General features: G+C 46.3%; 52 protein-coding genes. 19 read left to right on the top strand and 33 right to left on the bottom strand.

Annotation, left to right across the window (positions count from 1 at the left end):
* Window positions 1-213: 213 nt before the first annotated feature.
* The 3 genes from NG833_RS17160 (at window position 214) to NG833_RS17150 (ending at window position 3,492) form a co-directional block, all read left to right on the top strand.
* On the top strand, window positions 214-462 hold the full coding sequence (locus NG833_RS17160) for a hypothetical protein (protein WP_254566503.1): 249 nt from the start codon (window positions 214-216) through the stop codon (window positions 460-462).
* A gap of 6 nt (window positions 463-468) precedes the next feature.
* On the top strand, window positions 469-2,652 hold the full coding sequence (locus NG833_RS17155) for a pentapeptide repeat-containing protein (RefSeq protein ID WP_254566502.1): 2,184 nt from the start codon (window positions 469-471) through the stop codon (window positions 2,650-2,652).
* Window positions 2,653-2,973: 321 nt separating this feature from the next.
* Window positions 2,974-3,492 carry a porin family protein gene (locus NG833_RS17150; protein ID WP_254566501.1) on the top strand — a complete coding sequence of 173 codons (519 nt, stop codon included), beginning with the start codon at window positions 2,974-2,976 and terminating at the stop codon, window positions 3,490-3,492.
* Between the two features lie 69 nt (window positions 3,493-3,561).
* Here the strand turns inward: NG833_RS17150 and lepB are convergent, their stop codons facing one another.
* From lepB to NG833_RS17130, 4 genes are read right to left on the bottom strand one after another with little or no spacing between them, the layout of a single operon-like run.
* The gene (gene lepB / locus NG833_RS17145) at window positions 3,562-5,037 is read right to left on the bottom strand and encodes a signal peptidase I (protein WP_254566500.1); all 1,476 of its coding nucleotides are present in this window, start codon (window positions 5,035-5,037) and stop codon (window positions 3,562-3,564) included.
* Window positions 5,038-5,041: 4 nt separating this feature from the next.
* Window positions 5,042-5,197, bottom strand: a complete 156-nt coding sequence (locus NG833_RS17140; RefSeq protein ID WP_254566499.1) for a hypothetical protein — start codon at window positions 5,195-5,197, stop codon at window positions 5,042-5,044.
* Between the two features lie 10 nt (window positions 5,198-5,207).
* Entirely contained in the window at window positions 5,208-5,981 is a 774-nt protein-coding gene (locus NG833_RS17135; RefSeq protein ID WP_254566498.1) for an SDR family oxidoreductase, read from the bottom strand.
* A gap of 11 nt (window positions 5,982-5,992) precedes the next feature.
* A complete protein-coding gene (locus NG833_RS17130) occupies window positions 5,993-6,592 on the bottom strand; it encodes a 4Fe-4S single cluster domain-containing protein (protein WP_254566497.1) in 600 nt (199 codons plus the stop codon).
* An 82-nt stretch (window positions 6,593-6,674) separates the two neighbouring features.
* Here NG833_RS17130 and NG833_RS17125 point away from each other — a divergent pair, with 82 nt between their 5' ends.
* The 4 genes from NG833_RS17125 (at window position 6,675) to NG833_RS17110 (ending at window position 9,007) form a co-directional block, all read left to right on the top strand.
* Window positions 6,675-7,316, top strand: coding sequence for a transaldolase family protein (locus tag NG833_RS17125; protein WP_254566496.1), 642 nt, complete (start codon window positions 6,675-6,677; stop codon window positions 7,314-7,316).
* A gap of 85 nt (window positions 7,317-7,401) precedes the next feature.
* Entirely contained in the window at window positions 7,402-8,319 is a 918-nt protein-coding gene (locus NG833_RS17120; protein ID WP_254566495.1) for a hypothetical protein, read from the top strand.
* 88 nt (window positions 8,320-8,407) lie between these two features.
* A complete protein-coding gene (locus NG833_RS17115; RefSeq protein WP_254566494.1) occupies window positions 8,408-8,647 on the top strand; it encodes a hypothetical protein in 240 nt (79 codons plus the stop codon).
* A 51-nt stretch (window positions 8,648-8,698) separates the two neighbouring features.
* Window positions 8,699-9,007 (top strand): hypothetical protein, encoded by a 309-nt coding sequence (locus tag NG833_RS17110; RefSeq protein ID WP_254566493.1) that lies wholly within the window; start codon window positions 8,699-8,701, stop codon window positions 9,005-9,007.
* A gap of 184 nt (window positions 9,008-9,191) precedes the next feature.
* Here NG833_RS17110 and arfB read toward each other — a convergent pair whose 3' ends face one another.
* Complete coding sequence (arfB, locus tag NG833_RS17105; protein WP_254566492.1) at window positions 9,192-9,605, bottom strand: alternative ribosome rescue aminoacyl-tRNA hydrolase ArfB; 414 nt, start codon at window positions 9,603-9,605, stop codon at window positions 9,192-9,194.
* Window positions 9,606-9,808: 203 nt separating this feature from the next.
* Here arfB and NG833_RS17100 point away from each other — a divergent pair, with 203 nt between their 5' ends.
* Complete coding sequence (locus tag NG833_RS17100; protein WP_256556035.1) at window positions 9,809-10,792, top strand: SDR family NAD(P)-dependent oxidoreductase; 984 nt, start codon at window positions 9,809-9,811, stop codon at window positions 10,790-10,792.
* A 299-nt stretch (window positions 10,793-11,091) separates the two neighbouring features.
* Here NG833_RS17100 and NG833_RS17095 read toward each other — a convergent pair whose 3' ends face one another.
* Both NG833_RS17095 and NG833_RS17090 read right to left on the bottom strand, forming a co-directional pair.
* Entirely contained in the window at window positions 11,092-12,168 is a 1,077-nt protein-coding gene (locus NG833_RS17095) for a hypothetical protein (protein WP_254566491.1), read from the bottom strand.
* An 80-nt stretch (window positions 12,169-12,248) separates the two neighbouring features.
* Window positions 12,249-12,512, bottom strand: coding sequence for a hypothetical protein (locus NG833_RS17090; protein ID WP_254566490.1), 264 nt, complete (start codon window positions 12,510-12,512; stop codon window positions 12,249-12,251).
* Window positions 12,513-12,901: 389 nt separating this feature from the next.
* On the opposite strand from NG833_RS17090, the gene NG833_RS17085 reads away from it, so the two are divergent.
* Together NG833_RS17085 and NG833_RS17080 are read left to right on the top strand one after the other, a co-directional pair.
* Entirely contained in the window at window positions 12,902-16,054 is a 3,153-nt protein-coding gene (locus NG833_RS17085; protein ID WP_254566489.1) for a DEAD/DEAH box helicase, read from the top strand.
* 5 nt (window positions 16,055-16,059) lie between these two features.
* Window positions 16,060-16,899 (top strand): SWIM zinc finger family protein, encoded by an 840-nt coding sequence (locus NG833_RS17080; protein WP_254566488.1) that lies wholly within the window; start codon window positions 16,060-16,062, stop codon window positions 16,897-16,899.
* A gap of 108 nt (window positions 16,900-17,007) precedes the next feature.
* On the opposite strand, the gene NG833_RS17075 is transcribed toward NG833_RS17080, so the two are convergent.
* Genes NG833_RS17075 through NG833_RS17045 form a run of 7 tightly spaced genes read right to left on the bottom strand, consistent with a single transcriptional unit; the run spans window position 17,008 to window position 20,969 of the window.
* Window positions 17,008-17,673 (bottom strand): Na(+)/H(+) antiporter subunit B, encoded by a 666-nt coding sequence (locus NG833_RS17075; RefSeq protein ID WP_254566487.1) that lies wholly within the window; start codon window positions 17,671-17,673, stop codon window positions 17,008-17,010.
* Window positions 17,673-18,269 carry a DUF4040 domain-containing protein gene (locus NG833_RS17070; protein ID WP_254566486.1) on the bottom strand — a complete coding sequence of 199 codons (597 nt, stop codon included), beginning with the start codon at window positions 18,267-18,269 and terminating at the stop codon, window positions 17,673-17,675. The genes NG833_RS17075 and NG833_RS17070 overlap by 1 nt, the downstream gene beginning before the upstream one ends.
* On the bottom strand, window positions 18,262-18,540 hold the full coding sequence (locus NG833_RS17065; protein ID WP_254566485.1) for a monovalent cation/H(+) antiporter subunit G: 279 nt from the start codon (window positions 18,538-18,540) through the stop codon (window positions 18,262-18,264). Before NG833_RS17065 ends, NG833_RS17070 begins: the two co-directional genes overlap by 8 nt.
* Window positions 18,537-18,788: a hypothetical protein gene (locus NG833_RS17060; RefSeq protein ID WP_044197725.1), complete on the bottom strand. Its 252-nt coding sequence runs from the start codon at window positions 18,786-18,788 to the stop codon at window positions 18,537-18,539. Before NG833_RS17060 ends, NG833_RS17065 begins: the two co-directional genes overlap by 4 nt.
* A gap of 8 nt (window positions 18,789-18,796) precedes the next feature.
* Window positions 18,797-19,186 (bottom strand): cation:proton antiporter, encoded by a 390-nt coding sequence (locus tag NG833_RS17055; RefSeq protein ID WP_254566484.1) that lies wholly within the window; start codon window positions 19,184-19,186, stop codon window positions 18,797-18,799.
* Between the two features lie 2 nt (window positions 19,187-19,188).
* On the bottom strand, window positions 19,189-20,631 hold the full coding sequence (locus tag NG833_RS17050) for a cation:proton antiporter (RefSeq protein WP_254566483.1): 1,443 nt from the start codon (window positions 20,629-20,631) through the stop codon (window positions 19,189-19,191).
* Entirely contained in the window at window positions 20,628-20,969 is a 342-nt protein-coding gene (locus NG833_RS17045) for an NADH-quinone oxidoreductase subunit K (RefSeq protein WP_254566482.1), read from the bottom strand. Before NG833_RS17045 ends, NG833_RS17050 begins: the two co-directional genes overlap by 4 nt.
* 121 nt (window positions 20,970-21,090) lie before the next feature.
* Between NG833_RS17045 and NG833_RS17040 the strand changes: the two genes are divergently transcribed.
* Window positions 21,091-21,279 carry a hypothetical protein gene (locus tag NG833_RS17040; protein ID WP_254566481.1) on the top strand — a complete coding sequence of 63 codons (189 nt, stop codon included), beginning with the start codon at window positions 21,091-21,093 and terminating at the stop codon, window positions 21,277-21,279.
* A 220-nt stretch (window positions 21,280-21,499) separates the two neighbouring features.
* Here the strand turns inward: NG833_RS17040 and metH are convergent, their stop codons facing one another.
* The 3 genes from metH to NG833_RS17025 all read right to left on the bottom strand — a co-directional run bounded on the left by metH (window position 21,500) and on the right by NG833_RS17025 (window position 26,115).
* Window positions 21,500-25,096 (bottom strand): methionine synthase, encoded by a 3,597-nt coding sequence (gene metH / locus NG833_RS17035; protein ID WP_254566480.1) that lies wholly within the window; start codon window positions 25,094-25,096, stop codon window positions 21,500-21,502.
* A 228-nt stretch (window positions 25,097-25,324) separates the two neighbouring features.
* Entirely contained in the window at window positions 25,325-25,828 is a 504-nt protein-coding gene (locus NG833_RS17030) for a GNAT family N-acetyltransferase (RefSeq protein ID WP_254566479.1), read from the bottom strand.
* Complete coding sequence (locus NG833_RS17025; protein WP_254566478.1) at window positions 25,828-26,115, bottom strand: DUF1778 domain-containing protein; 288 nt, start codon at window positions 26,113-26,115, stop codon at window positions 25,828-25,830. Before NG833_RS17025 ends, NG833_RS17030 begins: the two co-directional genes overlap by 1 nt.
* A 63-nt stretch (window positions 26,116-26,178) precedes the next feature.
* Here NG833_RS17025 and NG833_RS30480 point away from each other — a divergent pair, with 63 nt between their 5' ends.
* Window positions 26,179-26,313, top strand: coding sequence for a hypothetical protein (locus NG833_RS30480; protein ID WP_256556033.1), 135 nt, complete (start codon window positions 26,179-26,181; stop codon window positions 26,311-26,313).
* Window positions 26,314-26,396: 83 nt separating this feature from the next.
* On the opposite strand, the gene NG833_RS17020 is transcribed toward NG833_RS30480, so the two are convergent.
* The 3 genes from NG833_RS17020 to NG833_RS17010 form a co-directional block, all read right to left on the bottom strand.
* Window positions 26,397-26,606 (bottom strand): UPF0175 family protein, encoded by a 210-nt coding sequence (locus NG833_RS17020; protein WP_254566477.1) that lies wholly within the window; start codon window positions 26,604-26,606, stop codon window positions 26,397-26,399.
* Window positions 26,599-26,988: a 6-carboxytetrahydropterin synthase gene (locus NG833_RS17015; RefSeq protein ID WP_254566476.1), complete on the bottom strand. Its 390-nt coding sequence runs from the start codon at window positions 26,986-26,988 to the stop codon at window positions 26,599-26,601. The genes NG833_RS17020 and NG833_RS17015 overlap by 8 nt, the downstream gene beginning before the upstream one ends.
* A gap of 206 nt (window positions 26,989-27,194) precedes the next feature.
* Window positions 27,195-28,691: a reverse transcriptase domain-containing protein gene (locus tag NG833_RS17010; RefSeq protein ID WP_254566475.1), complete on the bottom strand. Its 1,497-nt coding sequence runs from the start codon at window positions 28,689-28,691 to the stop codon at window positions 27,195-27,197.
* 989 nt (window positions 28,692-29,680) lie between these two features.
* Between NG833_RS17010 and NG833_RS17005 the strand changes: the two genes are divergently transcribed.
* The 6 genes from NG833_RS17005 to NG833_RS16980 all read left to right on the top strand — a co-directional run bounded on the left by NG833_RS17005 (window position 29,681) and on the right by NG833_RS16980 (window position 39,418).
* Window positions 29,681-30,985, top strand: a complete 1,305-nt coding sequence (locus tag NG833_RS17005) for a GNAT family N-acetyltransferase (RefSeq protein ID WP_254566474.1) — start codon at window positions 29,681-29,683, stop codon at window positions 30,983-30,985.
* 1 nt (window position 30,986) lies between these two features.
* Window positions 30,987-31,826, top strand: coding sequence for a hypothetical protein (locus NG833_RS17000; protein WP_254566473.1), 840 nt, complete (start codon window positions 30,987-30,989; stop codon window positions 31,824-31,826).
* 31 nt (window positions 31,827-31,857) lie between these two features.
* Window positions 31,858-35,847, top strand: a complete 3,990-nt coding sequence (locus tag NG833_RS16995) for a hypothetical protein (RefSeq protein ID WP_254566472.1) — start codon at window positions 31,858-31,860, stop codon at window positions 35,845-35,847.
* 134 nt (window positions 35,848-35,981) lie between these two features.
* Entirely contained in the window at window positions 35,982-36,899 is a 918-nt protein-coding gene (locus NG833_RS16990) for a hypothetical protein (protein WP_254566471.1), read from the top strand.
* A gap of 2 nt (window positions 36,900-36,901) precedes the next feature.
* Window positions 36,902-38,296, top strand: coding sequence for an ATP-binding protein (locus tag NG833_RS16985; RefSeq protein WP_254566470.1), 1,395 nt, complete (start codon window positions 36,902-36,904; stop codon window positions 38,294-38,296).
* Window positions 38,297-38,305: 9 nt separating this feature from the next.
* Window positions 38,306-39,418, top strand: a complete 1,113-nt coding sequence (locus NG833_RS16980) for a hypothetical protein (RefSeq protein ID WP_254566469.1) — start codon at window positions 38,306-38,308, stop codon at window positions 39,416-39,418.
* Between the two features lie 45 nt (window positions 39,419-39,463).
* On the opposite strand, the gene NG833_RS16975 is transcribed toward NG833_RS16980, so the two are convergent.
* The 5 genes from NG833_RS16975 to NG833_RS16955 form a co-directional block, all read right to left on the bottom strand.
* The gene (locus tag NG833_RS16975) at window positions 39,464-39,871 is read right to left on the bottom strand and encodes a type II toxin-antitoxin system VapC family toxin (RefSeq protein ID WP_254566468.1); all 408 of its coding nucleotides are present in this window, start codon (window positions 39,869-39,871) and stop codon (window positions 39,464-39,466) included.
* Complete coding sequence (locus NG833_RS16970; protein WP_254566467.1) at window positions 39,868-40,089, bottom strand: hypothetical protein; 222 nt, start codon at window positions 40,087-40,089, stop codon at window positions 39,868-39,870. The genes NG833_RS16975 and NG833_RS16970 overlap by 4 nt, the downstream gene beginning before the upstream one ends.
* A gap of 163 nt (window positions 40,090-40,252) precedes the next feature.
* Window positions 40,253-46,015, bottom strand: a complete 5,763-nt coding sequence (locus tag NG833_RS16965) for a DEAD/DEAH box helicase (protein ID WP_254566466.1) — start codon at window positions 46,013-46,015, stop codon at window positions 40,253-40,255.
* A 4-nt stretch (window positions 46,016-46,019) separates the two neighbouring features.
* Window positions 46,020-47,351, bottom strand: coding sequence for a hypothetical protein (locus tag NG833_RS16960; protein WP_254566465.1), 1,332 nt, complete (start codon window positions 47,349-47,351; stop codon window positions 46,020-46,022).
* A 19-nt stretch (window positions 47,352-47,370) separates the two neighbouring features.
* The gene (locus tag NG833_RS16955; protein ID WP_254566464.1) at window positions 47,371-49,065 is read right to left on the bottom strand and encodes a hypothetical protein; all 1,695 of its coding nucleotides are present in this window, start codon (window positions 49,063-49,065) and stop codon (window positions 47,371-47,373) included.
* A gap of 32 nt (window positions 49,066-49,097) precedes the next feature.
* Here NG833_RS16955 and NG833_RS16950 point away from each other — a divergent pair, with 32 nt between their 5' ends.
* Window positions 49,098-49,286, top strand: a complete 189-nt coding sequence (locus tag NG833_RS16950; RefSeq protein WP_254566463.1) for a hypothetical protein — start codon at window positions 49,098-49,100, stop codon at window positions 49,284-49,286.
* Window positions 49,287-49,795: 509 nt separating this feature from the next.
* Here NG833_RS16950 and NG833_RS16945 read toward each other — a convergent pair.
* The 8 genes from NG833_RS16945 to coaD form a co-directional block, all read right to left on the bottom strand.
* Window positions 49,796-50,050: a hypothetical protein gene (locus NG833_RS16945; protein ID WP_015150593.1), complete on the bottom strand. Its 255-nt coding sequence runs from the start codon at window positions 50,048-50,050 to the stop codon at window positions 49,796-49,798.
* A gap of 12 nt (window positions 50,051-50,062) precedes the next feature.
* Window positions 50,063-50,410, bottom strand: coding sequence for a DUF5615 family PIN-like protein (locus NG833_RS16940; RefSeq protein ID WP_254566462.1), 348 nt, complete (start codon window positions 50,408-50,410; stop codon window positions 50,063-50,065).
* A complete protein-coding gene (locus NG833_RS16935) occupies window positions 50,407-50,688 on the bottom strand; it encodes a DUF433 domain-containing protein (RefSeq protein ID WP_015150591.1) in 282 nt (93 codons plus the stop codon). The genes NG833_RS16940 and NG833_RS16935 overlap by 4 nt, the downstream gene beginning before the upstream one ends.
* A 194-nt stretch (window positions 50,689-50,882) precedes the next feature.
* Window positions 50,883-51,410, bottom strand: coding sequence for a DUF192 domain-containing protein (locus NG833_RS16930; protein WP_254566461.1), 528 nt, complete (start codon window positions 51,408-51,410; stop codon window positions 50,883-50,885).
* Window positions 51,411-51,441: 31 nt separating this feature from the next.
* A complete protein-coding gene (locus tag NG833_RS16925; RefSeq protein WP_254566460.1) occupies window positions 51,442-52,137 on the bottom strand; it encodes a GDYXXLXY domain-containing protein in 696 nt (231 codons plus the stop codon).
* Between the two features lie 267 nt (window positions 52,138-52,404).
* Window positions 52,405-53,859, bottom strand: coding sequence for a DUF2157 domain-containing protein (locus NG833_RS16920; protein ID WP_254566459.1), 1,455 nt, complete (start codon window positions 53,857-53,859; stop codon window positions 52,405-52,407).
* A gap of 160 nt (window positions 53,860-54,019) precedes the next feature.
* The gene (locus NG833_RS16915; protein ID WP_375293922.1) at window positions 54,020-54,532 is read right to left on the bottom strand and encodes a hypothetical protein; all 513 of its coding nucleotides are present in this window, start codon (window positions 54,530-54,532) and stop codon (window positions 54,020-54,022) included.
* Between the two features lie 32 nt (window positions 54,533-54,564).
* Window positions 54,565-55,113, bottom strand: a complete 549-nt coding sequence (gene coaD, locus NG833_RS16910; protein WP_254566457.1) for a pantetheine-phosphate adenylyltransferase — start codon at window positions 55,111-55,113, stop codon at window positions 54,565-54,567.
* Window positions 55,114-55,437 lie beyond the last annotated feature (324 nt).

Here is a 55,437-nt window from a genome sequence, read left to right as displayed (position 1 = left end):
TAGGCTCAATGCCTTCGGGCAGAGAGAATAGCGGCAATTGGCACCGCCTTGATTGCCGAAAGGCTACGGCTGAGTAGGGTTTAGCAGTCTTACGACTGCCTTCTAAAGAATCCCCGTGTCTTTAGACCGGGGAGTGTCAAGAATCCTCAAGAACGCCAAAAATTAGAGCGCCAACTGCAAGAGTTAGAGGCGCAAATCCACCAACCGCAACCCTTGCCGAGTTCTACGCCTTCCGCCCCCTCCTTAAAATCGGTCTACCAACAGTTAACCCTGTGGTATCAAGGACTGCCTGATGGAGGGAAAGTGGTGGCGATCGCCGTGGGGGGAATTTTGGCCTTATCTGCGGTGAGTACCGTCTTAAACTTGATTCGGTTAGCCTTTACCTTGGCCGCCGTTGGGGTGTTAGGATTTGTCGGATATAAATTATTTTTAGCGTCCAAATCCTCCAACCCAAATCAATAAATCAGAGTGACTGGGAAATCTAAAGACCCGAAGCGAACTGCACCCAAGGTCCAATCGACTAAAAAAACCAAACCCCCAACCCCGGGGAAAGTCAACCCCGTGACCCTATTTCCACGGCGGTTGGCCGCGAGTACCGTAGAACTGGCGCTGATTGCCGTTAGCGCCCTCGTTCCCCTGTCTTTGGGATGGCACGCCACGCGGTATCTGAATGTGCAACCTGTCCCCCTGAATCCGGTTTTGGTGACCCTAGAACGGGCGATCGCCCGGACCCTGGGGCTGCCTCCGACTTGTCCCAATCCCCGAGGACGTCGCTGCACCCGTCTGGTCCCCCCTCTCGTCAATTTCCTCTGGACAATTGGCCCGATCGCCGCCTTAAGCGTCAGTATTTGGCAATTATATCTACTCGGACTCACGGGTCAGACTTTACCGAAGCGCTGGTTGCGCCTCCAGGTGGTGACGGATTCGGGAAAAGCGCCCGGTTTTGGGCGTGCACTGTTGCGAGAGGCCGTAGGCCGTTGGGGAGTCACCCTCACCAGCGCCTATCTAATCTGGCTGATCGCAGGCGCAGTACCGGACTTAGTAATTTTAGGAGTAACAACGGCCTTGATGGTGGCCTTTGATGGACTCTGGAGTTACTTTGATCCCAAGTGCCGCACCCTGCACGATCGCCTCGCCGGAACGTGGGTCCGCAGTAGCCGACACAGCGTTTCGGGACCTAGTAAAAAAATGAACAGCAGCAACTCAAAACAGGTGGGTATTCCATTAGAGGCAGGCGGACCCCTTGAACGGATGCCGGAATCCAAACCCGTGTTCGATCAGTGGTGGAATAGGATTCGCCTTCAGAGTAGCGCCAAAAAGGCCCTGGCATTGGCCGTGGGTCTGGCGGCAATTTTGGGAACCTTCGTCACGACTCAACTTTATATCCAATCCCAAGAAAATACCCGGACTCAGGCGGCGCTGGATCAGGAAAAGTTTCTCACTTGGGTCCGACAATTTGCACCGGATGAGCGTCAAGGTGCGATTCTCGGATTAGCCAGTTTAGATAATCCCGAGGCCCAGTACCAAATTTTAGCGGATCTGCTGGCCCTGGAAACGGACCCCGCTCAACTGGATGTCCTCCAGCAAGCCTTAGTCAGCAGTGGCGAGCGATCGCTCCCCTATTTGCAAAAATTAAATCAATCCACTCGCACAGACCTGGATTCCCTGCGCTACAGCACCAATGAGGAGCAGTTGGAAGTGGTGCAACTGCGACTCCAAGCCACCCAACGGGCGATCGCCAAACTCCTGCAACTTTATAGCACCGAGTTCGACCCCCTGGATCTCAGCCGCACTCATTTGGGCCAAATCACCACAGAAGCGGCCCCCTTCACCTTGGTGTTAGAAAAAACGGACTTATCTGGAATTCGATTTCGGGGCGCTATTTTAAGCCATGCTCGTTTTAAAAGCAGTCAATTTTCCAGTCCCGGACCCGATCGCCGTTTCGGAACCGTGGATGACCTTCAAGCCGACTTGACCGCCAGCATCCTCACCGATGCCGACTTTACCGGGGCCTTTCTGAGTCATGTGATTCTCGCCTATAGCAATCTCAGTCGCGCTAAACTGGACCGGGCGAACCTCTCCAAGGCGCAAATGACTGGGGCCAACCTCAGCAGTACCCAGGCGATCGGGGCAAATTTGCAATTCGCGGACCTCACCAATGCTACCCTGGTGGGTGCTCAGTTAGCAGAAGCGAACTTAACCGGCATTCTCGCCATCGGTACTCGGTTCCCCCGGGTGGTGGCAACTGGCGCAACCCTGGCAAAGGCGAACCTCACGCGATCGGACTGGCAGGGTGCGGATTTGAGTCGGGCGAATTTCACCCAGTCTAATCTCCAAAATGCCAACTTGAGCGAGACGAAACTAGCCGGTGCGAATTTGAGTTTGGCTCAATTACAAAATGTCAACTTTCAGCAAACCGATCTCACCTCGGTCAATTTTCAAGGGGCGAATGTAGAAGGGGCGGATTTCCAAGGGGCCGTGTTTTTCAAACCCCAAACCCAAAGAGGCGATCGCCTCTTGCAATCCCCCAACCCCTCCACATCCGGATTTTTGCGGGGGGTGGATTTTACCAACGCTCGCAATTTAGATGATAAACAAATTGTTTATATCTGCGCCCAAGGGGGGATTTATCCCCTCTGTTCCCAACCGTAAGGGGTTGGTTCCCAGGGCCACGGTTGCGGATGCCAGCTACCCAAAACCGGGTTTGGGGTGGAAACCCCCCAACGCTGTAAAAACCCGCAGGCTCAAGCCTGGAGCTACACGGACGAAGCGGTGCCTGCGCGGGCTAAAGCGTAAAAACGTTGAACGGAGGATTTGGTATTAATCCTGGATTCAGACCCTTGACTCCTCTGGGTTTTGCCATTCCCGAAGGGATAGGGAAGCAGACTCGGTGATGGTCCGGCGATTCAACTTAAGCTAGAATCGACGGAACATCGGAAGTATTTATTTTTAGTGGGATAGAGGAGTAGGGAAATGGAACATCTGAAAAAAATTGGATCGACTTTGGGTGCGCTGATGTTAGGGACCGTGGCAGTCGCCAGCAGTCTAGCCTTGTCGAGTCAACCGGCATCGGCGCAAGCGGCTTATGGGAGTTATATTGGGGTTGGTGGATCCGCTGGACTCACGGAACTAGAGGGCGATCGGGAAAACGCTTTTTTACTAGCAGCCCGCTATAAACTACTCGCCCTGCCCATTTCATTACGCGCTCAGGGATTTTTTAGCGGCGAGGGTACGGCAGTGGTTCCCACCATTTCCTATGACTATCCCCTCACCTGGCAAACGGATATTTACTTGGGTGCAGGGGCGGCCCTCACTACTGGAGATACCCCCGTGGGCCAAAAAGTTAGCTTTGCGATTCAACCCGGGGTAGATTTCGCCGTTCCCAATACCCGATTCATTGTCTTTGGGAATGCGGTGATTGCCATAGATGCTTATGACGATGAAAGCAAACCGGCTGTCTCTTTGCAAGGCGGCGTCGGTTTACGATTTTAAGACCGGGAGATCCGATACAGTGTTTAGAGATGTGCTGGGTACATCTCTAAACACTCCCCATCCCAGGATTTACCGCAAAGGTCCGATCCGGTCTGGGGGCCAGTAGATTTTATACGCCTTGCCAATAATGTGATTTCTCGGGACATATCCCCAAACGTGAGAATCAAAGCTATTGTTGCGATTATCACCTAGCACAAAATAACTATCTGCCGGGACGATCTGGGGGTCGAAATTGTACTGGGCAGGGCCAGCAACATAGTCCTCGGAAAGCGGCTCATTATTGATATAAATAATCCCATCCTTGAGCCGGAGGACATCTAAAGGCATCCCGATGGTGCGTTTGATAAATAAATCCCCCGCATTCGGGTCAAGGGTTCTGGCAAATTCCGGCGCACGAAAGACCACCAAATCCCCCTTTTGCGGAGGACGCCCCCGAGCTTTTAGAGCGAGGATTTGGTCCCCAGCACGCAGAGTCGGGATCATCGAATCACTGGGAATTGTAAACCGTTGCACAAAATCATGTTCCACCCAAGCGGGAATCAAAATCCCCGTGAGCTTGAAGGCTACAATCAAAATCACAATCATCACAATCGGGTCCTGGGAATGGAGGGCCGATCGCGGACAGGAAAAATAAGCATGGTAACAGGCGATCGCATACAGTAACGGCGGAACTAGCAACCATCCCGGATGTAATCGAGCAATATTAGAGGCCAAAATTAGGCTAATCATCAAGACTGCGCCTAGGCCGAAATTTTTTAAATAAAGATGGCCGAGTCCGGGTAACAATTGAGATAAAAATACCGCAACCCAGGGATTATTTTTATTTCTTTTATTTTTAAGAACCCGTTCCAATCTTAGAAACGATAAGGTTTTAAAACATCGATGAGCATCAATAATATTAACCAAGTAAATGCCAAAAATTGGAAAAATTAATCCCAAACTGGTCAGGGTATTTCCTTCGGGACTAAAGAACGAAGCGACTGCCACAGCAATTAAGACCGCTTCAATCAAAATAATTCCCAACCCTCGGAAAATTTTGCTGGCATAAATCTGTCCGAGCCCCGGAAACAGGGCGGATAAATTAACCGCTAACCACGGGTCTTTTTGTAACTTGGAATTGCGCGATCGCCTCTTTTGCGATCCCGTTGAGGCCGAACGACGATTGACGGTCGTCCTCGGTGCGGATAATGTACCGTTGGGGTGAGAAGTGCGCCTTCTGCGCCCCCTGGTGGCCCCGTTTCGCATATAAGTTCCCTTAGAGAGGGCAAATTCTTCACTCCAAATCACCGAGCGATCGCGATTTTTGCCCAAAATCCGCACCCGGGCGACTGTCGGAATTCTCAGCTTGCTCAATAGTTCCCGAATCGCAGAAACGCACCGTTGCCGATGTCTGGGAGTCGGCGCGTGAACGCTCACGGACAATAAACCCTGATGCAAGCGCACCTGAGCTCTCATGCCGTGGGGGGTTAAACAGTCATCAATCAAGGAGGCGATCGCCCGCAGATCGCCTTGTTTCGCTTGGGCTTGTAGCTTTGCCAGTGTCATGATACTATTCCCCAATATCCGGTACACCACCAATCACCGCAACGCTCAACCCTCGCCCCGTTGAGAGTTTGTTTGCCTGGAATATCGCCCGTAGTTGGGCGAGGGTTAACCCGTTACCATGAGTCGTAGATTGCATCCGTCGTCCGTCCTTCACGCGCATCTTTTTCAGTTTAGCGTCGCCGATGAACGAGGGTCGCATTGGCCTGATCCACCGGGACGACTAACATTTCGCTAATATTCACATGGGGGGGTCGAGTGACAGAAAAAAGCACTAAATCCGCAATATCTTCCCCGGTGAGGGGCGTTAAATCCTGATACACCTTTTCGGCGCGATCGCAGTCGCCATGAAAACGCACCAAACTAAATTCCGTTTCCACTAAACCCGGTTCGATTTCCGTTACCCGCACCGGAGTCCCGATTAAATCTTGCTTCAAACCGTCGGAAATTGCCCTCACTGCCGCTTTTGAGGCACAGTACACATTGCCCCCCGGATAGGCCACTCGACCGGCGATCGAGCCAATATTCACCACATGACCGGATTGCCGTTCCACCATCCCAGGTACCACCGCCCGAGTCACATATAGCAATCCCTTGACATTGGTATCCAGCATTTCCTCCCAGTCGTCGATACTCCCTTCATGGAGTTTGGATAATCCCCGACTCAGACCCGCATTATTGACTAAAATATCAATCTGATTCCAAGGGTCCGGAAGATGATTCAAGGTGGCGTCAACCGCTTGGCGATCGCAAACATCCAACCCCAAAACATGAGTCTGAATCTGATACTGTTGCTCCAGTTGAGTCCCTAACTCCTGCACCCGTTCCAAACGCCGCGCCGCCAAAATCAAATTCGCACCCGCCTGGGCGAACAGTTGGGCGCAAGCGGCCCCAATCCCACTACTCGCACCCGTAATCAAGACAATTTTACCCTTGAGAGACACCATAATCCTTGCTATTAACTGTTATCAATCACCTGTTTAAAGGTATCAGAGAAATGGCGAGGCGGAACACCCACCATCAACGCCGAATCATTTCGCAAGTGAATTTCCACATCCCGCCGACGAGAGGAAAAGGCACTCGCTTCAGCTAACAACCGAGGGGTGAGAAAATGCACCCGTTGATTGGCAGAACCGCGCCACCCTTGGTTATCATTGAGTTCCGGCAGATAAAGTCCATCAATTAACACATCAATTTGCGACAAGACTCGGGCGATCGCCGGGTCGGACTTCGCCTGTAACTGTTCTAAGGTAAACCCGGTATAGCAGATAATCGAACAATCCACCTCTGCCAAAAGTTCAAATAATTCACTCAGTGCCTGCGCCTGTAACATCGGTTCTCCCCCGGACACCGTTAACCCTTCCGTCCCAGGAACCGATAAAATCGTTTCCGCCAACCGTCGCGGTTCCACCCCAGTCGCCGCCACCTGGGGAATCCAATCCGGAGAGATACAACCGGAACAGTTAAAACAACAGCCTTGCACCCAAATCGCAAACCGTTGACCTGGACCCAACGTGCGGGTGATGGGACAAAGTTCTGCCAAGTTCAGTAAGGTCATGGGGTTAGGGGTGGGGTATGGTCCATTGTCAAGGGTAGCCAATTTCCCGTATTTTTGGAATGGAACTGAACGGGAAAAAATCATGGCAATTTATTTAGATTCAGCGATCGCCTCCGAAGCAGAACTGGCCCAAAAAATGGGCTGGGTGAAAGGCATCACCACCAATCCGACCTTATTGGCAACCAGTGAGTTATCTCCAGAAGATACCTTAAAAAAATTGGTTACCCTCACATCGGGGCCATTATTTTACCAGCTTACGGCGTCGGATTTTGATGGCATGGTCAAAGAAGGCCAAACAGCGCGGGATTTGATAGGCGATCGCACCATTTTAAAAGTTCCAGCCACCCCCATTGGGTTTGAAGTCGTCGCGCATCTATCTCCAGACATACCTTGTTCCGTGACGGCGATTTATAGTGCGGCTCAAGCTGCTGTAGCTAGGGAAGCAGGAGCAAAAATGGCGATCGCCTACGTCAACCGCGCCACCCGACTATTAGGAGATGGCATTGCCTTAGTGCGATCGATGGCAGATGTTCTAAAAGGCAGCGATGTCGAAATTCTCGCCGCCAGCATTAAATCCCCCGAAGAAGCCGCTGCCTCCTTACAAGCCGGTGCCCATCATTTAACCTTACCCCTCGCTATGTTAAGAGCGATTTCCTCCCATGAACTCTCGCAACAAACCGTAGAAGAATTCAATCACAAAGGGATAGGATTAACTTTGTCTTAACAGGCGACAAAATTGGTTTATAATAATAGGAGTGCCAATGCACTCCTGTTATCAATATCAGGGATATCCGCAATCAAACCGAATCATGACCCGAACTGCTCATGACCAATTTGCGAAACAATATTTAGAGGAATTATTAGCCTATCTGGGACAAGTCCAAACCAGTCGGGACGTTCCCAGCGAAGTGCGACAAATCGATGTCTATTTCGTCCCTGCCGCCACCCCCACCACTGCGCCAGAAACCCTGGGAGTTTTAGGACAAATGGCAAGCACAACCGGCTTGTTTGAAGTGTTTAGAAACCCTCCCACCCCCGTCGAGATTAGGACCTGTAAACTGAAACTCTACTCCCTACAAGGGGACCTGTTGCGACAAGCGAGACGGGAAAAGAACTCCCTCAGTGAATCCGACTTACCCCGACTCTGGGTGTTGTCCCCCTCCTGTTCCGAAAGACTGGTGAACGGATTTGGCGCACAACTGGATCAGTCCGGGAACTGGATACCGGGGATTTATTTTATGCCAGAATTTGAGAAGACAGCATTAGTGGCGATCGACCAACTCCCCGCCAACCTCAATACCCTATGGTTGCGAGTCTTAGGAAGAGGGGCCACCCAACAACAAGCCGTGAATGAATTACTCTCTCTACCCCAGGGACATCCATTCCGGCGCAACCTGTTAGAAATTCTGTCCAACTGGCGCGTCAACGTCCAACTCAGGCAAAATCCAAATCAAGAAAATCAGGAGTTAATTATGAACTTATCACCAGCTTATCTAGAGTTGCAAGAAGCCACCTTACAGGAAGGTATCCAACGAGGAGTCCAACAGGGTGTCCAACAAGAACGGCAGGAAATGCTTGAATATCTTCTCAACTTCCAATTTGGTTCGATTGATGAGGAACTAGCTTCCATTATCGACGCATTATTGCAGTTACCCAGGGAAGAGTTCACTCCCTTGGTATTTAACCTTTCTCGGGAAGAGTTACTGCAACGCTTTGGCCGGTCATAGTAACCTAATATTGAGGGGCTAAACTAATGCCCCTCAATATTAAATTGTAAAAATTATTTCCAAAATCAATCTTGCACGGGAGTTAATTATGAAATTCTCACCAGCTTATTTACAGCAGAGAGAAGAAGCCATCCAAGAAGGTATCCAGCAAGGACGGAAACAATGGGTTAAAGAAATCTTCAAATTTCGATTCAGTACGATTGATGAGGAACTTGCTTCAATTATCGAGGCATTAGTGCAGGTATCCGATGAAGAATTCATTCCGTTGTTATTAAACCTTTCTCGGGAAGAGTTGCTACAACGCTTTGGCCGTTCCGAGAAACCTTGATTGGCGTGACATACATTAAATCTATCAAATGGAGATAATCAGGAGGAAGTTATGGGATTTTCAATGGAATATATGCGTGAGAAGGAAGAATTATTCAAACAAGGTTTTATCGAAGGCTTTACGAAAAGTTTTTACGAAAATTTTGAACAGAATAGTCAACTCATTATCCAATTAGAACGGGCGAAAATGATTAAAAGTATTTTAGGATTTCGATTTGGAACCATGATTGATGCAGAATTTAGCTCAATTATCGTAGCCTTATTGCAGTTACCCCATGAAGAGTTAACCCGGGTATTATTAACCCTTTCGCGGGAAGAGTTGCTACAACGCTTTGGCCGTTCCGAGAAACCTCTATCTTAATCAAGCATAACTTACGGTTTCTTTGAAGAGAAAACCCTGTAGGGGCGATTCGAGAATCGCCCGAAATCCCCGTCCTTTCAAGACAAAAACCCTGTAGGGGCGATTCGAGAATCGCCCGAAATCCCCGTCCTTTCAAGACAAAAACCCTGTAGGGGCGATTCGAGAATCGCCCGAAAAAAGATAATTAATCCATAACCTTCCGCCTCATCGCTTTAATCTGTCCCCGCTTCGTTTTGCTGTCGAGACGTTTGCGCTGAGAACTGCGCGTGGGTTTGCTTTTAAAGCGCTTTTTTGGAACAGCAACCGCACTTTTAATCAACTCTTGCAACCGCATCAAAGCTTCCTGGCGGTTTTCTAACTGACTGCGAGATTCTTGAGCCTTGATAATAATTACCCCTTCTTGGGTAATCCGATGATCGCTGAGACTCAATAGGCGATTTTTGTAGCGTTCCGGCAGAGAGGATGCTTTAATATCAAAACGCAAATGAATCGCGGTTGCCACCTTATTTACATTTTGCCCTCCCGCCCCTTGAGAACGAACTGCACTAATTTGAATTTCGTTTTCTAGGATACTGACGGTGTTGGAAATTTGTAGCATAATTTAGGAATAAAATGAGAATTTCACCGGGTTGGTTCAGCAACTTGTTAGAAAATTGGCAGCCGCGAACGATTCTATTATAAACCATCGGGGAATCGGCGCGTTGCCGAAGATGCCGGATAAAAATCGCTCCCTGCCCAATCCTTGTAGTAAAATGATTCATTAATTCAGAAATTCATAAGCCAAATCATCATCAATTCATCATGATTAAACCACTTGAAGGCAAAGTTACAGTTGTCACCGGGGCGACAAGGGGCCTGGGGAAAGGCATCGCCATTGGACTGGGGGAAGCGGGGGCGACGGTGTATATCACCGGGCGGAGTCTGGACCCGGCGACTGGAGAGGGGGAACTTTCCGGGAGTCTGAGGGAGACGGAAGCGGCAGTGGAAGCGGCTGGCGGGCTCTGTATTCCGGTGCAGGTGGACCATAGTGATGATGACCAAGTGCGATCGCTGTTTGACCAGATTCAATCGGATTTCGGACACCTTGACCTATTGGTAAATAATGTATATGCCGGGGTGCAAGCCTTAATGAATGCCCAGGGCCGGCCCTTCTGGGAGAGTGAACCGAGTTTTTGGGATGCTTGTAACAATGTGGGTCTACGGAGTCACTATGTGACCAGTGTTTTGGCGGCGCGGATGATGACGCCGCGTCAGCAGGGGCTGATTTGTACGATTTCCTCTTGGGGAGGGCTATCTTATATTTTCGGAGTGCCTTATGGGGTGGGGAAATCCGGTTGCGATCGCCTCGCGGCAGAGATGGCGGTGGAACTCAAACCCTATAATGTCGCCTCCCTCTCGATTTGGCCGGGGATTGTGGGAACAGAACAAATGTCCAGTATGGCGGATCAAATGGCGGCAAGTGAGACGGACGATCGCCAATTTTCTGGGTTCCGAGAACGGTACAACTGGGAAACGCCCCTCCTCACCGGACGGGCGATCGCCGCCTTAGCTGCGGACCCCACCGTGATGCAGCATACCGGACGGGTGCAGATTGTGGCAGAAGTGGCGCAACGGTATGGACTGGTAGATGAAGATGGCACCTCCCCAGCCTCCTTGAGGTCCCTGCGCTTCCTCCTCCCGTTTGCGGTCCCCCAATTGAGACCCTATGCCAACCTGGTTCCCAATCTTAACCTGCCTTGGTCCCTGATGCTGCTGAGTCGGTTGGGTGCACCCCGTCTGGGTTGAAACCGAATTTTCACTCAGGGTATTCCAACAAATAAATTGCTATTGCATCATCAGGTTAAGCACCTAGGGATTTCCAAACAATAAATTCTTCAAAATCTTTGAGAAGAGATCCCCCCAACCCCCCTTAAGAAGGGGGGCTTTTCCAATTCTCCTAAAGTTTTCATGCCCCACTTTATTTATTGAAATCCCCTAGCAAGACTCTTGCAGCCTGCGTAGGCAGGCTTCGTCCGTATAGCCCCACCCTTTCCTTACGGAACGCTACGCGAACAGGGTGCGGGTTTGGTATTTTTGCAGTTCCCTCAAAAGGTGACAATGGTTTTTTCCTGCGATCGCTCATGTTGCTGTTGAGCAATTGCGAGTTCCTGGTCCAATTCGGCTAAATTGTCCTGAATCCTCTGAATGATGGTCTCAATTTTAGAGTGATTCACGGGCAATTTTTGGCCTAATTCCACGTCAGTTTGATAATGACTGTTTAAATGCATAATTACTTCATGAGTTTGTTGTTGATAGCAATTAAAATCAGCAATGGCTTGAGATAATTCCCCTTGAGCATTCTGATAGGCTGACTGTTGTTCAACTAATTCCTCTAATAAAGGCGGTAAAGCGGTTCCTAGGCGTTCTCGTTCTGTCTCGGTTAAGGTAATCAGTTGGGCCGTTTGTTGTTGCGTCCGGGTTTCTAAGCGAGAACGACGCAGTTGCAGTCCTTCTAATTCTCGGGAAATTTGGTGATTGAGTCCTTGGATTGCAGCAATTTCCGCCTCAAGTTCTGCTTGTTGCCGTTTGAGGGTTTCTAGCTGATTGCGGTCCTGTTCTAGGGCAGTTTGTCGGGTAGAAATCTCCCGGCGTAAGTCTTCTAAATCCGTAGTTGCTAATTCCTGTTCAATCGCCTGAAGTTCGGCAAGGGTTTGTTGAAAATCCTGCAACGTTTCCCCCGCTTGACGGAGTTCTAATTCCCGATGGAACAGGGTCTCCGATGCTGCTAAAAGTTCGGCTTTTTCCGTAGTAATTTGCTGAAGTTGGGTGGTGCGATCGCGGATTTTATCGGCTAATGCCGGAGGGGTGGTGAGTAGAGGCAACCACGGGTTTAAAATCGCCAGTTGAGTTTGCAGGGTTTGACTGAGGGCGATCGCCAAGGATTCTAAGGTATCCGGATCCTTCGTCCCCAGGGATTCCAGCAACTCTGGGGGAAAAATCACCTCCCAGAGTCCCATTCCCTGTTGCACGAATTCAAACGGAAGGGTGACGGTTTCAAATTGATGGAGAGACGATAAAAAATTCGTCTCTCCATCTTCAGAATCTAAACCTAAATTCTGAATTTGCTCTAATAAATTGGCGATTTTATTGAACTGCTGTTCTAAGTTTTGCGGGGTGGTCATGTCCTGGATCGGGTAAATTCCTTTTCCAGAATACAGAACAACCGAAACAATGGATTGAACGGAGGGTTTAAAAGACGGTCCTAGCGACGATTCACAACAGCTTTGGAATCGTCTAGGGTGGGAAGACTGGCTGCTGTTGTGCGATCGAGGTTTTCCTGTTCCCACTGGAGCAGATCTTCCAGGGCTTTCCAAGAGGGCGTAAATGCTGGACTAGCGAGAGAACAGGATTCCCAGGCTGCTTGAACCGGAACATTGAGTTGCTGGCAAGTCCCACCCCGTCTTCCTTCCGGCTCATAGTACCGACAATTTCGACAGCAAGAAGTTAGAGAATTTAAGGGGTTCATAGCAATGTTTTGTTTAAAGGTCTGTTAAGGATTTAACTCGACTTTCTATTCAGTTACTGCGTGAATTTATACCGTTTTGACCCAATTTTTATTAAAAAATGTAACAAATTTATTTGAGTACCTACTATCATTACAATTCTTAACTCCAACTAAACTGTAATCTAAGATACGAATCCAGAAATCCTATCCGGGTGAAATCTCCCCAAGGGTTTTCCGTGATTTCCATTTTGGGACCGGCAATCGAGGGTTGCTGAACCCGGATGAGCAACCTTGGGCGATCGCCCCCTGCGCGAAAGTGATTATGGTACTCTATAGGGGCATCTGTTGCCTCTCCCCTCGGTGGCATCGCCGGAGGACATCCCTCAACCCCTTAACCTTGCGATTTGCGTATGAAAATCCTTCATGGCACCTGGATCCCGGACAACACCAGCGACTTCATTCGTCAGGGTCAATTTTACCTCTGGGTCGAAACCATTCCCAAACCCAGCCGGAAAAAGCCCAGTTTACGCCATCCCGCCCATTTAGAAAAAGCGGAATTGGCGGAATTTTTGCGGGCCAATTTGGGAATTCCTGAACTGCGCGAAAATGGGATTAAAAATCGCATTTCCTCTCAGTATTTTATTCTCCCTACCACAGGCGATAAACCCTTACCTTCTGTCGAACTATTTCGCTACCTAGAAGATGAACCCCCGGAAACCTGCGAATTTCATCCCTGGGAAATTGATTGCTATCACGTCGAAGATATCGTCAAATCTGACACCGTAAAATCGGTAACTAAAACCTTAAATGAGTTACACTTTATCGCCATCAATAATCTAGCAGAGGTTCAGCTTGGCGCGGATTTAATGTTTTGGTATCAATACAGCCAAGTTTTTAAACAAATCATCCTCAAAGACCAATACATTCCGGCCTTAAAATATGCTACCCTGACCTCCACCACCGGAAAAGGGAAAAAAGAAAAAACCGTTCAAACCGACGAGTATTATTCCTGTTGGGAAATTTTATCGGATCAATATGAAACCGATATTCAGCAGTATAGCGCGGCGATGCCCTTAGCCTGTGTGGCAGGGTTTTCTGCCATCCCAAACCCCTTAGAATTTCACGAAAAGTCTAGTTTACTGCGCCATTTTTCTGAATGTTTATTAAATAATTTGGTGGGGGAGACTCCCATTCCCCAAACCGTCTCCAAACAGTTTAGTGACTCTTTTATCTACACCAGTCACAGTAACCCAAAAAGGCCCGATGTTTCCCGAGAGACTTACCAGCAGTGGTCCAGTTGGAAAGAACGATTATCCGGCGCACAATTAACGGCCCCATTTTACCTCTGTTTTCAACTCCAAGAAGGAACTGCTGACCAACCCGACTGGTGGCGGATTGACTTTGTAGCCGCTTCTAAAAAAGACCCTTCTTTAAAACTTCCGTTAGAGGAGTATTGGACTCTCAGCAAAACCGAGAAAAAAACCTTTTACAAAAACTTTCGGGCAGATTTTGAAAAGAATTTACTGCTAAATTTGGGCTATGCCGCCCGGATGTATCCGTTACTCTCAAAAGGGTTAGAAACGGACCGTCCCACGGGGTTAGATTTAACCTTGTCGGAAGCGTTTGATTTTCTCAAAGAAAGTGCCTGGATTTTGGAAGATTCCGGCTATAAAGTCATCGTTCCTGCTTGGTGGACACCGGAAGGACGCAGACGGGCAACCCTGCGCCTGAAAGCTTCCTCTAAAAAGAAATCAGCGGGACAAGGCAACAAAGGGCTGTTTAGTTTACAGCAGATTATTCAATATAAATATGAACTTTCCATTGCCGGACAGCCGGTGAGTGAACAGGAATGGCAACAACTGGTTGAGGCGAAAACTCCCTTAGTCCAATTTCGCGGGGAATGGATTGAGTTAGACCCGAAGAAAATGCAACAAATGCTGGAATTTTGGCAGTCTCATAAAGATGAACAGCCAGAAATGTCCTTGCAAGAGTTTATGCAGAAAATTAGCGATGCCTCCGATGAAATTGAAGTAGAACAGGATGAGGTATTGGCTGAGATGATGGCTAAACTTCGCGATAGTAGCCGTCTGGAACCCATTGAAAATCCGGCCCAATTACAAGGGATGTTGAGAGAATATCAAAAACGCGGGGTTGCTTGGGTACAATATTTGGAACAGTTGGGACTCAATGGCTGCCTTGCTGATGATATGGGGTTGGGAAAATCCTTACAAGTGATTGCTTGTTTGGTGTTAGAACGAGAGGGGGGAGAGAAACCTTTCCCGACGCTATTAATTGCGCCAACTTCGGTGATTGGCAACTGGCAACGGGAGATGGAACGGTTTGCACCTCATATTACTTCAATGGTGCATCACGGTAGCGATCGCCTCAAAGATGAGAAGGAATTCAAAGCCGAAAGTTTAAAGTATGATGTGGTGATTACTTCGTTTACTTTGGCCCGCAAAGATGAAAAACTCTTTAAGGGAGTAAAGTGGCATCGGGTTGTGGTGGATGAAGCGCAAAATATCAAGAATCCGCAAGCGGCACAAACCAAGGCGATCGCCAAACTTCCCTCTACCCATCGCCTCGCTTTAACGGGAACCCCGATTGAAAACCGCCTGCTAGATTTATGGTCGATTTTTAACTTCCTGAATCCGGGATATTTGGGGAAAGAAGCCCAGTTTCGTAAGGGCTTTGAAATGCCCATTCAAAAAGACAATGACCCGATTAAATCAACTACGTTGAAACGATTGGTGGAACCTTTTATCCTGCGTCGGGTGAAAACGGACCGTTCCATTATTAAGGATTTGCCGGATAAAGTCGAACAGAAACAATATTGCAACCTCACCAAAGAACAGGCTTCCTTATATGAAGCAGTGGTCAAAGATGTGGCGGAACAGTTAGAAGAAGCCGAAGGCATTCAGCGCAAAGGCTTGATTTTATCCACCCTGATGAAACTCAAGCAAATCTGTAACCATCCGGCACAATTTTTACAGGATAACAGTGAGTTTTTACCCTCGCGATCGCACAAATTGGAACGGCTAGTGGAGATGGTAGAGGAAGTCATCGCCGAAGGGGAAAGCCTGCTGATTTTCAGCCAATTCACGGAAATTTGTGGGGCTTTAGAGAAATACCTCAAACAGACGTTTTATTACAAAACCCACTACTTACATGGGGGAACCCCGCGTCAAAAACGGGAAAAAATGATTGCGGAGTTTCAGGACCCCGAAACCGAACCTTCAATCTTTATTCTCTCCTTAAAAGCCGGTGGGGTGGGGATTACCCTGACGAAAGCGAATCATGTATTCCATTTCGATCGCTGGTGGAACCCGGCAGTGGAAGATCAAGCCACCGATCGCGCCTTCCGAATTGGACAAGAAAAAAATGTGTTTGTCCATAAATTTATTGCCATAGGAACCCTGGAAGAACGCATCGATCGCACCCTGGAAGATAAAAAACGCCTCTCCTCGGCGATCGTCGGCAGTGATGAATCCTGGCTAACGGAACTGGATAACGACAGTTTCAAACAACTGATTGCCTTAAATAAACAAGCAATTTTGGAGTAAAACTCATGGCAACCTTTAGCAGAACCTGGTGGGGAAAACGCTTTATTGAAGCATTAGAAGACTTTAGCGATTCCAGCCGATTGGGACGGGGCAGATCCTACGCCAAAAATGGTAAAATCAAAGAGTATCGGATTATCAACAATCAAATTAGCGCCAAAGTTCGGGGTTCAGTGAATCCTTATTTTGGGGTGTACAAAGAACCTCTCTACACCGTCAAAATTGAAATCCAGCCGATTTCCCCGGCGCAATGGTCCAAGGCGATTAAAGCCATTGCCTCCAATGCCAGTTTCGTCTCAAAACTGTTAATGAATGAAGTGCCGGATAATATCAATTCCGCCTTTGCCGACTTGAAACTGCATTTACTTCCAGACAGTCGCAACGACTTTAAAACAAGCTGTTCTTGTCCGGATTATGCCAACCCATGTAAACATATTGCTGGGGTTTATTATTTAGTTGCGGCGCAATTAGATTCCGACCCTTTCTTACTCTTTGAACTGCGGGGACTGTCTCGGGAAGACTTGCAAACGGAACTCGCAAAAACTCCATTAGGAGAAGCCCTTTCTGCCTCCTTGCATGAAACGGCGATCGTCCCGGAACCCTCGGAATCCTATTACACCCAACCGGAACGAGTCCCAGTTAATGCCACCGCTGATTTAAAAGAGTTTTGGATGGGTGCCAAACGACTGCCACCGCCACCGCCACCCCCCCAACCGGCGATCGTTCCCGCCATTCTGATTAAAAAAGCCGGTGACTTTCCTCCCTTTTGGCAAAAAGATATTTCCTTTTTGGAAGTCATGTCCGACTTTTACACTCGCGTCAAAACCAAAAATAAGGAAGTCTTGTAAGTCCAGTCCCTTCCCCTTTGGATTGGGGAGGGGACTGAATTATGGATTGTTTCACCCTATCAATGGGATAACCTAAAGGGTAGGCTATTTTTAACAAAACTCGACCCCTCACAACAAGCCGCGATAGCGAATAAAGAGCAAAATTACTGCCCAGGAACCCAAGGCGACTTTAATCGCCACCAGAATGTTTAAAACCGGCAGAATTCCCCCACTCACCAAAGCGCCCAATTGACCATGCGGTAATTCAATTCCCACCAGGGTGAACATCGCTAATCCGATGAAAATGATGACGGAAATTTTTTCCCAAATTGCGGTATGCCAGCGTTTATAAATTGACTGCATCAGTTCCATTGAGGACGTAATGGCGATTAACCCGATCGCCGTCCCTCCGGCTACCCCAGCAGCAAATCCGCCCCCAGGACTTAAATGGCCGCGAATTGCCAGTTCAACGCCAACTAATGCGGCAATAGTTGCTCCTAATCGGGCTAAAACAATGGAGGGCTGATCGTTGAATTGATGCACATGAGCTATTGGCTTTTCGTCCGCGAGTAAATATTTTACTCCCACAATGGCGATGGTAAATACCACAACTTCAAAGATAGTATCATACAAGCGATTTCTAAAAATAATCGCGGATACGGCATTAGGAACCCCACTCTCCTGAATCACGGATTGGACAATTTCTAAGGTGCTTTCATCGGTTAGGATGGAATTAGAGGTAAATAAAATTTTCAGAGCAAGTGCTATCCCCGCGAGAAAATAAATCCATTTCATTAATGCTGCTCCGATGAACTTAAGGGACTCATTAAAGGGTTGAAATAAGTAACCTTTGTCTCCGAGGGTAGCTCCTCTTTCATGATTTCATAAAGATGCTTAAGCCTCGTAGCGGTTTGATATACGGTTACTTTTTCCAAGGTAGTTGTGAAGGTGCGATCGCCATGAGCAACCGGCTTTGGCTTCACATAAATGGCATGAATTTCTTTGTCTTTAAAGGCTTGATCCAAAGCTGATTCATCGGGATAAGGGACTAATTCAAGGCGCATATACCGTTTGGCAAAGACTGCTCGTAAATCCTCAATGGGTTTTCCGGCAGGGAGATCTCCTTCTGGATATTCCCCTTCAATAAACCCCAGGCGCATCACCATTGAGGAACGCACCGCCACCGCCGATAGGATAACCGCCAGCAAGGTTCCCATTAATGCTTCTGTTAAGGCCACATCTGGGGCCCCCAATAGGGCATAAACCAAGGCCGCCACTGCCCCTAATATTCCCCGAATAATTAGGGCATGAAAGGGATTGGATTGCACCACTAACATACAAGCAGATAAGGGCAACAGCGCTACGATCGCATAGATATAAAAATCAGTCATGAGACTCCTGTGCAGTGGAACAATAGGCTAAGACATATCCCAGAATTGTATTCCAAATGGCTAAAGAAATCAGGGCGAGCAGAATTAAAGGCCATTCCCTCGGGATTTGCAGCAGCAATCCAATGGTAATCGACATGGAACCCAGGGTATCCGACACCGAAAGAGCATGGAGCTTAAATAACACCGATCGCTCCCCCAATAACGGAAAAGTTCCCCAAAACCAGAAGAAAATTCCGACCCCGATACAACCATAACTCAAGAAGTCAATCATAATTCATTCAAGCGTTTCACAATATGAGCAAGCAACATTAAACCGGCATTTCCTACACTAAGGATAATGACTCCCGCCACCCCGATATTCCAATCATCCCGAAACACAGAAACGACTAAAATCATGATAGAAGTTTTCGTCGCAATGCTGGCAAAAGCTAACATTTTTTGCCAAACATCATCATCTTTCCAGGCTTCATACATTGGAATTAACAGGGCCAAAATCATGGCCAACAGTATCCCATTCATGGTTAAATTCATTGGGGGCTTCTCCGACGCACACGGTGGACTTCATACCAGCCTTCTTCGTGATATCTGGAAACAATCGTCTTGGGGGTGAAGGTAATCAGAAAAATATCTAAAAATACCAATCCCGGAGAACGACGATGGGGGGCTTCTTCCAGGGTGATATCTTCAAATCTGTGAGGGAACAAGATGATTTCAAAGGCTTCCTTATAAGCGATGGGAACGGCCACGATAATCTCCCACAATGCCCGCATCCAATCTTGAACCTGCCCTTTAATTTTATGGTTGTGAGGCAACAGCAGGGAAATTGTGACTCCGATTAAAATATTCGGTAAACTCAGATCCGAAGTCAAGAGAAACCAAATGATCAATCGTAAGATTAAATTGAGATATCCTATCATAATTAATGCCCACTCCAGGCCAACCAGAACAGCAGAACTGCAATCAGGGTCATCACCCCGGTCAAATGCTCAAATTCCTCGAACTTTCGGGGTAAATTCAAAGCCCACCGTTGAACGAGGGCTAGGTAAATCACCGCACCCAATACCACAATCCCAATGGCTTTGAGAATATTGGCAACGGTATAAAGTTCATAATGGACTGCATTTACAAAAATTAATCCCCCCAGCAACAGACCGATCGCCAGCCAAAAACCAATGTGCATGGGTTTTTTAGGTTCAGCATTGCCATGAGGGAGAAACATCAATTTAGAAAAGCAGATTACCGTTCCCACCGCTGCCAGATTCATGGGGATGCTTTGCCAAGACAGCACATTTTTTAGGGTTAGCATCTTAGCTTCAAACCCCGCCAACAAGGGAAACCCACAGATGGATAAACTCGCTACAACCAGAGGAATCCATAACGAGGTAGGCATCGGATTAGTTTGCAGGGTTTTGAAGTCACGACTGGGCAAATTCCCGGCAATTAGGAACAAACTCGATTTCACTAATCCGTGGGTGAGGGTATAAAACCCGGCGACTGCGGGGGCGGAAATAATCCACCCTAACTGGGAAACTGTGCTAAACGCTAACAGGCGTTTGGTATCTTTTTCAAAGAGGGCATAAATCACCCCTAAAATTGCCGTTCCCACACCAAAAAGTTGGACAATGGGACTGACTTCTTCTAACAATAAAGCGCAACGGACTAGGGGAAACGCACCGGCTTTGACGACCACTCCCGACAACAGGGCCGAAACCGGTGTTTCTGATTCTGAATGGGTTAATGGTAACCATAATCCCGAGACAAAAATTCCCGCTTTGGTTAACAACGCCATGAAAATTAAAGCCAAGGCTTCCGGGGGTGCACCGCGCAATCCTTCAAAACTAAAGGAATGATGCGCTTTATAAACCAGAACTGCCCCGATCAGATAAAACAACATGGCGATATTGCTGACAAACAGATAGCGCAACGCCACCCAAATCGCGCGATCGGTTCTCGGATAGCTCACCAGCAATGAAGCCCCTATTCCGCTCACCTCTAGCGCCACATATAAGCTCATAAAATCCGTGCAAATAAAGGCGGCATTGAGGCTACCATGCAGAATAATCATCTGGGCATAAAAGAAAGAACTTTTCCCAGTTTGCACACAGTAAAAAATCACCGCTGTTGTGACCAAGGCATTGGTTAAAATAAAGTAACCGCTGAGTTGATCGATCAACAGACTCACCCCACCCGAATCGATTAATTGCAACGATATCGGGGAGTTAATCAAAAATACTTTGACGGCAAATACCGCCGAAGCCACCGCCGTGAAACTGACTAGGTAGCGATCCAGTTGAGGAATGATAAAAATCGTGAAGCCTGCCAAAAAAGGCAGAGCCATCCATAGGATTGTCAGGGTATTCATGGGGTATTATTTTTTTCGATTTCGGTGATTTCTAACGTTGGATTATCCCGGGCTAATTTCATGACCCCGACTAACATTACCGCCTGAATGGAAAACCCAATCACAATCGCCGTTAAAATCACGGCTTGGGGAACTGGATCGGCGTAGGCTATTTTTTCGGCCCCATCGGCAGCAACAATCGGGGTAACGAAACCCCCTCGGGATGCCACGAATACATAGTAGGCAATTACCCCTGTACTCATGATATCCATTGAGAAAATTTTCATCAATAGGTTCTTTTTAAAGAGAATTCCAAAGAATCCAAACAAGATGGTCGCAACGACAAAAGCTTCTAACACGGCAAGGGTTGGCGGGGTAAGGAGGACAGGGTACGCTCAGGGAATGATTTAATTTAATGATTCTACAGTAATCCGGTAGAGATTGGAATATCCTCCCGCAGAAAAATCATAAGACTTTTTAGTGGCGCTTACGAAGTCTAGCTTATATCCCAGTCCTTGCATCGGTTGTGTCCTGGATCCCATGTTGAAGCTTTCGGCAGTCAGTCAAGCGATCGCTGTTGCTCCTGTGCGCGGTGCTGTTTGTGCCGGTGCGTGGTACACTTACATCTTGCTCCCTGGCTTGATTACAAATCAGTTAGGATTGCGATAGATACCGCTGAAAAAAGGCTGATGGGATTAAATATTTAAAAGCCCTCCTGAGAATATCAAGTCCATTCATGAATTTCCCCTATCTCAATCGGTGAGTTTCTCTATCTGCAACCTTCAGGGTGAACAAAAAAGCCCCCCTAAATCAGGGGGGGAGGGGGAATTAATCCAAAATTATCCCATCAATCTCTGGAGTTGACACCGTATTCCGCTAATTCCAGAGATTAGGCGCTAAAGTATTTTGCAACGGGGTGATAAGTAACGATCGCCGTTGTCGATTGTTCCGGATAAAGCTGTTCACTTTCATCCATATACAAGTTAATGCGATCGCTGCCTAACAAATCCAACTGCTTATACTGGTCCTGCATATTCGGACAAGCGGGATAGCCAAAACTATATCGAGAACCCCGATAACGTTGCTGCAAAATCTCCCGAATATTATCCGGTTCCTCACTGGCAAATCCCAACTCCCGGCGAATTCGGGCGTGTAACCATTCCGCGATCGCCTCCGCTGTTTGCACCGCAATCCCGTGAAAATACAAATAATCCGTATAGCGATCGCCATCAAACAACTGCTTCGCATACTCCGTCGCAACTTCTCCCACCGTCACCGCGTGCATCGGAAACACATCAATATGACCCGTTTCCTTCGGTGCAAAAAAGTCCGCAATACATAACCGCCGCATCGACTTTTGCCGAGGAAACTCAAAGGTGACAACGGGTTCTGTTACTGCACCTGTTTCCCCTTCCTCCGGTTGATAAACCAGCAAACTATTCCCCTCTGCCTGACAGGGAAAATAGCCATAAACCGCCTGGGGATGTAACAAATTCTCCGAAAACACCCGTTCCTTCCAAGTCGCTAAAATGGGATGCACCGTTTCCGCCAAAAAAGCATCATACTCTTCCCGAGATTGACCTTGGGGCTTGCGGAATTGCCATTGTCCCACAAACAGCGCTTGTAAATCCATATACTCGAATACTTCCTCCAAAGGAATATCCTCCGGTTGCAGCACCTTCGTTCCCCAAAATGGCGGCGTCGGACGCTCAATATCAATCGCCACCGCATCAGAACGGCGCGTATCCACTTCCTGCGGTTCTTGAGATTTCGGAGTTGCCTTTTCTAGCTTTTCCCCATTCTCCGAAGTGTCTACAGAAGCATTCCCTTTCGCTTCCGCCTCATCCAAGAACCCCGTAAAATCATCCCAATTTTGGGCTGCTTTTGCAGGCATCAATTTATCCATGAAATGCAAGTCAGAAAAAGCATCTTTCCCATAAACCACTTGACCTTGGTAAGTATTCTGACAATCCTCATGGACAAACTTCGGAGTCAGCGCCGCACCCCCCAAAATCACCGGAACACTGATTCCCCGTTCGTTAAACACCTCCAAATTTTCCTTCATAAAAGCAGTAGACTTCACCAACAGTCCACTCATGGCAATACAATCCGCCCGATGTTCCTCGTAGGCTTGGATAATATTCTCCACCGGCTGCTTAATCCCTAAATTAATCACCCGATAGCCATTATTGGTCAGAATAATATCCACCAAATTCTTGCCAATATCGTGAACATCGCCTTTCACAGTGGCAATAATCACCGTGCCTTTGGCATTATCTTCTGACCCTTCTTTTTCCATGAACGGTTCAAGATGGGCAACCGCTGCCTTCATGGTTTCCGCCGATTGCAACACAAAGGGTAATTGCATTTGTCCAGAACCGAACAATTCCCCGACAACCTTCATCCCATCCAGGAGATACTGATTGATAATCTCCAGAGGCGGATAGGTTTCTAACGCCACCGTGAGGGCTTCATTTAACCCAATCCGTTCGCCGTCAATAATATGATTTTTGAGCCGTTGTTCAATGGGCAAACTGGCATCAATTGAGCGGTCCCGCTTGGTGGTTTTCCCTTGGAAAAATTCCGTCACTTTCGCCAGGGGGTCATAAACGCAAACATCCCCCTCAAACCGACGGCGATCGTAAATCAAATCCCGGCAGACTTGTTGCTGTTCTGGGTCAATTTTCGCCAAGGGTAAAATCTTGCTGGCGCTGACAATCGCGCTATCCAACCCCACCTGCATCGCTTCATGCAAAAACACCGAATTCAGCACTTGTCGCGCCGCTGGATTTAAGCCGAAGGAAATATTAGAAACCCCTAACAAAATGTGACAACCGGGCAGTTCTTCCCGAATCCGGCGAATGGATTCAATCGTAGCTTTTCCATTCTCCCGATCTTCTTCAATCCCCGTAGAAATCGGTAATGCTAGGGTATCAAAAAACAATTCATGGGCGGGGACACCGTATGCGATCGCTGCATCATAAGCACGCTTGGCAATTTCAAACTTGCGATCTGCCGTCCGCGCCATCCCCTCCTCATCAATCGTCCCCACAACCACCCCAGCACCATACTGCTTGGCTAAATCTAGCACCTTGTAGAACCGGGGTTCCCCATCTTCAAAGTTGGTGGAGTTCATCAAACACTTACCCCCGGCAACTTTCAACCCCGCCTCCATCTTCTCCCATTCCGTGGAATCCAGCATCAGAGGCAGGGTGACATTCGTCACCAACCGGGACACCAACTCGTGCATATCGCGCACCCCATCCCGTCCCACATAGTCCACGTTCACATCCAAAATGTGAGCGCCTTCTCGCACTTGCTCCCGTCCCAGGGCGACTAATCCATCCCAATCTTCCGCATTCAACATCTCCCGGCACTTCTTAGAACCGCTGGCATTCAGCCGTTCCCCGACAATCAGGAACGAGTTATCCTGTTCATAAGGTTGAGCACTATAAATCGAAGCCGCAGCCGGAGTATATTGGAACAAATTGCGAGGCGGAGGACTGCCATTTTCCCCCCAAACCCGCACCGGACGTTCCTTCGGCTTCAAACTCTTAGACAGTTCCGCTAACTGAGCAATGTGAGGCGCTTGTGTCCCACAACACCCCCCAATCACCTGCACTCCCAAATCTTCCACAAAGTGCATCAACGCCATCCGCAACTCCATCGGCGTCAACTTGTAATGCGCCTGTCCCCCAATATTTTCCGGTAACCCGGCATTGGGAATACAAGACACCACAAAGGGAGAATTTTCAGCCAAATAACGGATATGTTCCTTCATTTGAGCCGGACCCGTGGCACAATTGAGACCCAAAATATCAATGGGATAGGGTTCTAAAATGGCTAAGGCTGCACTAATATCAGAACCCACCAACATTGTGCCCATGACTTCCATCGTGATGGAAACCATCAAGGGTAAGCGTTGACCTCTTTTATCAAAAACTGCTTCAATGCCATTTAATGCTGCTTTAATTTGCAACACATCCTGACAAGTTTCCACAATTAATAAATCAACGCCGCCATCAATCAGACCCTCGGCTTGTTCACTAAAAGCGTTTTTCAGGGTATCAAACTCAATATGTCCCAAAGTGGGTAATTTGGTCCCGGGACCGATTGAACCGGCGACAAACCGAGGTTTTTCCGGGGTAGAATATTCGGCAGCCACGCTTTTGGCTAGTTCCGCAGCGGTTTTATTCAGTTCATAAGCGCGATCGCCCAGATCATATTCCGCCAACACAATGGAAGTCCCGCCAAAGGTGTCGGTTTCGATGACATCGGCACCGGCTTCCAGGAACCCACGATGGACAATTTTGACCGCTTCCGGGTTGGTATAGACGAGATATTCGTTACAGCCTTCAAAGTCCTTGCCGCCAAAGTCATCAGCAGTCAGGTTTTGAAATTGCAGACTGGTCCCCATCGCCCCATCAAAAACCAGAACCGGGCGATCGGGACTATGCAGACGTTGAAGAAAAGCAGGGGTGGTCATAGCAACATCAAGATAAGATTTAGTATTTGATTACTTTATCTTATTCTGGTTTGAGATGCAGTCCAGGCTCGGAGTTTTTGGATCCACTCTCCCCATCCAGGCGCGATGGAAGGTGAAAGTATAATCAGCACAGGGTAGGCCCCTTTGGGCTGGGGACCTCTGGTTTCTAGCAAAGTGGCAAGGAATCCGTGATGATTTTACCCCTACGGAAGTTTAAATTTTCAAGGCTTAATTTAGCTGTTGAATCGATGCCATAGGAAGATAAAGATTCAGGTTATTGTCCTTAAATTGCTGAAATCCATAGTTTAGATAAAAGCTCACGGCTTCCTCGTCTAATGCTTCGACTATCACCGCTAGAGAGGCCACTTGTGTAGAGACCTCTAGAGATTTTTTTAGAGCATCTATCAACATAATTTCACCGAAACCCTTCCTTTTTTGTTGAGCATCAACAGCCAACCGGCCTAATAGAGTAGCGGGTAAAGAGGGGTAATGAGGCAAGCGCTTGGCAAAACTGTCATCCAAACTTGTAATATTAACTGTGTATGAAGAAAGGGTGTAATAGGCTAAAATATTTAAGTCCGGCTCATCAATTAAAACAAATACGGTGGCGACTCGTCTTTTGAGGTCCTGAGACGCTTGTCTCTGGATGTAATGGTCTAAACTAACCTTTCCACAGGAAAATTGTGAGCGGACATGGTGACCACTCCTAAGTGCTTCAATCTTTAGAACCATTAGTCGGTTATGACTTGCTTATATCGTACAGATGCGGCTTTTAGCTTATCATTGAGCTGAGGAGGATTAAGAAGAGAATCGACAAAGGCTTCGCTATCCGCCAGACTGAGTTTAAGGGTTTGATGCTCTTGAATCACTCGAATAGCTTCTGCCTGAACTGTTGACACAATAAAATCAGTTAAAGTACGTCCCTGTAGATCGGCAGCTTTCTGTAAAAGCGCTTTCATTTCTGGGCTGGTACGGGCTTCGAGTCGTGCCATCGATTTTTGATTGGTTTTATTAGTCATTTTGATAAACCCAAGACATTTTAGAGGGGCTATTAATTTTAATCATATCCGGCAATTTGCCGGATGTCAACCCAAGTTGCCTTTGCAGATAGGCAGTGGCGATCGCCCCCGACGGCGAGAAACGGTTTGGTTCAAAGGAAAAAACCCTTGGGGGCGATCGGTCCTGAGATAACCCAACCGGCGATTACAGATTGTTAATGGGATAGGTAGGAAATGCCGCTAGATTGGTCATGGGTGAACTGTTGCTAACAACGGTCACAAATCCCCCCATTCCTTGAGATTTATAAGTCCAATTCATAATCTTCTATTTCATAAGAATAAGGGGGAATATTGCGAGAAATCAACAACGCTTCAAACCCAATTCGTGGCATCCCAGCTAACTGGCTGGCTTGGAGCAGAGAGAGCTTTTGTTGTTGGAACAGCAGCATAGCAATTTCCTGCTTTAACTCAGCTTTCCCAAAGGCTGCTTTTCTATTTTCCCCCTCAATCATCCTCATACTCAGCCCAGGAATTTGGCGTTTCTGAGACGGCTACCTTCAAGCGCACCCCTTCTGGTAACCGGCGTTTGGTTTCATCGTAAATGTATTTGGCGATCATCTCTGCGGTGGTTTCATATTCCGGTGGCATCACGTCATTGAGTACACAGTGATCTAATCCGCCTTTTGTGACATCCCGTTTTGCCCAACGGAGGGTTTTGAAATCGGCAACCATGACCTCGTGGGGGCAGTATTCGGAGGAGTGTAGCTTCTGGGTTGTGGCTTCTATCCGCACTCGATAGGTATGTCCATGCATCCGTCCGCAGGGTCCATCGTAGTCTTTGATGAAGTGGGCGCTGTCAAAGGTGAATTCTGTTGTGACTTTCCATTTTGGCATTGTTTTTCCCTCATGCGATCGCAACCCTCCTCGATTCGGCTCATAACTTAAGAATCCGATCTACTGCGGTTGAACCAAACTTTTATTATAATCCAAAATCCCCGAAAAATCATAGCTTATCATAAGATATATGAACAATTATGTCATTGCGCAACTCTATCGGCATCAGGGAGAGCCAATCCTTGTAACGAAAGCGCCAATTGCTCTTATTTTTTCAAAATTTCTACCCCTAAGTGAACTGTGATAGCTTCTTCTAAAAAATCAAATTGTTTTGTCAAAAATACCCAATAGAGAATGTATTTAAAATTTAAAGGCTTACAAGAACATTTTTTTGATTTATGATTTTTATAATATTCTCGTTTTATGCTTGCTAACCCGGCCTCGCGAAAGTCCCTTCTTTTAAGCCTAATTTGATAGGTTTTATAGAAATACTGACAGAGTTGAGTCCGAATCCATTTATCCAAATCATGAAACTGCTGAGTGTCTGTAACAACGGAGAAAAACCCGACCCAGTTGCGGTTATTTTTATCGAGTAAGCCCCCACATACCGGACATAGGTTTTCCGGTCTCCCCTGAATTTTTTTGTTGATAACATAGTCAATTAATCTAAAAAAGCGCTCACGGGGGTTGTCGGAAAATTTATAACCCCTTTCTTTTTCTATTTTGTGAGAAATTTTATTTTGAAATCGCTGAATATTATCGGGGCTAACTCTAACATCAGTTAAAGTCAATTCAAATCCTACAAAAACCAAAGGATTTTTAGAAATGTCTACATACTTAGTTTTAGACTTTCCCAAATCATCTAGGATGGGATGAAGCTGAAGTTTTATTTCGCCTAGTTTTTCCTCAACTCGACTATGAATTGCTGGAAGGTCATCTTGGGTTTTCAGAAGGACAATAAAATCATCGGCATAACGAACATATCGTAAAGGAAACTCGGGTGCTAAATCTTCTAAAATCCATCTATCAAATTCATGTAAATATAAGTTAGCCAACATTCCAGAAAGCACTCCTCCTTGAGGAATGCCTTTTACCCGAACATTTCGGGGTGGCTTGTAGTGGTGAAAAAATTTATAATTCCTGGGTTTATTTTGCTCATCTCTGTAGGGAATTCCGCTGGTTTTAATAAATCTTCGGAGTAGGCTGCTTACCCTAGTTTCATGACCCCATAAATCTTCAATGATAGAGATTAGACGGTCGTGAGCAATGACATCAAAAAATTTAACAATATCGGCATCTAAGCTAAATTGAAAACCGGATTGAATATAGTTATGGATCAGTCTAGCTGCGGAAGGAGCAGACTTGCCTTTTCGATAAGCGCAGGACACTCGGTCTAATTTAGGAGTTGCCTTAAAAAGTTTTTCTACTTCCTCATATAGAAGTTCGTACAAAATTTTTTGAACGAGAAGGTCTCGAATCGTTGCGATCGCTAAAACTCTTTCTTGACCCGATGGCTTAGGAATGTTAACTTCTCGAAACGGGTAAAAAAGATAAGTGCCCTGAATTACTCTTTTGGAAATAAATTGACACCGCCTTGATAATTCTTTTTCAAAGGTTTTAGAAGAAATACCATCGGCTCCCATTGGGATTCTTATTTCTTCTGTCAAAACATCATGTTTGGCCTCTTTATATCTCAAAAAGGCTTCTTCAACTTTTTCGGGTTGAAAGTATTGACAAAGTTTATCGTCTATCAACTTAGACATCTCATCTTGTTAAAATGAAAAAGAGTACCTAAACAAAAAAGCGCAACAGGGAGCGCAAGGTACTCTTAAAATTCATCCTGTTGACCTCCCGATAAACTGTAGAAATTGATAGTTTATCGATCGGTATTAATATTCACTTGTTTATTAAACAAGCTGACAAACCTCATATTAAGCGAGAGCTTCATTGGTGGTCCTCTTATATTCATGCTGATTATAGCATGAAACCTAGGCTCCTTGAGACGGACTGTATTAGAACAGCCGACGGCGGACTCAACGGTCCAGCCCCTAGTTAGACCAATAATAGCTTACCTGAGTTTTATTAAAATAGCAACCCCCATCGCCACAAGAGCGCAAAAGTAGGTACAGATTGACTGAAACCTTATTTTATCGCTTTTAAGATTTAAAGCTTTATAGCGACAAATAAAGTCTGTGACTCCAGCAAGTGCTTTAGCGATCACTAGGTATTCTGGTGTCCTTTAGTCTTGCCGCACTGGTCCCAAAACAGGGCCTCACCAAAGCAAAGGCTGAGTAGTGTGGGGAATGGGGAAGATTCACCCTTCTCCCTGGATCTCATCTACCCGGGCGATCGCCATCTTAGACTGACCAGACATCGCCGTGAACCCCTTGATCCCCGGATACAAAACCATTAAATTTGAGGGGTTAAGTCTAAGTATTTTCCCTCGGCACATCGCGACCCAGGGGAGTTCCTGGACAAGGATGCTATCGATCGCCAGTTAGAACGGTTATCACTCTGGAGCCCTGTTTTGACAGGGGGGAAAGATTTTTCTTGAATCCAGCCAAGCCGCATCTGTACAAAACTTGCACAAACCTGTTAAACTTGACAACCGCACTCAGGGTGTAAGATTAACAGGAGATAAATATCTCCAAATCAGGAGGGAGTAGCTACTTCAGTGGGGGAAACAGTGCAGACCGTTGTTGTTCCAAAGGTGAAATTGAGCCGAACCGAGGACTTATCTGATCTTAAGACAATGGCTGACGCCCATCGGAAAGAGTTGGGATTTGTCAATGGAGCCATTCTCGCTGAGGCCATCAACAACCAAGAAATTTTTCACATCCCAGAACAGGGATTTTTGCACTTTCATCACCGACGAGATAAGATTTCCACGCTTTATCATCTCGTAGTCGCTCCCTGTTTACGAAAGCAAGGGATTGGTCGTCAGCTATGCCAAGCGTGGGAGGAGCATAGTAGAAGTTGTGGAATGACTACTTTGCGGCTTAAATGCCCATTGGATTTACCAGCTAATGGATTTTATTCGCGCCTAAATTTTCGCCGAGTTAAGATTGAACCAGGGAAAAATCGGCCCTTGGTGGTTTGGGAAAAGAAACTCCTTCCAATTGCACAAGATCGTCCCCAATTTATTGCTTCTTTCACCGCCAGCAGTTCAGAACTCAAGCGACTGTTTCAGCTTTGGAAATCCGGGGGAGACCCGCGCAATCCATTTGCTCATGTCCTCTATTCTCCCATTGCTTCTCCTGCATCCACGACTGAATATTTGCAAAACCAAAAACGGGCAGAAGAAATCGAAACTGTTTGGCTTGATTGTGGGGCTTATCAGGTGCAGCAAGGGAAACGAACTTATGACGAGTTACTTTCATTTTTGGACCGATTTTATCGCCAGAATCAATGGACTGATGGATATGTATTGCCCGATATTGTTCCCTTAAGCACTGATAGTGATGAAATTGTAGAATATAAAGTTCGCGAAACGCTCTATCAGTGTGAACGGTTTTTTAGCCAAATGCCACTGTATGTACAAGAGCGTGCGATCGCCCCGGTACAAGGTCGTTACATTCACCAAATAAAACGCTGTATCGAAACTTATAATAGAATGGGTATTGAGCGCATTGGTTTCGGATCCTGGGGAACATCAGGACCCAATGGAAGTGTGAATATGCTTTCCGAGTCTAGCTTGGCATTGTTTAAAACTGTTTGCACGATTGCGAATGAATATAGAATGCAGGTTCATTGCTTCGGAATCGGAGGTCCTAGCAGCTTTAATCGGCTTCGTAGAAATAACCTGTATCCCCACTCTCTCGATAGTACAACCTGGTGGAAAGCAGGAGGATTTGGTAGCATCTTTTTTCCGAATACTTCTCAAATTCAAATTACGGTAAGGCGAGGATTGGAAACAACAAAATCAGGCTTTGAAAAGCTCAAAACAGAAACCAATCATTCCTGCTATTTTTGCCAGGATATTCAAAAATTAAGAACCAGTCGTGATTATCGAATTATGCATAACTTGGCCGCATGGCTGGATACTTTAGAAGGGTAATATGGCAAAAAGATTAACCTTACATCTCCAGCAAAATACTACTCTAGAAAGAGTATCCGCTATCCTGGATTTTATAGAAAATCATCCCCAAGACGATTTAGAAGAACTTGCCTCTATTTGTAACCTGGGGGTTGCAGTATTACAAAAAAATGTCTTTCCTTTTTTGAGAAATATTTCTATTTTGGAACGACAGACTAAAAGTCCGAGTTTAACTCCCCAAGGAAAAGTGGCTGTTGATATCCTTCAGAAACACCCCGATTTACTGGGAGAGTTTTTTCATAGCTTGATTTATCAACTTCATTTACAAGAACCGAATAAAAGGTTTTCTTGGGCTTATGCAACGGTTGTACAAAAACTATGGGCGCGACAAGAAGTCGTTTTATCAATGCCTGAAAAAAAGGCCCTGGTTGGAGAAACAATTGAATCCGCTTCCTTGCAGTATCAAGAACCCACCAGTGACATTGCTTTTAGTGATACCAGTATTGCCGGTATTCTCAATTGGTTACGCACCCTATCACCCCCGGTCATTGAACCTCAAGGAAAACCCGAATTTTTCAGTCGTCGCTACTTCTGCTCGGCTCCCGTTGTGGTAAAATCAATAGATAGTATCTACAAGCAACAGCAGAGAACTTATGGAGTTAAAATCTTCTTAAAAGAAGAAATTAAAGATTCTATTTGTCAAATGTTGGTTCTTGATCCCAGCGGATTAGAAGGCAGTCTAGATAATGCAAAACGCACTTATGATTATGATTGCGGCGGTTTCTTTGATTGGGGCTATGAAGGGGGCTATGGGCAATGGATATCGCTCACTAAATCCCCGGACTGGACGGAATTAGTTTAGTTGTAATGAGTTATTTGTAAGGATTTTTAATATGGAAAAGTTTTTAAGACAACTAGATGAAATTGAAGCAATTGTCGATACAGTTAGCCCTTCCCAGATAGAACGAGAGCCTTTTGGGGTAGCTACTGTTTATCAGTTATATGCGAATAGTTACGATCCGCTTGATCGCGTCAAGGAACTGAGAAATCGATTGATTGAAGAACTTGAGAAAGGAAAATCAGTCAATGGCTACCTGAGTGCGGACTATGGCTATGGCAAAACCGCCACTTTGATTTATTTGTGGTCTCAGTGTCAGCAAAATCAAATCGTTGCCGTTCCTCCATTCAAGTTTAAAGAAGTGGAAAACTTGATGGTTGCCACTTATGCTTGGATTAAAGCCATCTTACAAAAAGAACAGAAAAGTGAATTTTTACCTGAATTGGACGCCTTATATGATGAGTGTACTGTAAAGTCTTTAGAGGAGCAAGCGGTTGAAATCGCCTCTAAGTACAAACTTAGTCGAGAAAAAGCGCTCAAAATTGTTCAAGAATTTAATACGGAGATCTCACCTGATAGCGTTCTACTTTTTTGGCAGGAGACCATTCCCATTATTCAAAAAGCTGGGTTTCGAGGTTTAGCTATATTTGCGGATGAAAGCCAGGAATTCCTTAGAACCGAAGAAGGTGCCAGCGCTCGCATTCAAGTTTTAAGTGATCTGATTAAAGGGATGCGGTCTTTGGGGAAGATTCCCATCGCCTTAATGCTGGGGATGCCTACGACTCCCACCGAATCAGCCATTGATGAACAAGCCGGTGATATTATTCACCGCATGAAAGAGCAGAAAGTTTCCCTCAGATTAGCTGATGCCTATACCTATGAATTTCCTGGAAAACTTTGGACATCGCTGTGTGTCAAGTTCCTGGGAGATCAATCCCAAGGTTGGCAATTAGCACATCCGGCAACAATTGAGAGTTTGAGTCAGTTGTGCGATCGCAAGGATCTCAGTAGTGGTCCGCGCACGGTCATTGAAGTGTTTAAACGAATTGTCAGATTTTATCGAGAGCATGAAACGGCCTATACTCCGGTCCATTTAATTCAGGATTATTTAGAAGGCCGAGTTGAATTTTATGGGGTTCAGCAGCACAAAATTAATAATGCGATCGCCACATTGGAACTGTTACCCCCCATTATCAAACATCCACAAGGACTTGAGGCCATTAAACTGATGGCAATGTTTCCCGCCGGAGTTTCTGCCACCCACGCTAAAGAATTTGGAGTATTAAAAAGTATCAGTGAACTTGCCAACGATGACAACTTATCGGGGCTTCAAATTACCCAACCCACAGAGCAGAGCTTTGCGTTAGCAGCGCTCAAACGACCTAACGATCCTACAGTTGTAGACAAAATACTCAATCGCTTTCGTCAAAATTGGTTTGGAACTTGGAACGATGTTCAAAAACAAGAACGGGCCACAGTCCCATTCATGAAGGATCTGCTTCCGTTACTGTTTCCCGCATCTATATCCGGTCAAAAAGCCAACTGGAATTGGCCATCTATAACTTGGAAACAAGATAGATTTGGTTTTTTCAATGTCTTAACTGGCGCTCCCGAACGGCATCATGCTCAATTTCCCAATCGTTCTTTAACCCTGTCAGTTGGGAATAACCCGTCAGAATTAATGCAATTTGTGCCACCCCAACCCACTCATCTAGACTGGCGGTTTTACTTGAGCTACGACGGAAATATCTCGGAAAAACCTGAACAGAGATTAACAGCGATCGCCGGAACAGGTCAAGTTGACTTTCACCTCCAGCTTGCTCGCAGTTTTGGTCGAGAATATCCCCCTGCATTCGGATTACTCAACAATGTCATTCCTCCCGAACAATGTTCCGCCTGTACCTTACTGAGCTTATCCCAATTCATCCAAGATTGGCTCGTAGACCATTCGGATATTAGCAAATCCGAACGCGCCCGATTGGAACACCACCGTCGGGAATGTCACCAGTATGCTCTACGATTGCTGTTCCCAGCCATTCAATCCGCCAGTTGGAAAGTTGAGGGGTTAGAGGCAGTTGAGGGGGCAGATACTAAACTGATAGAGTCAGTATTCTATCAGAAATGTCAATCGTTATTTCCAGAGTACCAGTCTTTCTATAGTAACTTGCGTCCCACGGTACTCAAATATAAATTGTTACTGGAAAAACTTCCCTTGGCAGTTCGGCGAGGTCGCGAGACCTATCAAGCGCCCAAGGAAGAATTTGAACAATTATTTGAAACCTCTGGATCAGGTCTGGGGAGCATTTTAGCCGTTTTGAGCAGGCACGCTTTAGTGGTTGACTATAAAATTGCCAACCAAAAAGAGAAATTGTCCCGAATCACCTTCACTGAACATCCCCTTGAATCTTTCATTCAAAGTCAGTTGGAGTCCAAAGGAAGAATGCAAACCGTTGAAACGGTTTCAGGAATACAAGAAGTAAAAGCGTTAGCCTATCCAGAAGTTTGGAAAACAGTTAGCGAACAGGGTTATCTTGAACTGGAGTTTCAGGAAACACTGGAATGGTTGCAACGACGACGGTATGTGGAGTGGGATCGCAAAAAGAAAATAGTTCGCCAATCAGTCGCCGAACTCGATGCCAATGATTTGAGTTGGAGTTTAAATCAACTTAGCGCCGAAGTTGCTTCATTATTAGAAGTTTTTAACGACCCCCTTCTGCATGAAATTTCCACGAGCATTGAAGGCCAACAGCAATCCCTTGCCAAGATTGTACATTCATTGGAGCAATCCAACCAGACCCGGCAATTGCCTCTATTTGAACAAGGTAATGTTGAGTCAAGCCAGAAAAAACATGGGTCCGAGATAGCACTCGACCAATTTCAGAGAACGATTCAGTTAGAGGGAGAGCGTCTAGTCGCATTCTGCTCGGAAAAAAAAGTTAACCTCCAGCAATATTTGAACCAGATTAAAGTCAGTGTCAAACAATTGACCGCTGATTTTAATGGGTCTAAAGTGAATCAAATTTTGAGTGGCAATAGCGGTGTAGAAGCTTGCCTAGATGACCATCGAAAAGTTTTAGAGAGAGAAGTAAACCAATTAAAGAAAGAGTGCGAGACTGTAGTTAAATCGATAGAAATCAATGCAGAAGTCTTGAGTTTGTTTCGTCAAATAGAACAGTGTCAACAGGAGTTTGAACGATTGAAACAGACTAAAGACCGCCTTCAACCCTTGGTTGCTGGGTTAGAAGAATGGCGAATTATTCTAAACCGTGCCGGAAAGTTAAAAGAGGAGTTGGATAATCAGCCAGAGCGCTTGAGGCGTTATGAAGATGAATTTGTCGATCGCGTTGTTGAATATTTTAACAATCGCCAAGTCGAGGGCTTCTTAGAATACGAGTTGCTGCAACGTCCTTTGCTTGAAATTGAGGAACAGATGAATAGCGAGCGGCGATCGCAGCGAGAAGCGTTCGAGGTAAGGCTGAACAAGTATGAAGGGTTACTAACTCGCCTGGACCAGGAGCAAAGCCGTCTCAGCCTCCTCTGTCGGTATGATGATGAAGATAGTCTGGGTTCTTATGAAACTTTGAACCAGGTGTTCCTAGAGCAGGTGCAGGAAGAGTGCGATCGCCGATTGAGTCAACGGGAAAAGCTAGAACGTGATTTGTCTTTTTTGAGATGGGAGCGGCAACAGGATGTGACGGAATTATGCGATCGGGTCACAGAGTTAAAAGATGAACTTGACCAGTTAAGCACCGATTTTCCTAAACTAATCACTGACATAAACGCCTTAGAAGCGGCGATCGAACAGTTGCACGGGGTAGGCGCAAAACTTGACGCAATACAGGTGACAGTTCAAGAAAAGTTTGAGCCGGATGCCAGTTTAGCAGGAGAGGAAAAACAGATTTTAGAGGCGATCGCATCGGGTGCGATCGTCATCAGCCAACTGCGCTCCTCCACACCAGAGAGTTTAGACCTGTGGAAACAGTTGAAAACTTTATATGAGAAGGGTCATGTGGAAATTACCCTCTCCCAGAGAGAGTCACAGTAGTCGTTAGATCGCAGGATTGACTGGCGATGCCTAAAAGATAGCGAATTGACATTCCTTAAAACGGCAGAACTTCCAGCATAGCCACTCAACAAAATGTAAATTTTTGTTTCATCAACCTCAACCCAGGGTGTCAGGTGCGACTGGATGCTATAATTGAGGGATATCCCCTTTCGGGTAAAAAACCCGCTATGTCCAAAATCATTCCAGTTTTTCATATACCCAAAGAGTATCCAGAAGATATGAAAATACTAGCTGAGGGTCTGGTAGCCAACAACGGCCAGACTCTAAAGGCTACTTTGTCTTGGTTGGAAGGCAAGCTGGTGACTCATAAGCCACATAAAGGCAAACCAGCAGGAATTCCTATGTCAGCTACAACCATACAAAACTATTTGGCGGGTTTTTACGTTCTCGATTTTTATAAAGCTGATGGTAAGATCTATTCTGAAACAAAAACTGGAAAAACCAGAGCCTCTATTTCGGTTCAATCAAAAATCCAAGCGGTAACTCCTCTAGAAAATTTAGTCCACCATTCCGATAATCTGGAAAGATTCAACGAAAACTTAACGGAAATTGGATGCCAGTATTCTCAACTCGTTAAAGATTACAACAAGGCTCTGTCTATTCTGGATGAAAAAGAGTGGTTACCAGAAAATCCCACCCCCGCTAAACTTCAAGAATTATTAGTACAACATTGTGGCTATAGCTTTGTGGGTCAACCTGGCGTTGGTTATCTGGATCGGTTCTATCGAGACAAAATTTCCATAGACAATTATTTGAGTCTTTTAGATTTTATTGTTAAAAATTATGGAGACCAAGCTCAAAAAAGCCTGGGGCTAGTTCCCCTTGCCCCAATATTCACTCATCTCAAACAAGTGTCCGATTATACGGAAGATAAATTCAAAAAACATTTGATTCAATTGCAACTTACTCATCGCATTGAATTAAGGACAACTAAATCTCAGTTTGCTCGTAATATCGGAATTGATTTAGTTGACATCCGAGGTGTCAACTATGGATTTATTAAAATATTAGAACCCGCTATTGCGGTTTGACTATGCCTTATCAAGACGTAAACGGAAATTTAATAGCTCCCGCCCAAAATCCTTATGTTAGTTCCGGTGCTGCTGCCTCAGTAGTATCTCCGGAATACAGTTCGAGACTGGTGCATACAAAATTTATTAATGATTTGCTACGTGAAGTCAAACAATCTATCAAAATAAGAAGACCAATTAAGCTATTTTTTGTAGGAGAGTATGGATATGGAAAAACAACCTTGCTCAATTTAATTGCTAAAGAATTTGAGGATAACGGCGGGGTATGCGTTTCGATTAAATTTCAAGAACTTTTGACACCAGTTGCTGCATCAAGCCAGCCAGATAAACATTTTGAAAGTCTGCTGGGAGCGATTATACTAAAGATGTACAATACATTGGTTAAAAAGGGTCTCTTAACCAGATCAGACAGAAAACTATTTGAAGAAACAGAGTTTATTGATATTTTTGATACTTTTTTTGAACTTCTTCAGCACACACAAAAAATTCATATATTAATTGCGTTTGATGAAGTAGAGGCATTATTTTCCAATCTGAGCATAAAAATACAATATTTTATGAGCTTTTTGCACAGTTTGTCAGAAAAATTTTTAGCGCGACCAGGTTGGGCATTATGTGTTAGTGTCTCTGAAGAATACTATGGCCAAATTATGTCAGAAGCTCGCCAGCTACAAGAAGCAAGGTTTAATTTTAAAATTCTCAAGCATTTAAGTCCGCAAGAAGTAAAAGGATATATAGAAACAAAAAATAGTTTTGTAACTTTGAGAACTGACAATAAGGTTTATCCCTTTGAAGAGGAAGTTATTGACTTTGTTTCAGTCGTTTCTGGAGGAGTACCCAGGTTTATAGAAACCATCTGTCAATTGCTTTGGGCAGAAGCGGAAGCATCACATACCTCAGTTACGATTGAAACGGCTCGCAGAATTTTTAGTAATAGTTATCGCGTGTATGCAGAAGCTTATTTTGGGGAGCTACGGACTTCTTTATTTCTGCCTGATGAAGATAAAGTAAAAGTTTTTTCTGATGAAGATAAAGTAAAAGCTTTTTTATCTCTGCCTGATGAAGAAGATAAAGTAAAAGTAAAAGCTTTTTCTGATGAAGATAAAGTAAAAGCTTTTTCTGATGAAGCAGAAGCTTTTTTAAATCTTCTATTTCTTAGTGGCGGGAGAAAACAATCAATCCAAGACCTTTTGAAGTTGCAGGATAGTTGTTCTATTTCTTATTTTTATAGCCTAGACAAATCAAAGGCTGCATCTCGGTTAAAAAGGGCAGGAAGTGAACTTAGAAGTAAGCAAGAGTTTGAGGATTATCTGGAATTTTTTGGGAAGAGGCCCTATAGGTACAGCCTAAAAAACTCAATTTTTAAAGATGTTTTTCGTTCTCGTGAAAGAATTTAAACTTATTTTATGTCAGAACCTACATCAAAGAATAATTACCCACCGATTAACCATCAGATTATTGTCGATGAACTCAAGCAACTTCAAAGAAAATTAGGGGAAATATTGGAACCCTACGAAAGACCAATTTCTGCAATTTTGCCAGAAGAAAGGCAGGTAGAAGATTCTTTGTTATTTGACGATATAGAAATTGAGGCTTGTTATGACAGGTTTTCTAGTTGGGATGGTTCGATATCCAGGAAAACAATTCGCGATTGGCTGAATCAGTTTGAAACGACTCTAGAGAAAAATATTGCCTATTTGCTCCTGAGTAAGTTTCAGTTTTTCTCCAAAAGCGATATTGAAAAGGCAACTCGCAGTTTACAGACTAAGTTACTGGACTTACTTTCAGAAAAAGATAGTCTTTGTCAAGCTTTTCGATCCGCTCCTAAAGTTTCCTTGAAAGATAAGCTTGAATTTGACAAATGGTCTAGGAGTAAAATTATTAGATATGCTAGATTCCCTTCACCGCCAGATACATCCGTTGAAAGTCAAGACAGCCTATGGGGAACCTACGAAAGGGCTGCTTTAACGAAAACTAGCGTTCCTGACGGTAAAAAATTTAAACCTCTGCGCGATTATTTTGAAGCTGGTTCGGGAGATCCGGAAACATCAGTGTTTGTGTTTATGGACTACACAAATGGTTCGGGTAATCAACTGCGTAAATGTATCCGCGAAATTAACAAATTACTACAAAAGTATCCAGAATATCGACAGTCATTATTTATTTTCATGTATGTGGTTCAGGCTGAATCCTTCGACTTAGCTAGTCTAGAATTGGCTCCGGAAAACAGCGAGACTATCTATTATGAACCAATGCTGGATTATAAAAGCAAAGAAATTATGGATCTTCTCGCCCACCACAAAATATCTGAATTAGAATATGAGAGCTTTATCGAAAAATATTGCCTGCGGGCTACAGGAAAGAGTGAGCCGGGATATAGAAATTCTGGGGCTTTAACCTGTCATTACTATAGCTGTCCCAACAATACATTACCTTTTTTCCATAAACCGAGCAAAAACTGGAAGGCTTTATTTAGAAACAGTCAAACTCCTACTGCAACTCGCTATAAAAAGCATTAACTTTTTTCTATAAATTTAGGCCAAATTAAGGACATAGAGCGTCGGCTATGTAGTTACTTCCCAATCCTCTATTTGCAACCCTGTCACCCGTTCAAACTCTGCCGTATTGTGGGTGACTAGCGTCATATCGTTTGCCAGAGCGATCGCAGCAATTTGTAAATCTTTGATCCCAATCATTTCACCTGTTAACTCTAGTTGAGCCTTTAATCTACCAAAAATTAAAGCAGAAGCATCATCGAAAGGGAGCGAAACAAAAAGAGTAATAAAATCATTTTGCTTGCGGTAGGTTAGATCGGGATTACGACTTTTAAAAGCACCGTAAGCCAATTCTGACTTAACAATTGAACAAATAAAAACTTGAGTTAAATCAACCTCTCTAAATTTCTGCCGAATTGCAGGCGATCGCCCATTTAGATATCTAGCCCAAACATTGGTATCCAGTAAATAACTCATGCTACTTTTTGTTGATCGGTTTCTTCCACTAGAATAGGATCCTCTGCCAAACAGCCATAAAAACTATCGACTATTTCATGCGGTTGAGTATTTTCTGAATTGGCTAGATCGTAGACTATTACTACATCTAATTTTTGATTCGCTAAAGATTGAGGCACTTGTAAAATTATTTTACCTTCAGCATCAACGCGAGTTTTACACTTAATTACTTGCATCATATATTCCTCCTTTAGGCGTTAAAACTTACCCTTAACATTAGGATTATAATCGTTTTTCCTGATTTCCGCAACTCTCGCCCTACAAGATTTTTGACTATGAATGCAAATAAGCAGTCAGGTATCACCCATCAGCTTTCAGCTATGAAGAGAGAAGAGAGGAAAGTTACACACAATCTCCCGGTCGTCGCAGTACCATAAACGGGTTAATAGACTGCACTTGATGATCGGGATACTGCGTTTGGGCCGCTGTCTGGGCTGCTATCCATCCGGGATGGTTATCGCTCCATAAGGGATGCCGCAAAATTGCGATCGCCCGCCGCCGGGGAGATCGATGAACATAGCCTACCAGTGTCCCAAATGGTACTGATTCACCATAGCCTAACTGTTGAAGGGTGACAGGAATCGAACCTTGAACGAGGTTGAGCCAAGGATTCTGGACATTGCCCCAAGGAGAGTTGATATCGATGACAGATCCAGCATCCAAGACTAACCGCGCCATGTCGATCGCAAGTCGCCAATCCAATAAGCCATGATAAGCTAAGTTTTGATAGTCCCGCAAACAGATATTGCAGGAGGCATCGCATTCCCTACCATGTCCGTGAGGGTTGAGCCACTGACTGGCAATGCTGCTTGGAACGCTTATACTGCCTTGCGTCATCAGCTCTTGAAACTGATTAGGTTGAGCCAGAAACTGACAGTATCCCGCCCCATTTTCCAGTTTGTCGCTTAAAAAAGCCTGACCGATAACCGCTCCATTCTGCTCTAGGGAACGGAACCCTGCCTCTAACTCCAGAGAATCCACATCCAGGTGAGCGGCAGCAGCTACTCGCAACCAAAAGGCGAAAGAATACCAAGCCGCACGTCCTACAACTGTTCTGGGGTCAGCAAACACACCGTCGGGCCATCGCTCGATATTGACCAATAGAATATCAGTTTTCCGTCGAGAGAGTAAAGCGACTCGATAGGCAGGGCCAGATGTTCCCACTTGGCTATCAGATTTGGGAGACACGGCATAAGCTCCCGGTTGGGTTTTCCTAAAAACCGTTGCCTGCTGAAATTCAAACCCGCCTTCCCCTCCATTGTCGTTAACGGAAATAATGCTGTCATTAAAGGCACAGACGGAAGCATTGAGGATAGATGCAGGTGGAGTCACGTTAGCACTAATACTCAAAGAGGGTCGCGTAGAACGCGGTTGCCATTCAAATTGGCCGTCAAAGTCTTCTGGTTGCAAGTCGGTAAAGAATCCTTTGGGTTCTCTGGCATCTACGGTACGCAGTTCGTTAACTCCACAAACCGGACATTTAATGGTTGGGGAAGTCTCACTTGCGGGTAAGGGTGCTTGTAACACGCTGTGCGGGTAAACGACGGCTTGGCAGTTTTTACAGAGTCCGAGAGAGGGATTGCTCTGGGTGAGAGCGGGGACTAATCCGGGGGATGAAGCAATTTTGCCGCCTTGGGGAAACAACTCGACGACGCCACAGGCAGTATGAACGGCTTTATCTTTGACGGTTTGGGAACCGGGGGCAAATTGAGAAATGGCTACATCTAGATTGCGGTCTACGATTCCGGTTTCCGGGGGCCATTGAGTCCCGGAAAAAGGCCATCGGGTATAAAGTAAGCGCACTCGGGTGGGGAACCCAAACATCGGCAGTAAGCCAGCGTTGGCTAGACGTTCGCTGAGTTTAGGTTGGGTGTAAGTGGGGTCATCGGCGATCGCTTGAATATCAGGGATTAAATCATTGCGGAGATAGGACAAGAATTGGGCATCAGTAGCATCGGGTAAGTTGGTTTGCACCCGCAAAATCTCCAATACTGAAAGAATCCCTGGTTCATTGTCTGGGTTTTGTAACCAACTGGATATCTGGGATGCGTAATTTGGCCAGTTAGCAACATCGCCAAATTCACCATGTACGTTGTCAGTCCCCCCTAATGATGCACTAATTCCCGTGTCTGTAAAGGCTTGCCGCAGTAACTCTTTGATGAGAACGCGCTTAAAAATTTCTTGACTTCTCATGTCCACGTAAGGGGCGGGCGGTGGGTCGCCAGTGATGCTTTCGGGACGTTGGAAGTAGAAATCATCGTGACTTCTGCCGCGACAGAAGGTGACGGCGAGAGAGACTCCGGCAGAACGTCTGCCTGCACGTCCGACTCGTTGTTGGTAGTTGAAACGGCGAGGGGGCATATTTGCCATCATGACGGCAAGTAAGGCTCCGATATCAACCCCTGCTTCCATTGTGGTGGTGACACTCAGCAAGTCGATGCCTTGAACGCGGGGGATTTCGTTGTTGATAAAGATGTCTTGAAACCAACGTTGTCGTTGGATGCGATCGCCCTTATCGGTTTGTCCGGTCAATTCTGCGGCATTGAGGCGGAAAGGACCGCCTGCTTGTTCCGATAGATAGGTGTAGTAATCAAAATCGGCTGTGCTGTGTCCTGGTTCAAGATGAATGGTGGGTCTGTTGGGATTATCGAAGCGGCGAGCGCTATTACACTCCGGACAGACCCCCGCCGCCGGTTGCAGAAAGAAGGCATTACATTGGGGACAGCGATATCCAGAACGAGATCCATCGGGATTTCGCTCCGGTGGCAGGACGAGGTAAAGGCGATCGGGATTCAGCGCGACTCCTTTCCCACTGGATATGCCAACTCCAGATTGAATAAATTGCTGTTGTACGTCGGCAGATGCCAAACCCGTTCTTTCAACATAGCGTCGGACTAAATTCGGTAAATTAGAGTCGTTACCTGGGTAAAAATAAGGAGAATAAGGATGCAACTTCCGAATCCCTAATTGTCGGATAACTGCTTCAGTCGCTTCCACAAGTCGGCGTTGTGGATTTCCTTGAGGCTGATAGCTCACCCACCCTTGTGCGAGTCCTTCTAGCGTCCTGGCAATATGGGGGAAAAGAGCATACATCAATTCCTCTGTCAGCATGGCGTCCAATAGATCGGCATGATTTCGTTGTTCTGAAGAGCCAGGAATCACCCGTGCCACTGGATTGGCATTCCAGTTGTAACACTCAAACCAAGAAAATGTTTGTCTTCCCTTGCTACGCCCAACCGTATATTGCATGGAGTTAAACCCAGGTCTGCCGGGACAAATTCCATAATTGAGTAAGGAATCTCGAACTTTATCGCGCAGATTCAACAGCGCAATCCGTTCTGGGTAGCGTTGGAGTAAACCAAGCCACTCATTACGTGCTTGTGGGTTACTCGAAGGTAAATCCATATTCCAGGAAAACGCTTCGGCAACTAACTGAGCGTTAGCATTAGTAAAGCGGTTGTATCGGCTTGTATCTTCAGGGTGGGAGGCTGCATCCACCGCAGCATAAAGATTGGGATTCAGTGCTTGCAATCTCGCCAAAGCTGTCTGGTTGTTTCTACAAACAATCCGCAGAAATGCTACCAAATCATTCCAATAATCTTGGAATGACTGAATCAGCAGCATCCGTGCCATGTCACGGTAATGATCTCGCTCCATCCCTGCTGATAACTTTGCCGCATCTTGGCGACTATCGGAAAATATCACCAGTTTGCGCGATGAGCGACTGGTGGGAGTGGGAGGTGCTGGCATTTCCCGTAGCAGTCCACTGGCAAGCACTTGGCAAGCTTTTTGAAATCCCGTGCGATGGAAGCGTAGGGGGGTGGGGAATTTCTCTCGTTTCCCGTAGTCGGCATCGCATCGGGGACATTTACTGGGTAATGCGCGTTGCTCGTCTGCTCGATTGCCAATCACCTGATACAGCCACCCTGGGATTTCATTCGCTTCTGGTTGTTGGCGATCGTGTGTGAGTACACCTGTAACTTGGTTGAGTTTGGCGCGAACCCATCGGCGTCTTATGTTGTCAAGCTTCCATTCTGGGTCTTGAGGCTCCGTATTCCAAGCTGGCGTCTCGTGGGGTAAAGGCCAAAATACTCGGTAGTTTCCATAGCTTTGGTTGAGTACCACTAAGTCGGGAATCCCTTCGAGATTGGGTTGGTCGGGGGTCAAAATCTCTATATTGGTGTTGCCTATCTTGCGCGTTGTCTTGTAACCTCCCAGAAACACATCGCCGCAAACTTCGCACACGAGTAGATCCAGAACTCGGGAACCACAGGAACAGCTTAAGCTGTGGGTGGCATGGATGGCACCGACGGTGGGGCGAATTGCCTCTTGTTCGCGACGTTGAGAATTTACCGCATCGTCGGTACAGTCTGGATTACAGCAAGCCCAAAGGTTTTGCAGGTTGTGGAAAAATAAATGACCGCGCATGGGTTGGGGCGATCGCCCGGTTGTGGGTAATTGCGACATTCCCAGTGCCAACAGCAGTCCCCGCATACTCTCAGAAACTTCACCATTCGTCCCTGCACCAAACAGTTGGCGGTCTAAATCTTTTGGCTCATTTGCTTCGTCTGGGTTGATAACTTTCGTCGCTCGAACTGTAGGATTAGGCTCGCTTGGGTTAAGCAAACGGTCAACTTCTCGGCAACCATCCCGCAGTGCATCGGCAGCTTCTATCCTCCGCAATGCTTCCCCAAGCTGTTGTTCTGCACTGAGTCCAGTTACCGCCGGTTGACCCAGTTGCATCGCCAAATTTGACATAGCCTCCCGTACTGGATTAGATGCTGGATCCGGCGGTTGCATGGGTTCCAATGGGTCGGGTTGTATTGTTTGAGCAAACTGAGCGAACGCATTTTGATACCCAGAAAGATTGAATCTCGCTCCCCGTGTGGGTTGGATTTGTTCTCCAGAAATAAACTTAAAATTATCCCGTCCGAAAAATTCGCGCAAAAAGTCTCGACCCTGGGAATTATTTTCTAAACTAGCGGTTGTGGTTAAAATCCGCAGTTGAGGTGAGTCGGCGGTTAATCCCAAACGGTCATAAAGCAAGCGCAGGATATAAGCGACTTCGGTTCCGGGGGTGCCACGATAGGCGTGCAGTTCGTCAATAATTAGGAAAAATTGGTTTTTGGGGTCGCTGGCTAACCAGTTTTTAGTTTGATCAAATATCCGATTTTCAATGCTCCGCATCATCATAATGTTGAGCATAGAGTAGTTGGTAATCAGAATATCTGGGGGAGTGTCTTGCATATCCCAGCGCGATCGCATCTCTCCCCCATCCAGTCGCGGGAAATAATACGACAAATCTGGCATCTCTTGTAGCAGAGAAGGATTGTTTTGAATTGCCGCATCGATTTGTTGCCGTTGCTGTTCCAGTTCCCTTAACTCGGTTTTGAGTCGTCTAATACTGTTGTCAGTTTGAATTCCTGAAACGGGGGTTTGTCCGGTGTAGCGGCCAAAAGTAATCCGGTTTCCCCCGCGATCGCGATCTAACCACTGATGGACTGATGGCGCTTCGAGTGCTTTTCGCAAGCGTCGCAATTGGTCTTCAACTAAGGCGTTTAATGGATAGAGAATTAAGGCTCGTAAAGCTTTCGGTCGAGTGGCGTGTTGCCATTGAGATTTCCAATTGCCAATGGGATTGACACTATCATCCCACCATCGGGTATTGTTGGGGGGTGGCGGACAAGTTGGCCATTGGCTTGATTCTCGTGCTAACTGTGCCAATAGTGGCAAGAGGAAACACTCAGTTTTACCGGAACCCGTACCCGTAGTGACGACTAAATCCTTCTGGTTGACCAGCACCTCGTGCAAGCTTTCCCATTGATGCCGATAAAGTGGAATACTTGGCTCGAAAAGCTGTTGTCCGAGTTGTCCCAAATCCCGGTATTCAGGTGGGAGTTGATCGGCGGCGGCGGATAAATTCATATCCGAAGATGGATAAATTGGGACGGGTTCGACTAAAGGCGGTTGGCTCAAAATACCGGGTTTTTGGAGCAGGGTATCTCGTTCTTCTGCTAAAGCTCGATACCGCAGGGGAAAGGCACTTTTGATGTACAGGTGATAGATGCGATCGAGTCTTTGATATGAGCCAACTAAGTCATGCATGGGTTTAGTCCTCTTCGCAGGTTAGATGCAGTTTCTCCACCAGTTTTTGCACTAGATCTTTTCCTATATTCTCATAAATTAGCCACCCGGATTCTTGATTTTTGTAATAAGTTGGCAGAAATCCGGATGCCAGCACTAAGGCGCGTTCGTAAATTTCAGGCGATCGCTGATTCCAGGGAATTGCCAAACAATCCATCATTGTATCGTAGCGGACAATGCTATGAGAATTATTATGGTAAAGTGCCAGAAATCTTAACCCGTACCAATCCCCCTGTCGCCAAGTCTGGGTGTCCCCTTCGTAGAAAAGGGTACGAGGCGCAATTCCTGTTTGCTCAGAATGCCACATCTGATACATTCCGGTTTCATTGGGTAAAATGCACTCAATAAAATCATTAATTTCCCTATCAAAACGCTTCCACTGGTACAAAGGAACAACAATTCCCGGCAAAGGAGTAAGACTTTTTTGCCAATCGCTTATATCGGATAATCGTTCAATCAGTTGCCGGGAGACTTCACCTGGGTTAAGGAGGTCCAACTCCTGAGTAATCTGGTCTATTTTTTTGGTTTTTACCCGAATACAATCTGGGGCATTTCCTTGGGGTTGTGGTTTGGAAATGACTTCGCCATATTGGTGTAATTGTTGCAGTAATTTCTCGCTGCGCTGACCGCATAAAATGAATTCTGGACTCTCTGAATCAGACTTAATTTCAACTAGAGCAGAAGGTGCTACAGCCCAGCGTTTTCCATCGTTTGAAGATTCGAGATGTCCGAGTAGTTTTAAGCGACGTAAGATGGATTTGGGGTTGTCAAGATTGAGAGTGTCGCAGACCTTTCTGAAGGATTCGCAGGTGCCACATCCCATAGCGGAGAGTAAATAGAGCAGGCGATCGCATCGTTTTGAAAACTCTTCTACTTGAGAAGATGGTTGCGAAATCAGTAAACCAGTCCAATCAAATGGACTATCCTTGATTACGGGTTTTTGCACCTGATATGGAATTGGATTGGTATAATCGAAAACATCATGGGCAACCCCAACCATGTTTTTTATTTGTTTATAAGTAAAAGCAGAATTTCCTCGAACTGCCGGATTTTTAAAGTAGGGTAGTCTGAGTAACTGAGATGCCTCAATTTCCGGTGGAATTATCCCAATATTATCGCTCTCAATTGCTACAAAAAAATAAAATGATTGTCGTGGCTTTGCCCCTTTTTCTAAACGCACAATAGGCAAAAATTTGCTCAGATTTTGTTCTTGGACTTCCCGGGAAATTTTCTCAATCATATCTTGGGGTTTTCCCCGATAAGAATAACCGAGATACCATCGCTGTACTTGCGCCATTTAGCACCCCCTTGATTGCTCAGGTTTCAGAAAATTTTTCAATGATGCTCCCGCAAATCCGATACTCAGAAGCGAGCGGTAACTGTTCAAGCCGTTGGGGGGAGGCGATCGCCAACTCACTCCAAGGCAAAATTCTGAGAAATCTTTCAGTTGAAGCACGTCCAGCCATTGCCTCTATCATATAGTCCCCTGTACCAGGAAACTTAATTGAAATTTTGTGGTTGGTTTTGACTGTTGCTGAATATATTTCATGATGATCATGTATGCGAGTTGCTTTTAAATCAGTCGAAGGAGCAAAGCCAAACACGGTAATTTCGGGCGGATATTCTTCTAACCAAGCATTCTGTTGAGGCACTCGTAACCCACCGGATAAACTCATAGATAATCGCACTATAGGTTGCAACGCATCTTTCAGTTCTGAATTTTTAATAAATACAGCATCCCAAGCTTGAGAAATGACCATACACTGGTCTAGTTCTACCCAGTCTGAATTATCAAAGGGTGATATGGGTTCGCCACTCCATTCGATTAACCGTTCGTCTCGTAAACGCTGCAAGTCAGATAGCAATTCCTGCTTACATAGCAATATAAAAGCTGTCCCGAGTGCTGGGGTTCCCCAAGAAGCATAAACCCCCGCATCTGGATTATCGGGGTCAGGAATTAGGATCCAGAAATCCCGTTGGGGTAAAATTAGGCGATCGAGATTAGGGTTGTCTGTAATTTCGTACCTCGCACCCCGATCCAATTCATTGGCATTCAGGGGAGACTCCAAGGGAAAATACCATCCGGGGCGTTCCTCTCGCAAAGGCTGACACTTATCCCCTTGGTGAACAGAAATCGATGCCAATTGCCGTCCCCGTTGTTGTTTGGGGTAAATACAGTAATCAATTTCCCCAAAAAATGGATCTTCTGTCCGGTACAGTCCAGCAAGGAGATAGCGACTGCGAGTGCGGGCTTCTCGGTTTCGGATTGTGACAGATATTTCTGGATACTCTAACCATTGCTGGTAAACTTCGTGAATGGCTTCGGCAATGGCTTCATAACGTTGTCTATCTTCAAGCAACTGTTTAAGATGTTGAGAAAATCTGGATGCTTCTTGCCGAATATTTGCTAATAACGTCATCCCATCCCAATCTTTTTTCCACTGTTTCTCGTTAAATAAACGGCGCAATCTGTCTTGATCTGCACAGCGTAGCAAGGATTGAGAGATTGGATAGTTAATATATTTATCTCGTCTGGCAGTTCCCGGTTTTGCGGAAGGCAGAAATCCTTGGTGCATCAACCATCGATTCCACTCTTGCCACAAAGGTTCTTCCGTGCCATTTTTTAGCCCCGGGGGACGACCACTTTCTGTAGTTATCCTAAAAATTTGTTTTAATCGTTGGAAGTAATTGGTGTCGTTTATTTCTTCATCATCAGCCATTTGATAAGCGGCTAGAACCGTTGTTGCTAAAAAGCCAACACCTGGGGGATAATCTTTCGCATCACATCCGCCCATACCCTGCAAATTTATTCGTTCCTCAAAAAAAACTTTCTTTCTAACCGCCAATAGAAAATCATCGCTCCAGTTGTCTGCATTTAGCTCTAAACCAAATTCGCCACCAATGCGAGCAAGGATGTCATCGTCTACACTGAGGTAAACTCTTGTTCCCCAGGGGATGCCACTGGTAAAGTAGGATGCTATTGCCTGATTCCACTGTTGGTAATTTGCCATTGCTGCTACGGGCGATCGCCGGTGAGTGAGCAGTGGGTCTTGATTTTATGTCCGATTGGATGCCAGTCAGATTACTCCAACTCAAGCTCCAGCCCAGAGCTACTGGGTTAGCCTGCGATCGCGACAATCATACCGTTCTCATTACCCATATTTGTATTGTTGCAGATTTTGCCGCTTCCCAGATCAGTGAATTAAAAAAATTAACTTTGGCGGAAGATTAAGGGGTGTAGCTGTCCCTCGCCCAGTCCAGAGTTTGATCAGCAGTACATGGACTGGGCGATACTCTCTACGGTGGTCTCAGATTCCTTTGGCATGACCTCATTGAAGACCCAGGGAGTTCATCCGGCTTTGTTGAGGTCCCGTTTTGCCCAGGGTAGGGTTGTGACCTCAGCGCTGATGCGTTCGTGGGGGCAGGAGTCCGATGAGTGTTGGAACTTGTCATGAAGGGATGATATTTCCCTCCTGCGATCGCAACCCTACCCGATTCGGAGAGCATAAGAACCCCATCAGCGGCGGTTGAACCAAACTTTAATTATAATCCAGGCTTTAACAAAAATATCACCGGACTCAGCCCTGATATGAAGCGCTTCTTCTCATTCTCGAATTGGGCTACCGACTTCCCAGAGAATGATTGAGAGTAAGTATTCTGGGTCTCTATAAAACTTGGGATTGGATTTTCATCCAATCCCTTGGTTATTAACGTTCTATTTTCTATAATTGAGCAGGTCAGTCAAAACAATTTCTCCCTTATTTCGGAGTCTCCCTGGTCTTCTCTCCCTAGGGGTTCCCCCACCCAACCGCCGACAACTTCATCAAAGAATCCGGGTTGCCATTCTGATGGGTTTGGGGGGTTTGCTAACTCGCTTTTGGGCAAAAGTTCCCAGATCACAATGGCCTCCAATTCCTGATTTTGATATTCCGGTGGCAACGGGACTCGCAACACCCCATCCGCTCCTACGGTGGTTTTCAAGTGAATGCTCTGCATGATATTTTCCTCTTAGATATATCGCACTTGATTTTCCATTTCATCGGCTGTAACTTCGTTCAAAATTACTAGAAGTCGCTGGACGATTTGTGGAGGTGGACGGCGCACGGCAAAAATCATCCCATAGTGAATTTGTTCAGAGGAAAAATATGCCTGGGCGAGTTCCTCAAAATCAACTCGGTTATGGGTGAGTAACACCCTCTGTTGACTTACGGCATAGGCAAGTTGTTCAGGATCACTACTGTGAAGGGTTCCCGCGTCCCGCGCCGTTATGACATCAAACCCTTTGACTTTGAGCAAGTCTGCCACCAGGACGTTCACATCTTCATCCAGATAGAGACGGATAAATACATCAGTCATAGCCCTTTCACCAATGGATCGATTAATTCATCGGGGATGCGATTGCGCTCAATATACTGGTGAATCTCTTCCTGGTTGTCGCTGTAGTAGCTCAAGGCATCAAAGACCTGGGCTAGGGTTAGATGGGGCATTCCGATGGGAATTTCTTCCGGCAGAACTCCCATGCGCCAGGTTTCCACAATGGCTCTAACTGGGGTGCGAGTGCCTTTGATAATGGGTTCGCCCCCCAAGATTTCATCATCTCTGACAATATAACGATTTTCTGTTGCTTTAACCATTTCTGTTGCTCCTAATATCAAGTCCGAAAGATTAACCTAAAAAGTCCTTTCCTCCTCTTCTCCCCCTTCCCTCGCAGGGAAGGGGGTTGGGGGGTTAGGTCCCACGGTTTATCCCCTACCCCTGAAAAGCCCGATCGCCTCTCTAGGAATTGGAATAACCAGGGGATGACACCGCCTTGTCCCCTCCCGAATGTTTACTCAAAAAAGTCGATCGCAATTTGATCGCCCACTTGTATCCCCAGTTCCGCAGCGCGTCCTCCCCCCAGTTCCAGCACATACTCAACCGGGGTATTGGGCGGTCCGTAGAAGGGACAGGGGTCGGTGGTACAGGGGGGAACATCGGCTGCGATCGCCAGGACTTCTCCATCCCGCAAAAATATCATATCCAGGTTAATCTCGACGTTTTTCATCCAAAAGGTGACGGGTCTGGGGGGATTAAAGGGAAACAACATCCCCCGATTGGGCGCAATCTCACTTCGGTGCATCAGGCCGATCGCCTGTTGTTGTGGCGTGGTTGCCACTTCCAATTCAATGATTTGGTCGCCGATGGTTGCTTGTGCGGTAATGGGCAAATCTTGTCCCCTCTCTATTTGGACTCTTGGTGAGAAAGACACGCTCTCCCCCTGGGGTTGGGCGGTGGCAGAGGGGGGTAACCCCGAAGGTGCACAACCCAATAAAAACAGGCTGAGACTGGTGACAATCAACTGGGCTAAACTCTTCATTATGCTACGGCTTAACGGTTACTGCTTTGATTCAATTTGAGAGCGAATAGTTGCGATCGCCGATCCACAAATTCACCGGGACGGCCTTTCCTCGCGGATTCACTTTGAGCTGGATCATTAAGGGTTCGAGTTGTTCCTCCTGGTCGGTCAAATCTAAGGTTTGCAAAATTTCCTCCCGTTGCGATCGCATGAGGTAAAATTTTTCTCCCTCATACTCCACCAAGTCTTCTGAGGATTTCCCCTTAATCATCACTTGCTTTTCCCCTAATTCCATCGGGCGATCGCCACTTAACCCCACCGCGACCCAAGGCGTTGGCACTTCCCCGGTTTCTTCCGTTGTCGGCGGTTCCAAAATGACATAGAGGGTCAAATCGGGGTCTAACAATTTGGCGTTGGGGTTACACTGATTTTTCTTCCGATTTCGGGGTTGGTTATTCTTGGGACAAGGCACAGGAGTTCCCGGCAGTTCTTCCCATCCGGGAACTTCTTCTAATTTTTTGAAGCTGGAAATGTTATAACTAACCTGATTGGAAGAATTCCTAATAAATTTACTCAAATTAACAGGTTCAGTTTCTAAGGTGACTAATTTCCCATTTCCTTCGGTATGAACGGCAAAAAATGCCCCGGTCAGCATGGCAGCAGTTTGAATGAACAGAGGAATTAAAAATCGACCCACCACTAAGCTGGGTTTGATTTTTTTTAGAAAAGAAGGCTGCTCGTTTTGCATAATTTAGAAGAATCCCCCGCTTCATCATTTCGGGGTCAGGGGGAAATTATAATTGACGAAAGAATGTTGATTTTAAATCCAAAATGGGAGTATCTCAATTTTGCCTAAAAACCAGTCTGACCTCTCCGGTGGCCCTCCCCTAAAAGGAGAGGGAGAATAAGGAATTTTTTTGATTGCTGGAGAGGAGAATAAATCTCTTTCTCCCCCTTCCCTCAGAGGGAAGGGGGCTGGGGGGTTAGGTCTCTTTTCAAAGCGGGCAATTCATGCTCAAATCAAGTCTTCCGGTTCAATAGGTTTAATCCGACTGCCGACGGCGAGGCCAATGGCAATGGTAGCCATTCCAAAGAGAACAAAGACGATGGATTTCAAGACTAATCCGGTTTCATACTCTAGGACTCGGGTGAGAATTTGTAAGGTTAATAATAGCGTACCCCACCAAAAAATCCGCCGATCGCCTTGGGTGAGACCCTGACGCATCAATCCGTATGCTAACAAAAAGAGCAGGATGTTAAAAAGTAAAGGACCCAGCAGGGGTAAAGGTTGGATGCCAAAATGCCAGAACAGCATCCCTGTGGCGATCGCAATCATGAGGCCGATCGCATGATTCAAGTAAGCATCGGGGGATGAAAAACGCCGGAAAGTATCCCGAGGGCTGCCAAAATGCCACGCTAAGGCCAACCAACTTCCGAGGACGATTAGCACATCGAGGAGGTAGGCAAACCCTTGTTGAAGGGGAATTTCAGCAATGGTCGGGTCCCAGGGCGCGAGGGGGGAAGCTGAGGACCAAAACCAATGAAAGGAGATGACATAAAACGAGAGGGCGAGAAAGATTAGGGCAAAGGTGCGGGCGACGGGTCTAAATCGGGGGAGTTCTTCGCCGCCCTCAAATAGGGAGGTGACTTGCCAGGGTTTATCATCATAACTCCACAGGAGGGCCGGGGGTAGGGCATAGGCGATCGCCAGCATCCAATGATTCGGCACATTCAGCAGACTAAACCCCACAATCAGATTGACTTGTACCGACTGAATCAGGACCAAGGTTGCCAATCCAAAAATCCAGGGCGATCGGCACCAGTATGCCAGGGGCACTAACAGGAAGGCGGAAATTAAGGGCAGATGGAGGACCACAGTCCGGATCCAAAACAATCCTTCTCCCTGATACACCTGAGCTAAACCGGGCCAGTATCCTACCCCAATTAATAGAGTGGCTAAAATTCCACAGCCGGTCAAACGCAAGCTGTAGGCCATGACCAGGACCGCCAATCCCCAAATTAACCAAAATTCTCCCCAAGACGGACTCATGAGGAAAATTTCCCCAATTAAGCTGATGTTTAAGCCGAGGAGGAGGGAACTTAGAAAGAATAATCCGTGGCCGGTGCGAGTTTGCCATCGAAGGAAGCGATGCGATCGCCCGAGGGGGTCGCCCCACAAATAGAAGGCGCACAGATTCACGGCGATGAAGACTCCCACGAGGACGCCGGTTTTGAGTTCCCGGGACCAGACATCCCAATTGGCTTGGACGAGGGCGATCGCCCCGCTACTGATCAGCATTGCGCCCAACCCCACCAGGATGGCAATAAACCGAGTCAGATTCGGGCGATCGAGGGTTTCAAACCCATAGCGACGGGACAATTCTTGATAGTGATCCTCGGAAATCAAGCCCTCCATCGTCCATGAACGAGCCTCTGTGCGTAATTGGCGGCGAAACTTTTCCGAAACCATGCAGGGAAAGGATAAAAAATGACAGCGTTGAAGGGCAAAAAACCGCTGGGTGAGGGGCGTCAGTCCCCCGGGCGGGGGCTGGGACCCGGGTATTCAGTTCACAAGAGGTCAAGGACCTCAACTTTCGTCCAGGGGTAGGGCTGGGATGAGGGGGAGGGGTTTACTTAGATTCGGGGTCGAGTTGGGATCTGCCGTTACGAACGACGCGCAACATTTCTGAGAGTTGACTTTCCAGGTTGTAGAGGACGCGATCGGCATAATCATCCGCCCCTTTTTCGATCGCCTCCGCTTCAGCGATCGCCCGGGACCTCATCTCCTCTAGCTCCTCCATCGCTTGCCGTCGCAACCGTTCGATTTCCGAAATGGTCTGTTCCTGGGCGGATTCGCAATCAAGCTGAACCTGTTGGCGCAGATGGTCTGATTCTAACTTTGCCTGTCGGACAATCCCCATTTCATCGAGAATTTGGGCCGCCCTTTGCTCGGCAGCTTCCAAAATTTCCTGGGCATATTGTTCGGCTTGGACAATGATTTCGTCCTTGTGGCGGATGATTTCCTCTACTTCCTCAAAGGCAGCAGGTAAATTCAGCCGCAAGAGATCGAGCTGCTCTAGCAACTGCTCCTCATCCACCAGGGTCCTTCCCGTAAACGGGATGCGCGGACTTTCGAGAATCATCTCCTCCAGTCGGTTTAGTTCCCTCTGGATATCTAGGAGTCCCTGCTCTGGCTCGGGAGATTCTTCTGGGAGACTCGATCTGTCGTCTGGGTCAATCCGGGCTGTGTCTTGGCGTAACATCGGTAGATATCAAGCGCAACGTGCTGGGGAACAAGGTGATCGATGGAGCCGCCAAATCGGGCAACTTCCTTTACTACACTACTGCTTAAAAAGCTGTATTCGTTGGAAGTTGCTAAAAAAACGGTCTCGATTTCAGTGGCTAGGGTTTTGTTAGTATGAGCCATTTGGAGTTCTAGCTCAAAGTCCGAGAGCACTCGCAGTCCCCTTAACAGGACACTCGCCCCTCGAATTCTGGCATAGTTCACCGTCAAGCCCTCAAAACAGTCTATTTCTAAATTAGACAAATGGGGGGTCGCAAGGCGAATCTGCTCTAAACGCTCTTGCACGGTAAACAGTGGAGTTTTATTGGGATTAATCACCACCGCTACAATCACCTGGTCAAACAGCTTACACCCTCGCTCTATGATGTCAAGGTGACCTAGGGTAATGGGATCAAAGCTGCCCGGATAAATTGCAATCACAAGGATTTAGTTAAGTTATCAGATTCGCTTAGGGACTTTAGAACTCAAGTAGGATAGCATTTCGATTCGGGCAAATGTGACGTTTGGACATCTGCTTTGTTGAAATGGCAACGGCTACTGCAACCCATCATACCACCTTTAGGATGACTGGCAACTCAAGTTTTTCCCTTGTTTATAGTTCGGGCTGATTTCTTCCCAGGGGACTGGTTATTTTTAGTGAAATTTTTTAGAAGATATCTGCTCATCCTGAACAGTTCACCTTCCTTGGATCAGATCCATAAATTCAAGGTCAAATCAACCCAAATATTTATGGGAGGACTTCCG

The organism is Oscillatoria sp. HE19RPO, assembly GCF_024220515.1.
GTDB lineage: Bacteria > Cyanobacteriota > Cyanobacteriia > Cyanobacteriales > Laspinemataceae > Laspinema.
Note: the sequence above shows the minus strand (reverse complement) of the source record. Positions and strands in the feature narration are given on the sequence as shown.

Coding starts and splice junctions, on each gene's coding strand:
- NG833_RS17005 (WP_254566474.1), top strand. CDS start 29,681: ATGGCTGACGCCCATCGGAAAGAGTTGGGATTTGTCAATGGAGCCATT.
- NG833_RS17060 (WP_044197725.1), bottom strand. CDS start 18,788: ATGAATGGGATACTGTTGGCCATGATTTTGGCCCTGTTAATTCCAATG.
- NG833_RS17020 (WP_254566477.1), bottom strand. CDS start 26,606: ATGATTGAGGGGGAAAATAGAAAAGCAGCCTTTGGGAAAGCTGAGTTA.
- NG833_RS17135 (WP_254566498.1), bottom strand. CDS start 5,981: ATGGTGTCTCTCAAGGGTAAAATTGTCTTGATTACGGGTGCGAGTAGT.
- NG833_RS16940 (WP_254566462.1), bottom strand. CDS start 50,410: ATGACTGATGTATTTATCCGTCTCTATCTGGATGAAGATGTGAACGTC.
- NG833_RS17100 (WP_256556035.1), top strand. CDS start 9,809: ATGATTAAACCACTTGAAGGCAAAGTTACAGTTGTCACCGGGGCGACA.
- NG833_RS16920 (WP_254566459.1), bottom strand. CDS start 53,859: ATGGTTTCGGAAAAGTTTCGCCGCCAATTACGCACAGAGGCTCGTTCA.
- NG833_RS17095 (WP_254566491.1), bottom strand. CDS start 12,168: ATGACCACCCCGCAAAACTTAGAACAGCAGTTCAATAAAATCGCCAAT.
- NG833_RS16995 (WP_254566472.1), top strand. CDS start 31,858: ATGGAAAAGTTTTTAAGACAACTAGATGAAATTGAAGCAATTGTCGAT.
- NG833_RS17085 (WP_254566489.1), top strand. CDS start 12,902: ATGAAAATCCTTCATGGCACCTGGATCCCGGACAACACCAGCGACTTC.
- NG833_RS17030 (WP_254566479.1), bottom strand. CDS start 25,828: ATGGTTCTAAAGATTGAAGCACTTAGGAGTGGTCACCATGTCCGCTCA.
- NG833_RS17115 (WP_254566494.1), top strand. CDS start 8,408: ATGAAATTCTCACCAGCTTATTTACAGCAGAGAGAAGAAGCCATCCAA.
- NG833_RS17015 (WP_254566476.1), bottom strand. CDS start 26,988: ATGCCAAAATGGAAAGTCACAACAGAATTCACCTTTGACAGCGCCCAC.
- NG833_RS17125 (WP_254566496.1), top strand. CDS start 6,675: ATGGCAATTTATTTAGATTCAGCGATCGCCTCCGAAGCAGAACTGGCC.
- NG833_RS17025 (WP_254566478.1), bottom strand. CDS start 26,115: ATGACTAATAAAACCAATCAAAAATCGATGGCACGACTCGAAGCCCGT.
- NG833_RS16945 (WP_015150593.1), bottom strand. CDS start 50,050: ATGCAGAGCATTCACTTGAAAACCACCGTAGGAGCGGATGGGGTGTTG.
- NG833_RS16975 (WP_254566468.1), bottom strand. CDS start 39,871: ATGAGTTATTTACTGGATACCAATGTTTGGGCTAGATATCTAAATGGG.
- NG833_RS17110 (WP_254566493.1), top strand. CDS start 8,699: ATGGGATTTTCAATGGAATATATGCGTGAGAAGGAAGAATTATTCAAA.
- NG833_RS16955 (WP_254566464.1), bottom strand. CDS start 49,065: ATGGCAAATTACCAACAGTGGAATCAGGCAATAGCATCCTACTTTACC.
- NG833_RS16915 (WP_375293922.1), bottom strand. CDS start 54,532: ATGATTCTCGAAAGTCCGCGCATCCCGTTTACGGGAAGGACCCTGGTG.
- NG833_RS16960 (WP_254566465.1), bottom strand. CDS start 47,351: ATGGCGCAAGTACAGCGATGGTATCTCGGTTATTCTTATCGGGGAAAA.
- NG833_RS17120 (WP_254566495.1), top strand. CDS start 7,402: ATGACCCGAACTGCTCATGACCAATTTGCGAAACAATATTTAGAGGAA.
- NG833_RS16980 (WP_254566469.1), top strand. CDS start 38,306: ATGTCAGAACCTACATCAAAGAATAATTACCCACCGATTAACCATCAG.
- NG833_RS17065 (WP_254566485.1), bottom strand. CDS start 18,540: ATGATTGACTTCTTGAGTTATGGTTGTATCGGGGTCGGAATTTTCTTC.
- NG833_RS17130 (WP_254566497.1), bottom strand. CDS start 6,592: ATGACCTTACTGAACTTGGCAGAACTTTGTCCCATCACCCGCACGTTG.
- metH (WP_254566480.1), bottom strand. CDS start 25,096: ATGACCACCCCTGCTTTTCTTCAACGTCTGCATAGTCCCGATCGCCCG.
- NG833_RS16925 (WP_254566460.1), bottom strand. CDS start 52,137: ATGCAAAACGAGCAGCCTTCTTTTCTAAAAAAAATCAAACCCAGCTTA.
- NG833_RS17055 (WP_254566484.1), bottom strand. CDS start 19,186: ATGATAGGATATCTCAATTTAATCTTACGATTGATCATTTGGTTTCTC.
- NG833_RS16970 (WP_254566467.1), bottom strand. CDS start 40,089: ATGATGCAAGTAATTAAGTGTAAAACTCGCGTTGATGCTGAAGGTAAA.
- lepB (WP_254566500.1), bottom strand. CDS start 5,037: ATGACACTGGCAAAGCTACAAGCCCAAGCGAAACAAGGCGATCTGCGG.
- NG833_RS16985 (WP_254566470.1), top strand. CDS start 36,902: ATGCCTTATCAAGACGTAAACGGAAATTTAATAGCTCCCGCCCAAAAT.
- NG833_RS17010 (WP_254566475.1), bottom strand. CDS start 28,691: ATGTCTAAGTTGATAGACGATAAACTTTGTCAATACTTTCAACCCGAA.
- NG833_RS16935 (WP_015150591.1), bottom strand. CDS start 50,688: ATGGTTAAAGCAACAGAAAATCGTTATATTGTCAGAGATGATGAAATC.
- NG833_RS17150 (WP_254566501.1), top strand. CDS start 2,974: ATGGAACATCTGAAAAAAATTGGATCGACTTTGGGTGCGCTGATGTTA.
- NG833_RS16930 (WP_254566461.1), bottom strand. CDS start 51,410: ATGAAGAGTTTAGCCCAGTTGATTGTCACCAGTCTCAGCCTGTTTTTA.
- NG833_RS17080 (WP_254566488.1), top strand. CDS start 16,060: ATGGCAACCTTTAGCAGAACCTGGTGGGGAAAACGCTTTATTGAAGCA.
- arfB (WP_254566492.1), bottom strand. CDS start 9,605: ATGCTACAAATTTCCAACACCGTCAGTATCCTAGAAAACGAAATTCAA.
- NG833_RS17050 (WP_254566483.1), bottom strand. CDS start 20,631: ATGAATACCCTGACAATCCTATGGATGGCTCTGCCTTTTTTGGCAGGC.
- NG833_RS17090 (WP_254566490.1), bottom strand. CDS start 12,512: ATGAACCCCTTAAATTCTCTAACTTCTTGCTGTCGAAATTGTCGGTAC.
- NG833_RS16965 (WP_254566466.1), bottom strand. CDS start 46,015: ATGCATGACTTAGTTGGCTCATATCAAAGACTCGATCGCATCTATCAC.
- NG833_RS17070 (WP_254566486.1), bottom strand. CDS start 18,269: ATGACTGATTTTTATATCTATGCGATCGTAGCGCTGTTGCCCTTATCT.
- NG833_RS17140 (WP_254566499.1), bottom strand. CDS start 5,197: ATGCGCGTGAAGGACGGACGACGGATGCAATCTACGACTCATGGTAAC.
- NG833_RS17075 (WP_254566487.1), bottom strand. CDS start 17,673: ATGAAATGGATTTATTTTCTCGCGGGGATAGCACTTGCTCTGAAAATT.
- NG833_RS30480 (WP_256556033.1), top strand. CDS start 26,179: ATGTCAACCCAAGTTGCCTTTGCAGATAGGCAGTGGCGATCGCCCCCG.
- NG833_RS17000 (WP_254566473.1), top strand. CDS start 30,987: ATGGCAAAAAGATTAACCTTACATCTCCAGCAAAATACTACTCTAGAA.